Origin of the sequence: Blautia schinkii (genome assembly GCF_013304825.1) — a bacterium.
GTDB classification, from domain to species: domain Bacteria; phylum Bacillota; class Clostridia; order Lachnospirales; family Lachnospiraceae; genus Blautia_A; species Blautia_A schinkii_B.
The window spans coordinates 1-57,671 of the sequence record NZ_JAAWUO010000012.1 but is presented as its reverse complement, the minus strand read 5'-3'; the positions used below and the strand labels follow the sequence as shown (position 1 = coordinate 57,671).

The window sequence follows — 57,671 nt, the reverse complement described above, 5'->3', positions numbered from 1 at the left end:
TACCCCTTCCTTTTAAGCTCCGGTGCAATACAGATCGGTCCCATGGTCATAATCGGAATACTTCTGCCATCATCGGCTGCAATCACAGCCTTCATAAACATGTTCTGTCCAATCAACTGTCCATCTAATGTCATGACAAAATCCAATTCTGGAACAAATGCCGGATCGTTGCGAAGCTGATGGAGTACATAATGCTCCAGACAACCTGGGCGATACACATTCCAGAAACTCTCCCTTACCAGATTTTCTACCTCATGGTATTCATTTTCTCTTTCCAATCGAATGATAATATTTTCCTTCATTTTCTTTTTCTCCATTTCTTTTTAACTCATGGTATTGCAATATAAAAAGCCACAATTCTAAATTCAAATCCTTTAGAATTAGCGGCTCTGCGTCTTTTGCGTCTGGCTCTTCATTTATTGTTTATAATTATGTTTATTTAATTTGGCAATCTGTTTGAATTTCCTTTTCTTAGCAGCAAGATAATCAACTGCATTTTTATTGTATGCATTCTCTGCTTTTAATTTCATATACGCTCTATATCGTTCTTCTGCAATCAATCCGTCCTTCACAGCCTGTCTCACTGCACATCCCGTCTCGTTTTCATGAGAGCAATCGCTGAATCTGCACTTCCTTGTTAGTTCTTCAATGTCCAAAAAAGTATGATCAATTCCATCCTCTGCACTCCACATTCCGAGTTCTCTCATTCCAGGCGTATCTATTACCATTCCTCTCCCCGATATCATAAAAAGCTCTCTATGTGTTGTGGTATGCCTGCCTTTATCATCATTTCGAAGGTCTCCAGTTTCCAGTTGATCTGTTCCCAATCAGGCATATATTTCCCTCCAGCACAGTTATAATCAAACGCCACTGATTATGTCTGTGATCTTAGAAATATGATCTTCCAGATATTCGATCAATTCTTTTTGTTTCTGGATAAATTCCTCCTGGATCTCAATCTGTTTGAGATAACCAGCAAGAAGTTCATCGCGTTTCTTAAGCTCTTCTTTTAAATCAATGTCCATGAAGAAACCTCTCGTGTTTTTTGTTAAAAAGAGTATAACAAAAACGTAGGAAAAAAGCGAATTACCAGAAAACACTCTTTCGTCATTCTGACTGTGGATAAACTATTTGTTTTATGATAAAAAAGTATTAATGTAAATCTTGAGACTAAAAAAAAAGAGGACTTAAAAGCAGAACCCGGTGTATAACTGTTCATAAAAAGAGCAGCAGAAAAAACTATAAACACAGTTTTTCCTGCTGAAAATGATTATCCACAAAATAAAAAAATAAGTTTCGTCATTTTTAACAACGACTTATACATACCCCTGAACAGTAACGGATAAGCAACAGGCATCTCAGCCTGTCATCTTATCCAGCCATTGTTTCCGTCGAACAATCAACCCTCCGATGAACAGTTACAGTATACGGCATCTGGTTTTTTGCGTCAAGCAATAATAAACGACATCAGATAAAAAGGCGTACTCCCTTCAGGAGAATCCGGAAGGATTTCCACCTGAAGATGGTGTTTCTGTCTTTCTCCGTGATGCAGCACCGGTTCCAGGAACTGGCAGTCGCCCCCCATCTAGGATAAATTCCTCTTTCTGATCCGGCCATTTTTAAATTTTTCCTCTATTTATTGCTCTTCGAAATTGCTTTTTAGCTTTCCCTGTTATATGTCACTCAGAAAATATAGGACTCTTATATTTCATCATTCTATATGAAGGAAAAATATCTCCTCGCTTTGTGTAAACATTTATTTAAAAATTCTTCTCTCCATTATCTCCTATAAATATTATGAAAATAATTTAAAAGTTTCTGTTCATCTATTTCTGCAGTTAAACATCCCATTTTTGTTACCGCATACCCGCCGGTAATATTTCCAAACCGTATACAATCATCCAAACTATAACCATAATATAATCCATACATAAATCCAGCTGCAAATGCATCACCTGCACCCGTTGAATCTACATGTTTTACTGGAAGCGGTTCAACAGTATGAATCTCTCCATCCTCTTTATAAAGACATCCTTTATTTCCATTTTTTACAATTGGATATTTTAAATACTGACCCAATTTTTCCAATGCCTTTTCCGGATTTTCTTCGCCTGTTATTTTTATCGCCTCCATGGAATTCGGAATAAAATAATCCACATACGGAAAAACATCATAATACCATTCCAAACTTAACATATCATTCCATGCAGAATCCAACACGATAATACATCCTGCTTCTTTCAAAGATTTACAAAACTCTTTCTGTTCAAGAGAAAGAAAAGCAATTTTACAATCCTTATAAAATTCATAAATTTTTTTACTGTCCACCCTAAACGCTTCTTCTTTAGGTTTATAGGAAACAATACCTCTGTCCTGTTCACAGGAAACAATACAACTGAGAGTAACTGGATCTTCTTCATCCGTTGATAACATGTTAATGTACTCTATTTTTTCCTTTTCCAATTTTTTTACAAGATATTTACTAAGAGAACCATTTCCTATATAAGTTGCAAGTTTCACCGGAACACCCAACCTTGAAAGCTGAATCAGTGTTGCAACTACGCCTCCGCCAAGTTGCTTAAAGCAGCTTGGCGTATAAATCTCTTCTCCAAGCTTTGGAATTCTGTCAGCATTTCCAAAAATGATATCCACATTGGCAATTCCAAATCCACCTACGCTATTCATAATGTCCATCCTCCTGTATACTCCTTATAGACCTCCAGATATTCCCCTAACAGTTTTACTGCCAAAGAATATGAGTTTACCAGTGGATTTATCATCAATGCGTCAATAGCCTTTTCTGTATTCCGTTCCACAATCGCCTCTGCGGCCAGTCTCTCATAACATTTCACAGTACGAATCAGCTGTTTTGCACATTCTGGTAATTCATATAGACCTTTCTTTGGTGTGGCCCCATTCTTTGAAATATTACAGGATACCTCTATTATATCTGAATCTTCTAACCAATCCACAGTTCCATGATTGGGGACGCACAAAATCATCTCTCCTTTTGTACCAGTAATCTTTGCTTTCATAAATGCCAGTGCAACCCCTGCATATCCACCTTCATCTTTTGTATAAAGTTCAAATCGTGGAATGCAAGCCTCATCTCTTGCCACAGAAGTTTCCCCCTGCATATAATTACTTTCTCTCATATAAATATGTTCACTGTAGATTTCTAACATTTTATCAAAATCTCTTGCTGCATCATACTGTCCAAGTTCCTTCAACATATGATCATTGATTTTCTTAATTCTTTCTCCTCGTGTTTCCCCTATTTTCTGAATATTCCGAAGAGCTTTCTCTCTATAATAAAAATAATACAGATATTCATTCAGCATACAACCAATATGTTGTGCAAGCTTTGGCTCAAAATAACGCATATCTGTATGTTCATAAAGCCGTGAATCTTTCAAAATTTCCGAAAGTATTTCCCGTCCATCCTTCTTTACACTGGTAAAATAAGATAAATGGTTCAATCCTATAAGCTGCACCTTTAAATCAGAATATTCCAAGTCATACAAAGCTGCTACCTGTCTTAAAAATCCAGACGGTGCATCACAAATACCATACACAAACGAATATCCCTGATTTCTTAATGCCTGCGTTACAAGACCAGCTGGATTTGTAAAATTAAATACCATAACGTTTGGATTAGAATACTCACCAATCAACCTACAATAATAAGTTAATGTTGGAATAGAACGAAGTGCCATAGCAAAGCCACCAACGCCTGTCGTTTCCTGCCCTATTACCCCATTCTTTAGTGCTACCCGTTCATCAATAATACGGCTTTCTTCTTTTCCCGCACGAATAGTTGTAATAACAAAATCTGCCTCCATTACAGCCTCTTTCTCATTTGTTGTACAGAGATACTGAACATAAGGTGCAATTCTGGAAAATACCTCTCTCACCATAGAGCCAAACACCCGGACTCTTTCTTTATCTATATCCATAAATACAACATCTGTAATGTCAAGGTCTTCCGCATGCTGTGCCAAACATTTTGCCAACATCAAGCTTCGTGAACCACATCCACCAATAACTGTTAATTTCATAACATCATCTCCTTTAATTTCCCATCATAATTTCCAGAATTTTACTATCCATCTCTTTCATGCCATCTTTCCCAATTATGCCAACATATTCAATAGTTTTATCCGCATTTTTTCCAACAATTCCTTCCCCACTTATAAAACGGCATTGATTTTTTGCCATTTCATAGGATAAAAGACCTGTCTCAATTGACATAGCTATTTTTGCAGCACAAGATGGCTTTGCTCCGTCACATAACATTCCTGATATCGTTGCCAATGTATTTGTGATAATGTCTTCAATTACTGATAATGGCTGTTGATCCAAATATGCAATTCCACAAACCGCAGCACATCCCGCATTAACTGCACCACAATATGCCGACAACTTTCCTATACCTCTTTTAATATAAATTGAAAGCAAATTTGCAAATATCAATGCTCTATACAGCATCTCGTTACTTTTATTTTCTTTCTGGGCATAAATAGCTATAGGCACCGCAATAGTAATTCCCTGATTTCCACTGCCGCTGTTAGCAACTACCGGAAGAATACTTCCTCCCATTCTGGCATCACTTCCTGCTGCTGCGTATGCCGCTAATACGGCTGTTTTTTCTTTCTCATGCAATTTCAGGTAATTCTTCCCTACCTTCGCTCCATAATCATTTTTCATTCCTTCTTCTGCTATTCTCCCATTGTGGGTGATCTGCAATTTCATGAGATTCTCCAAATCGCCAATTTCTGTTTCATATGCAAAATTGTAAATATCTTTCAATTTCAGCTTATATTCACTGCCATTAAACTCTCCAACACATTCTCTGTATTGATATTGCCTTGTAATATCTTTCCCATCTTTTTGTACCTTTGTTATATTAAGATGACTTTTCTGAATTTCCACCAGAGAGGTATGCTCTCCTCTAATCAATTCAACTCGTACATATAGGGGCTCTTGTACTCTCGAAAGATGCACATCGTACATATTTTCTTCCGCTACAAGCTTTCGTACCATTTCAACGTCTGCCATAGTCAAAGTATTCAAAACTTCCAACTTTCGTTTCGGATTGCCTCCTACAATTCCGCAAAAAGCAGCTTCCGCTATCCCTTTAAGATTTTGAGTGTTTGGAATAACTACACTTTTCACATTTTTCAAAATATTACCACTCACATAAATCTCCATATGATTCGGAATCGCACCTAAAATCTCCTTCGCACACGCCGCTGCATAAGCAATCGTTCCCGGTTCTGTACATCCAAGGGCTACGATAATTTCATTTTTTAACAACTCTCGACAGATTTTTTCTATTCTCTCTCTACCATCCTTTAAATCTTCAAACGTTTTTTGACAATTTTTGCTGCTACCCCTATACATCCTTTCAGTATTTTTCATTTATCCTCTCAAACCCCTTTTCCGAAAATGCAGATGCCAGAATACAAAAGGCTGCAATTCCATCCAACAATATTGATTCTTCAATCTCAAAACAACTACTATGTAGTGGAAAATGCCGTTTTTCATCCTCTTTCCAACAGCCTAGTCTCAGAAACAGAGATGGACATACTGTTCCATAACATGAAAAATCTTCTCCTAGCATAGATGGTTCTCCTTCTGTTAAAATCTCCACTTCCGGAATCTCCTTTTTCAAAATCTCAGCTGCCCAGCAAGCTGCCGTTTTATTATTGATCGTTGCCGGATATCCTGAATCCATATAATAGGATCCCTCTATTTCCCAGGCATCTGCAATAGATGTGGTCAGTTTTTTCAGACGTCGAATAATCTCTTCCCGCACTTTTGTATCATAAGTTCGAATTGTTCCTTCCAGATATCCTTTTTCTGCAATAATATTATATTTTTCGCCACATCGAATCCGGCAAATGTTTACAACTGCTGTTTCCTGCGCTGATATATCATTTGCTGTAATATTTCCGATTGCATTGATCAACGCCGCCATTGCTGGAATCGGATTCCTACAAATGTGAGGTGTTGCTCCATGTCCACCTTTCCCTATTAGTTCAATAGAAAACGCATCCGGTTGTGCCATTACAGGTCCTGACATGCAGGTAATAGTACCTGCTCTTTGTGGCCATACATGAAAAGCAACTATCAAATCCGGCTTCGGAGTTTTCATTGCTCCATCTACAATCATACGGGCAGCACCACCCTGATGTTCCTCAGACGGCTGGAATAAAAATACTATATTTCCATATAGCTGCTCCCGATTTTCATGTAAAATCCGAATACAGCCAAGCAGCACTGTCATATGCGCATCATGTCCACACGCATGCATAACACCATTTTCTTCCGAGCTCCATGAAAGTCCTGTCTGTTCTTGAATTGGAAGTGCGTCCATATCTGCACGAAAAGCAATCGTATAACCAGGTTTTCCGCTTCGAATTATTGCATATACACCCGTATCAGCACATGTCCTGCATTCCACTCCCCATTGTTTCAATTGACTAAGAATCCATTCCTGTGTCTGATATTCCTGCCCGGACAACTCCGGGTGCTTATGGAGATGGATATAATATCTTTTAATTTCTTCCTCCGCCTCTTTGGCTTTTTGGTAAAAATCAACTTTCACTCTTAATCCCTCCCCCAAAATCTTATTTACATCTTTTTGCAGTCTCTCAAAAGATCTGCAATACTATCAATGGTGATGCTATGTCCTAAATAAATTCCCTCAGCAAACTCTGTTTTTGCATCTCTTCCATATTCCTCTGATAAACTCATTGCATATGGAAGAATATTCTGAGATGTATGTGCCAGGCAAGCATTTTTCTTTATTTCTATTACGTCTGAAATGTCTACGTAGATATCTGGTCTGCGACGATTACTTCTATTATCTGCGCCAAAATAGATCAGCGCATCATAATGCCAGTCAGTATCATCATCTGAATACTTTTTCAATCCAGCCGTAAAACAAGCCGCTCTTGTAATTCTTGATACAGCTGTATGATCCGGATGATAATCATCCTCCAAAAGTGTTAAAACAAATTTTGGAGAACACTTTCGCAAATGTGGAATCAAAGCATCCACTGCTTCCTTACAGAAATAGACGCCTGCATCCGGAAAATTTAGCATTTCAAAATAATCTAGCTTTAAAATTTCTGCGGCTTTTTTTGCCTCTGCTTCTCTTTCCCTCTGCTCCGCATAACCTCCCGCTTCCCCTCTGGTAAAAATTACAAGCCCTGTTTTTAATCCTTCTTTTTTTGCTTTTGCAAACATTCCTGCAGCACAGACTTCCAAATCATCTGGATGTGCACAAACTGCTAAAATATCAACCATAATCCATTCCCCTTACTACTGTTTTACTCCTGTGGTTGCAATTCCTTCTACGAACTGTTTCTGGAAAAAGAAAAATAGTACTATCATCGGAAGAATCGCAATAATGCCTCCCGCCATGACCTGCGGATAATAGGTTGTATGCTCTCCGATAAGCATTGCAAGACCAGCAGATAATGTCATTTTCTCCATAGAATTATTTACAATTAACGGCCACATCAAATCTTTAAATGTAGATATTGCTGTCAAAATTGCTAAAGAAGACAATGCAGGTTTTAATAACGGCAATAAAATCTTATAATAAATCTGAAAAAATCCACATCCATCTAACATAGCTGCTTCATCTAAACTCTTCGGAAGTCCTTTAAAAAATTCACATAACATAAATGTACCAAAAGCACTGAATATTTTAGGAATCCATAATGCTGTTACCGTATCTGCCAAATGTAGCTTTACCATGATCTCATAATTGGGAACTAGGAAAATCTGTCCTGGAACCATCAGTAATGCCAAAAGGACGATAAAAATTACATCCCTTCCCGGAAAATTCAATCTGGCAAACGCATATGCAGCCATAGAACATATCAGTAACTCAATCACAATTGTAAAAATCAAGACCAAAAATGTATTGATGTAAAAACTAAGAAACGGAAACTTGGCTACAATCTCCTGGTAGCTTTCCACTGTAAAAATTTTCGGTAAAATTGTTGGTGGTATCTGAATACTTTCTTCATAGGATTTGAAAGATGTCAAAATCATCCATATAAATGGACATACTGTCACAGCAGCACATAGAACAAGTAACAGATATACCTGCCACTTTCTTTTTTTCATTATATAATCTCCTTTCTACGTCCTGATCCTCATTAATCATCATAAAATACCAATTTCTTCTGACAGATCATCTGAATTGCTGTAATCACTAAAATCAGAAAAAACAGCACCAGACTGATTGCTGCACCATATCCCTTATGAAATTTTACAAAAGATTGTTCAAAAAAATATGTAACCAGCGATCTGGATGCTGCAGTTCCACTGCTTCCCTGTGGAATCATCAGATAAATAAAATCAAAAATCTGGAATACATTAATAACAGTTGTTACACATACAAAAAATATAGATGGCGATAACAGCGGTAATGTAATCTTAAAAAAACGCTGAATCCCATTCGCTCCATCAATTTCAGCAGCCTCCTTGTAACACACCGGAATCCCCTGTAATCCGGCTAACAATACAATTACTTGATATGCAACACTTGCCCAGATAAATACAATAGAAATAGAAAACAACACTATTCTAGGATCAGAAAGCCATGCAATTGGATTCACTCCAAACTTTCCAAGAATTTCATTGAAAATACCAAATTTATAATTCATCAACCATTTCCACAAAAGTCCAATTGCGGCCGGTAAAGTAACTGCCGGAAGAAAGATGCATACTCTGAAAAAACCAATTCCCTTTACCTTAGAATTCAATAATACAGCCAGCAAAATCGCCAGAATCACAACTGCCGGTACACAAATAACTACATATAATATCGTATTAATAAATGCCTGATAAAACGCTTCATCATGAAAAAGCTTTACATAGTTCTCAAGTCCAACAAATTTGGGAATACCAAAGCTTGACTTATTTGTAAAACTATAATAAACATTCTGAAAAAATGCCCAGATAAAAAATACGATGACTCCTGACATCAATGGCGCAATCATTAGATAACCTGTCCTTATTTCCCGATGCCTTAGTGAATCCACTTTATTTTTTTTCATCAAATATTCTCTCCTGTCAATTAAGCATAGATTCGAAATCTGCCTTCGCTATTTTATTCATAATTGAACAGCTTTTTTGCAGCTTATTCGTTGAAAAAAAGGAAGTGTTGCTCATTTCATTATTAGCAACACTTCCAATCCATCTTATGATTCGCTGTCCAAAGCACTCTGTGTTACTTCCTGCATCTGTGAACATCCCTCTTCCGGAGTTAATTCTTTTGCAAATATCTTTGCTGAAATCTCAGTTACAGCAGGAAGCCATTCTGCAACGCTTGTAGATGTCGGAAATGGAAATCCAGTTTCTGCTGCTTCGAAAATTACACTTACATCTATGTGATCTGCTTTATAATACTGCTGGGCACTAATCAGTGCCGGAACATCTACCTTCGCTTCTGCCTGCATTTTATTAGCCTCTTCCCCTGAAAGATATTTTACAAGTTTCCACGACGCATCCTTGTTTTCACTGTTAGCATTGATTGCATAGCCCAATCCGCCAATAACGCTCTGATTTCCTGCTTCTTTTGCGGGCATAGCAATAGTTCCTATCTGATCAGCGAAACTCGCTTCATCAATAACAGATGTTTTCCAGGATCCCATGAAAAGAATGGCTCCCTTCTGAGACAGAAACAAATCTGTTCCCTTTGTATCCGAAAGCACTTCGCTTCCTGGCATCAGACCTTCATCCATAAGTGATACCATATCACTAAACGCTTTCACCGTTCCTTTCTGATCAAAACCTGCTGTTTTCATATCTTCACTGAGCACAAAGCCTCCTGATTGATTGATAAAGTTGAAAAAAGAAGGCTGGGCATCCAGTTCCATTAGTATCGGATATTCATCAGATCCTGCTTCTGTAATTTTAGTCTTTAACTGTTTTGCAATATCTGTCATATCCTCCCATGTCCATCCGGTCTGAGGCTCTTCTACCCCATATTTTTCAAAAATAGCTTTATTGAAAAATACCTGTACCGTGTCCATTCCCTTTGGTATACAGTATTGAACATCCTTATAATTATAAGAGTCTTTCAAAACACTTACGTAATCATCCATATTAATTTCATCTTTTTCAATATATTCATCAAGCGGTTCCAAAACACCAGCCTCTGCATATTTAGGAAGATATGTATTCATCCAAAATACATCTGCCGCACTATTTGATCCCATTGCAGCATCCAACTTTGTCCAATACTGTGACCAAGGAGTTAACTGTAAATCTACATCAATATCAGGATTCTCTGTTTCAAATTTCTCAATAATCTCATCAAATACCGGCTTCTGAACCTCATCCCAAATTGCAAAAGAAATTTTAGTAACATCATCTTTTTTCTCTGCATACACCGGTGAAGTTACTCCTAAGACCATTGAACCAGTCATTACAAGTGTCAGCATTTTACAAATTCTTTTTTTCATGTTTTCCCTCCAAATTTGTACTTTTTTATCATTATTAACTGTTTCTATTCTTTTAATATTTTCTGATTGAGAATGCAGGTTTCTCCTTCTTCCAGTTTGTAGGGTAATGTAATTTCTATGTTTTCTTCCCTTTTCTGGTTCTGAAAAGTATCCAATGTCTGCTCTATCATTTTTTTGATAGGCTGACGGATAGTTGTTAGCTTGGGAGTTACCTGCCTAGATAAACTAATCCCGTCAAATCCCATAACGGAAACATCCTCCGGAACTCTTAACCCTCTCTCAGCCAGAGCACTGATAACCCCCAATGCGGCTTCATCACTGAATGCAAATACTGCTGTAAAAGAAATTCCCTGTTGAAGTGCCTGCGTGGTTATACGATACCCACTATTATATGTCAACTCACCATATTTCACTCGATCTGCATCGAATTCCAATCCATATTCCTCGAAAGCTCTTTTGCATCCTGCAATACGCTGAAATCCGGAGCTGATACTCTTAGGATAATCCGATATAATCAAGATTCTCTCATGCTTAAGTTCAAGAAGATATCTTGCGCCTTCATGTGCTGCTGCCAAATCATTGATATGAATCATTTTGCATCGCTGATCCTCACTGATTGCACCAAACATCACCATTTTAATACTCTTAGCCGCTATATAATTGAGCATATCCTGATTTGTATTTTCCTCCAGATAAATTACGCCCGTGATATCCAGTTCTTTAAAATATTGTTTATAAGACTCATCTTGACCCACAACAGGAATAAATATCATTCTGCAACCATATTTCGGAACCGCATCTAGGAAATTCTTTAGAACCTCACTGAAATATGCCAGCTTAAGATTTGGAATTAAAACAGCAATTACACCGGGATTCTTTTGTTTATATACAGGTTTATATGAAAGTTCTCGAACTGCTTTTTCAATTCTCTTGGAGGTTTCCGTTGTTACAACATTTTTCCCATGAAAATATCTTGAAACCGTAGCTGGTGATACTCCTGCTCTTTTTGCAACATCTCTTATTGTTGCCCCATATCATCACCTCCTTTTTCAACGTATTTCACATTCTTTTTTGCTATTCTCGCATTGTTTGTTGTATCTTTTTACCAATTTTATATTTGAAATTATAAGAATCAATGTATAAAATGTCAACCCTATTTCATTTGTTTCATTTTTATTTCATGTGTTTCACCGAAACATCATTTTTCACCACGTGTTTTCTTTTCTCTCCATTTATTTAGATCCAGAAACTTATAAATAAGATCCTCATGATGTAACACGTTTTATCAAATGTACTTCTTACACAAAGTCAGCACGCCCTGTTTTCCAGAAGAAACGTGAACGTATCATTGCTCATTTTATGATCCACTACACTGCATTGCTTGATCAATACGGTTCCATCTATTCTGTAAATCGCACCTGCATCACTGGCGAGTTTAAAAAGTTTCTTATGAGAAATACTGTAAATAATCTCTGCCTGTTGATAACGTAGATACTGTCGGCGTAATTTTCTAAGCTGCTCTGGTACTTCCTTCATACTTGTGATTGGTTTATAATTTTTATCCATGATATTTTCCTCCAAAATTAGATTCACTGTTTTACAGAAGTTGACTGCCGGGATATATTTTTGAGTACGAAAAAAAGCACCTCTCAGATTAAACTCTAAGAAGTGCTCTTGTTGTCATGCATATCAATCATTGATCCAGTGAATCAATTTTGATTTCATTCTCAAACCTGTGTCTTTCCACCTGAAATTCGTCATGCTTCATAACGATTCATTATTATCCCAAATTTTGTTGTCAAATTGTTGTCAAACGCAGTCTGACATCATGGTTTTAGACATTTAATATTTAATTTTAGTACAGCTTTGCACCTGCCGGAATATGGTTATCAACCATCAGAAGATGAAGTTTTTCTTCTCCCTCTTCCTCATGAATTGCAGATAACAGCATACCACAGGATTCAATTCCCATCATAGCTCTTGGAGGCAGATTTGTGATAGCGATCAGTGTCTTACCAACCAGTTCTTCTGGCTCGTAAAAGCTATGAATACCGCTTAAAATGGTACGATCTGTGCCTGTTCCGTCATCCAGAGTGAACTGTAACAGCTTCTTGGATTTCTTAACAGCTTCACATGCTTTTACCTTTACAGCTCTGAAATCTGATTTGCTGAAAGTATCGAAATCTACGAATTCCTCAAATAACGGCTCCACTTTTACCTTGGAGAAATCAATTACTTCTTCTTTCTCCGGTGCTGCTTCAGAAGTGCTGTTTGCTGGCTTGGAAGCTTTCTTATCAGCGTCCAGTGACTTCATTGTCGGGAACAGCAGTACGTCTCTGATTGCCTGGCTGTCTGTCAGAAGCATAACGAGACGGTCGATTCCGTATCCGATACCACCTGTTGGCGGCATACCGATCTCCAGTGCGTTCAGGAAGTCTTCATCTGTATGGTTTGCCTCCTCATCACCTGCGTCTGCAAGAGCATCCTGTGCTTTGAAACGCTCTCTCTGATCGATCGGGTCGTTGAGCTCGGAATATGCGTTACACATTTCCCATGTATTGATAAAGAGCTCGAAACGCTCTACCTTATTCGGGTCAGAAGGTTTCTTCTTTGTCAGCGGAGAGATCTCGATCGGATGATCCATGATGAATGTTGGCTGGATCAGCTCTTTCTCACAGTATTCCTCAAAGAAGAGGTTAATGATATCACCTTTCTTGTGACGATCCTCATATTCAATATGATGCTCATCAGCAAGTTTCTTAGCTGCCTCATCATCTGCTACTTCGTCAAAATCAATTCCTGTATATTTCTTGATGGCATCGTTCATGGTCAGACGTGCAAACGGCTTTCCAAGGTCAATCTCAATACCGTTGTAGGAGATTTTTGTGGAACCACAGACCTTCTCTGCAAGGTAACGGAACATGGACTCTGTCAGCTCCATCATTCCCTCATAGTCAGTGTATGCCTGATAAAGCTCCATCAGAGTGAACTCCGGATTGTGACGGGTATCAACACCCTCGTTACGGAATACACGACCGATCTCATAGACTCTCTCAAGTCCGCCTACGATCAGTCTCTTAAGATAAAGCTCCAGGGAAATACGAAGCTTAACGTCTTCGTTCAGTGCGTTGTAATGTGTCTCAAATGGTCTTGCAGCTGCACCGCCTGCGTTGGAAACCAGCATTGGTGTCTCCACTTCCATGAAGTCACGTCCTGCAAGGAAATTACGGATTTCCTTAAGGATCTGGGAACGTTTGATGAATACGTTCTTGCTGTCCTGGTTCATGATAAGATCCACATATCTCTGACGATAACGGGTATCTGTATCTGTCAGTCCGTGGAATTTCTCAGGAAGGATCTGTAAGCTCTTGGAAAGAAGAGTCATCTTCTCTGCATGAATGGAAATCTCACCTGTTCTTGTTCTGAAAGCAAATCCCTCCAGACCAAAAATATCACCGATATCAGATTTCTTGAAATCTGCATAGGAATCGGTTCCAATGGCATCTCTTGCCACATAAACCTGAATGTTACCCTGTAAATCCTGGATATTACAGAAAGAAGCTTTTCCCATTACACGCTTGAACATCATACGACCTGCGATCGATACGTGGATCGGGCTTGCGTCCATGATGCTTCTTCTTTCTTCATAATCCTTCTTCTGAGCCTCTTTTGCCTGCTCTTCATCAAGACCTGTTACATCAAGCTCCTTGCGGTCTCTGAGAAGCTCTGCCTCATGTGCTTCATAGAGATTTTTCACCTCAAGGGAATGATGTGTCTGATCAAATTTTGTGATCTGAAACGGGTCCCTGCCATTTGCCTGAAGGTCTGCCAGTTTATCACGACGTACCTTAAGCAGCTGGTTTACATCCTGCTTCTTCTGCTCTGCCACTTGTCGGCCTCCTTAATCTACCAATCGTTTAGCGGATATTTGCAATCCACATTCGCTACTTGCTCATAATTAAATAACTGTTTCACAGTTATATTATACGTTTCTCTGGATCTCAAGAACTTTGTATTTCATAATTCCGGACGGCATCTCAACCTCAACGATATCGTTGGTGTGTGCACCGATCAGTGCCTTGCCTACCGGAGACTCGTTGGAGATCTTGCCCTCAAGGCTGTTAGCCTCTGTAGAACCTACGATCTTCAGCTCCATGTCTTCCTCAAACTCATAATCATGAACCTTAACCTTGCAGCCTACGCTGATTCTGTCAAGATCAACTTCGTCCTCTACTACAACCTCGGCATTCTTAAGGATCTTCTCAATCTCCTCAATACGTGCCTCGATATCTCTCTGCTCATCTTTTGCTGCATCGTACTCAGCGTTCTCAGAAAGGTCTCCCTGCTCTCTGGCCTCTTTAATCTTTCCTGCAACTTCTTTTCTCTTAACAACTTTCAGATCGTGCAGCTCGTCTTCCAGTTTTCTAAGTCCTGCGTATGTGAGTAAGTTCTTCTTTGCTTCTTCCATTTTGCCTTACTTCCTTTCAAAACCGTGCTATTTTTCTGAAAAAATACAGCTTCGGATATTTCTGTTGCTACCATTCCCAAGAGCTCTTTTTTCTAAAAAAGGGCGTAAAAATCTCAGGATATTCACAATTCCTGTATTATACCGAAAAGCCCCAGTATTGTCAAGCATTCCACGTCGAAAAAAGAGCTCTGAAAACGCAGAAAAAACCGCAGGAAATTCCAGATTTCCACACGGTTCTTCCAAGCATTTTTCTTATCGTTCCAAAAGCATATCTGTAAGCTTTTTCAGCTCCTCATAGCTTGCAATATTATTGGATTCTCTCCGAATCCCGGCACTGTGGCGCATACCTGCTGTGTACCAGGCCACATGTTTACGCATCTCCCGGATCCCGATATATTCTCCCTTGATCTCAATCTGGTTTCGCGCATGACGCAAAATCATCTCACAGACTTCCTCCACAGAGGGTTTCGGCAGCTTTTCGCCAGTCCGGAAGTAGTGGTTCAGCTCCCGGAATATCCACGGATTTCCACGGACTGCGCGGCCGATCATCACTGCATCACAGCCAGTCTCTTTAAACATTTCTTCTGCCGCTTCCGGGGACACGATATCTCCGTTCCCGATCACAGGAATCGTCACAGCCTCTTTCACACGACGGATGGCATCCCAGTCAGCCTGCCCGGAATAGTACTGCTGCCTTGTTCTTCCATGAACTGCAATGGCCGCTGCTCCGGCATCTTCCACACGCTTGGCGATCTCTACCACATCAACAGGTGTATTCTCGTCAAAACCGATCCGCACCTTCACAGTCACAGGTTTGGAAACTGCTCCGGAAACACTTCGTACGATCTGTTCAATGAGCCTTGGATTTTTCAGAAGTGCGGAGCCCTCGCCATTGTTTACTACCTTCGGAACCGGGCATCCCATATTGATATCAAGAATGTCAAAAGGACGATCCTCAATGCTTTTTGCCACTTCAGCCATCAGCTCCGGCTCACTGCCAAAAAGCTGCATGGACACCGGATGTTCTCCGGGGTCGATTTCCATCAGTGCTTCTGTATTTTTATTATGATAGGAAATGGCTTTTGCACTGACCATTTCCATGCAGATCAGGCCTGCTCCCTGCTCCTTGCAAAGTTTTCGGAATGCCAGATCTGTCACCCCTGCCATTGGTGCAAGCACAAAAGGATTCTCCATCTCCACATTTCCGATCTTCCACTGCATCTTCATGGATCAGTCCTCAACTGCATCTGCTTTTTTCTTAAGTTCCTCATCCGGGATATCCCCGAGGAAAAATACTTTATAATACATTTCCAGGGATTCCAGAAGATCTTTCTTATTGCGCTGGATCTCTTTGATCTTCAGTGCGCTTCCGATCTCATCAAAACGGCCGTCTGCCTCCAGTGCCTCTGTCTTAAACTGCAGATTTCCGTTCTCATCATATTCCAGTGTCAGGATTCCGCCTACATCCTCTGTAAAAAGCACACACATAATCTGCAGCTCCTGTTTTACTGCGTCCGGAAGGGATGCAAAATCCTGGTTAAAATAGTATTTCTGCTCATAAGAGCTTGCTCCGCAAAGCACAATATTATCCTGATACATAAAATCTCCTCTACACATTAAATACAATTACTGTCCGAAAGCGTTTACTTCTGTCACTCCGAACACAGCTGTCTGCAGTTTCTGATGAAGCTGTAACTGACAGCAATTTCAATATCACTCTGCACAGTCCTGCATCTCTCATCTGCATTATAATCCGGTTTTATACATAGCTGTACAAGCCGCGCACAGAAACTTCTCCGGAATTTACTTCCTCAATGCTTCCATCTGCACGTTCCACAAGAAGCTCGCCACCTGCGTTGATTCCCCGTGCAATTCCCTCATATGGATCATTCTGATTCAGTACACGTACCGGCTGGTTCAGGTTTGCCAGCAGCTTTTCATAATCTGTCTTCATCCCTGACAGATCTTCTGTCTGTACAAATCTCTCGTAATTTTCTTCGAAATGCTTCATCACAAGCCCGACTACTTCAGCCCTGTCAAAAACATGTCCGCTTTCCAGATACAGCGAAGTAGCTTTGTCAGCCATCTCCTCCGGAAAGCTGTCCATATTTACATTGATCCCGACACCAATGACAGCACAGCCGATCTTGTCCTGCTTCATGGTCATCTCTGTTAAGATACCGCAGATCTTTTTGCGGGAAACAACTACGTCATTGGGCCATTTAATTCCCACATCAAGCCCGAGATCTGCCACTGCCTGCGCAACGGAAAGTCCCATAACAAGGGTCAGCATCGGAGCTTTCATCGGGGAAAATTCCGGACAGATGAGAATGCTCATGGTTATTGCACTGTCCGGCGGTGCACTCCAGCGTCTTGTGAAACGTCCGCGTCCTGCCGACTGATATTCAGCTACAAAAAGTTCGCCGTGTTTTGCGCCTTCTTCTTTCCAGACACGTTTTCCCCAGAGATTGGTGGAATCAATTTCTCTTGCAAAATGGACGGTTTTGCCCGCCCATTTTGTATGTGTTGCCTGTGAAATTATTTCTTCATTAAATAAGTCTGACATTATTTCTCCGGCTCTCCCAATGTTGCAACGATCACAGCTTTGATCGTGTGCATACGATTCTCAGCTTCGTCAAATACCTTAGACTGCTGAGACTCGAATACCTCATCTGTAACTTCCATATCTGTGAGGTTGAAACGCTCGCCCATCTCTTTGCCGATCTTTGTCTTAAGGTCATGGAATGCCGGCAGACAGTGAAGGAAGATTGCTTTCTCGCCTGCGTTCTCCATTACATGTCTGGTAACTTTGTACGGTGTCAGGTCATGGATACGCTCTGTCCATACTTCGTCAGGCTCGCCCATGGATACCCATACATCTGTGTAAACAATATCTGCATCTTTTGTTCCGGCCTCAACATCTTCTGTAAGAGTGATAGTAGAACCTGCTTCTTTTGCCCACTGCTGGCACTGAGCTACAAGCTCGTCATTCGGGAAGTATTTTTTGTTGGTACATGCCACGAAATCAAGACCAAGTTTGGAGCATACGATCATCAGGGAATTACCCATGTTGTAGCGGGCATCACCCATGTATACAAGTTTCAGACCTTTCAGTTTGCCGAAATGCTCACGTACTGTCAGCATATCTGCAAGCATCTGTGTCGGATGATACTCATTTGTCAGACCATTCCATACCGGAACACCTGCATGTTTTGCAAGTTCCTCAACGATATCCTGGCCGAATCCGCGGTACTCGATTCCCTCGTACATTCTTCCAAGAACTCTTGCTGTGTCAGCGATGCTCTCTTTTTTTCCGATCTGGGAACCTGTCGGATCAAGGTAAGTGGAACCCATTCCAAGATCATGAGCAGCCACCTCGAAAGAACAGCGTGTTCTCGTACTTGTTTTTTCAAAAATCAGGGCAATGTTCCTGCCTCTGTAATACTCATGAAGCTCTCCGGCCTTTTTCTTGGCTTTAAGATTTTCTGCAAGATCTATCATGTAAAGGATCTCTTCCGGTGTAAAGTCTTTCAGTGTCAGGAAATTTCTCCCTTTAAGATTCATAATATATCCTCCTCACGGCTGCAGATTTATTTCTGCTCTGCCGGTTTATCTGTCATAATTTCCTTCAGGGATGTTGCCAACCCTGCGATGCCCTGTATCTCGGACGGAATGATGATCTTCGTTGCTTTGCCGTCGGCAACTTTTGTAAGTGCCTCCAGGCTTTTCAGTGTAAGAACAGACTCATCTGCACCTGCTTCTTTTATCATGCGGAGTCCCTCTGCAGTTGCCTGCTGTACTTTGAGAACTGCCTGTGCCTGACCTTCTGCTTCTTTTATCATACGCTCTTTCTGTGCTTCAGCATGAAGGATAGCCGCCTGTTTCTCAGCCTCCGCGTCAAGGATCGCAGACTGTTTCTTTCCTTCTGCCACAAGGATAGTAGAACGCTTCTCACCTTCTGCTTTCAAGATAGCCTCTCGTCTCTCACGCTCAGCTTTCATCTGTTTCTCCATGGCATCCTGGATCGCTGCCGGAGGAATGATGTTCTTAAGCTCAACACGGTTGACCTTGATTCCCCATGGATCTGTAGCTTCATCAAGGGAAGCTCTCATTCTGGTATTGATTACCTCACGGGATGTCAGTGTCTCATCCAGCTCCATATCACCGATGATGTTACGAAGTGTGGTAGCGGAAAGATTCTCGATGGCCATGATCGGATTCTCAACGCCATATGCATAAAGCTTCGGATCTGTAATCTGGAAAAATACTACAGTGTCAATCTGCATGGTTACATTATCTTTTGTGATCACCGGCTGCGGTGGGAAATCCACAACCTGCTCTTTCAGGTTCACTCTTCTTGCAACACGCTCAATAAACGGAACCTTGAAATGGATACCTGTTCCCCATGTAGCCTTGTAAGCACCCAGTCTTTCCAGTACCACTGCGTAGGCCTGCGGTACGATACGGATGCAGGATGCCAGTATCCACAGAACAAGAACAATGACTACAAGCAAAACAATAATTCCACCCATAATTTTAGCCCTCCTTGCTAAGTTCTTTTACGATCAGCTTCACGCCGCGGATCTCTTCGATCTCGACAACTGCACCTGCCGGGATCTGAACTGAATCATCAGTCGCACGGGCAGTCCATTCGATATCATTGATCCGTACCTGCCCGGTCTGGGCCAGGTTGTTGATCTGCTGTATGACTACAGCTCTTTTTCCCAGAAGGCTCTCTGCATTGGTCTTCTCCACGCCCTTGTTCATGTAGCGGACCGCCAGAGGTCTGGTAAAGATCAGAAGCACCACGGAAACTCCGAAAAATAAAAGGAGCTGTACAACGATCCCAAGCCCAAGCCACGACGCAACGCACGCAATAAGAGCACCGCCTGCAAACCAGACAGTGGTAAGTCCTACTGTGATCGCCTCAATTACCAGTAAAATTGCCAGTATTCCAAGCCAGACTAAAGGTGTCATAAAACCCCTCCTCTCTTTTTTGAAAAAATTATTCTCTTCTCTGTCTTGCAGCTTCATACATCAGGATTCCTGATGCCATGGCAGCATTCAGGGATTCTACCTTGCCGCACATCGGAATCCGGATGAGACAGTCTGCTGCTTCTGCCGCCTGGTCTGTCAGACCTTTTCCCTCGTTTCCGATAAAAAACGCTGTGCCGCCTTTATAGGATTCCTGATCGTAGGAATTCTCACCTTTCAAATGAGCTGCAAAACTGCGGATTCCATTTTCTTTCAGCTTCTTTTCTAATGATACCACATCTTTCACATATAGAAAAGGCATTCTGTAAATGGATCCCATAGTGGAACGAATCACTTTTGGATTGGTGATATCCACGCATGTTTTTGTGAGAAAAACCCCGCTGACTCCTGCGCCTTCACCGGTTCGAAGAATGGTTCCTGCATTTCCCGGATCCTGCAGATCTTCGAGAACCATCACAAGTGGATTTTCGCCTGCAAGTACATCGTCCTCGCTCCAGGCCGGAAGCTTCAGAACTGTCAGAATTCCCTGTGGTGTCTTGGTGTCACACATCTGACGGAATACTGAATCCTTTACGATCTCGTACGGATATTTCTCCACCTGTGCCATCAGCTCCCCATCCTGGGAAAAGCTCTCTGAGACAAACACCTGTGAAACCCATTCTTCCGGTGCTTCCAGAAACATCTTTCTGCCTTCTGCCACAAAAAGTCCCTGCTCTCTTCTGGCTTTCGCTTTCTGGTTCAGCTGCATGACATTTTTTATTTTTGCATTTGATACGCTGGTTATCATGTTTTTATTTCTCCATTTCTGCTTATCCGTTTTTCCTGCATAAATGCCGATTCCGGGCAAAGCAGATTTTCACATTTCATTTTGCTGCCTGCTTACGAACGCAGTCCCTCAGAGCTTGCGTTCAGATCTTTATTCTTTCCAATGGCGATTACGGAACAATGCTCCGGAAGCGGTTCGGAAGGTTTCAGATCCACAGTAACATTCTCACCCTGCTTGACACCGATGATATTGATATGAAAACACTCCCTGACATTAAGCTCTACGAGGCTTTTTCCGATCCAGGATTCCGGAATGGCAAACTCTGCTATGCTGAATTCCGAGGAAAGTTCAAACACATCCAGATATCCGCCGGACATAAGATTTCTGGCTACACGCAGCCCCATTGACTGTTCCGGATAGATGATCTTATCTGCACCGATTTTGTCAAGAATGCGTCCATGAAGGGAATTCATGCTCTTCGCTACTACAAAAGGAACTCCCAGATCCTTGGCCTGCATGGTCGCGGAAATGCTGGCCTCCAGATTTTCCGCAACTGCAATGATCGCCACATCCACGTTCTGAACACCCAGTGCCTTGAGGATCCCCGGCTCACGTACATCCGCTTTCACCGCGTAGGTTACTTTTTCGGAAATTTCTTCAATATTTTCTTCTTTGTCGTCAATGGCAAGAACGTCACAGTCTGACTCAGCAAGTGTCACTGCAAGAGTCATTCCGAACTGTCCCAGACCTATCACAGCAAATGATTTATTCTTCATTCTTTTCTCCTGTTTAACCGATCATAATATCCTCTTCACCCAGATGAGTGGTACTTCCCGGCATGTTGCGTACTTTTGCCACAACTGCTGTTCCCAGAGTCAGCGGCCCAATACGTCCCAGATACATAGTGAGGATCACGATCCATTTACCTGTCACATTTAACTGCGGTGTCAGTCCTCTGGAAAGTCCTACTGTTGCCACTGCGGAAGTGATTTCATACAAAATATCTGCCAGATCTGCTTCCGGCATTGCTGCTGATAAAAGAACCGACATAGTAAAAAGTATCAGCAAACTGGTTCCGGCAACAACCATTGCTGAACGGAGATAGCTCTCGCGAATCCTCCGACCGTAAACTTCTACATCTTTTTTTCCCTGAAGGTACGCTACAATGGAAAGGATCAGAACCGCGATAGTCGTTGTCTTCACACCACCGGCTGTTCCCATAGGAGAACCACCGGTAAACATCCAAAGCAGAGAGATGATCACTGTCGATGTGGACAGCTGTGACTGATCTATCGTATAAAATCCAGCTGTACGTGTTGTCACTGACTGGAAAAAAGATGCCATGATCTTTGTTCCAAGTGGCTTGTCTGCCAGTGTAAGCGGATTTCCGGATTCAAAGATAAATACAAGCAGTGCGCCTGCAAATACCAGTATCCCAGTCATGGTAAGGACCAGTTTGCTCTGAAGACGCAACACCCGAAAAAATCTCCCCGGGGAAAGTTCTTTCTTTATGATCTTACGAAATTTATCCCAGAGATCCCACCATACAATAAATCCAAGTCCTGAAACAATGATCAGTCCGATCGTCGTAAGATTCACCAGTGGACTGCTCACATAAGCAGCAAGACTTGTTTCCCCGAAAAGGTCGATTCCTGCATTGCAGAATGCAGATATTGCCAGAAACACAGCATGAGTCATACCTTTTTTCCATCCGAATTCCGGCACAAAGCAGATTGCATACAGAACCGCACCGACTCCTTCTGCCAGGAATACACATTTTACTACACTCCGCATGACCGGAACCACGCCGCCCATCTGATCCAGGTTATAGGATTCTTTGATGATCCGACGGTTTTTGAGGGAAATTTTCCTGCGAAAGCTGATAAAGATCATATTTGCAAGAGCGATCAGGCCAATGCCTCCGATCTGTATCAAGCACAGTATGACGATTTTTCCGATGTTACTCCACCGTGTCGCCATAACAACTGTGGAAAGTCCTGTCACACATACACTGGTTGCCGCCGTAAAAACAGCATCCGGGAAGGTAACAGCCTGCCCGGGTGCACTGCAGAACGGCAGCCACAAAATAAGTCCACCTACAAAAATCACCCCCGCAAAGCCGAGGGCAATTATTTGTGACGTATTCAGTTTATGCAATCCGTCTGAAACTTTTTTTAAGTTCATAAATATTATTTTCTGTAATTATGAGAAAGTGAATTGCAGACCTCCCACATGTAGGAGTCTACATTCTTCTGCATTGCAAGAGCCTCATTGATGTCAAAATCAACAAACTCACCATGACGGTATCCAACTACACGGCTGCGTTTTCCGGCAACAAGAAGATCTACTGCAAGAGCACCCATCATAGACGCATATACACGGTCCTTACATGTCGGGTTTCCACCACGCTGCATATGTCCGAGGATAGTAGCACGTGTCTCGATACCTGTTGCAGCCTCGATACGTTTCGCCATGGCTTCGGAATGTCCGATACCCTCAGCATTTACGATAATGTGGTGTTTCTTGCCTTTCTTACGGCTCTCAACGATATTGTCAATAAGCTTCTGCTCGTCATAATCATATTTCTCCGGGATCAAAACGTCCTCAGCACCGTTGGCGATACCGCACCATACAGCAAGGTATCCGGCGTTACGTCCCATAACCTCAATGATACTGCATCTCTCATGGGATGTAGATGTATCACGTACCTTATCAATAGCTTCCATAGCTGTGTTTACAGCTGTATCGAAACCGATCGTATACTCAGTACATGCGATATCAAGGTCAATAGTTCCCGGCAGTCCAATGGTATTGATTCCAAGGTTCGCAAGTTTCTGAGCACCTGCGAAGGAACCGTCTCCACCGATAACAACAAGGCCGTCGATTCCATGTTTTCTGCAGATTTCTGCAGCCTGCTGCTGTCCTTCCTCTGTTCTCATCTCTGCACATCTGGCAGTGTAAAGAATTGTTCCGCCTCGTTCAATCGTATCGGAAACATCTTTTGCTGTCATGTCCCTGATCTCTTCATTTAAGAGACCGCTGTATCCTTTATAGATTCCCTTTACGTTCAGTCCGCTGCTTAATCCTCTTCTGACAACAGCACGGATTGCAGCATTCATTCCAGGTGCGTCACCGCCACTGGTCAAAACGCCGATCGTTTTGATTTTGTTCTCTGCCATATTGTTATCCTCCATCTTATGAAACAACCTATTGTGATACACATATTCGGATATAGTTTATAGCATTTTTATAAGTTTTTCAATACTCTCTCCACAATTTTAACATTGGAACTTCCATATTTTTCACACATTTTATCGAGCCAGGAATCCTCGATATGAACCTGATATGCAGGAGGAAGTTTCTTCATGGCCTTGACATCCTTCAGATAGATGACTACTGTGCTGTTTCCTTTTGATTCCATCAGATCATCCACCAGGTCGGTTTCTGCTTTTGCGTAATCTTCCCTGCTGTCAAACTGGATCCACAATTCACGCGGCATATCATCAAAAGAGCGGACTTTTTCCAGAATAAGCTTGCTGGCTTTGTCGTCCTCGGCAGATACTCTTCCCTGAATAAAAAGCTTCGCCTCTTCATTGATAAACATCTGACATTTTTCGTAGTCACGCGGGAAAACTACGATCTCCACAGTTCCTACCAGATCTTCTAGTGTAAGAAATGCCATTACCTTATTATTCTTTGTATATTTTATCGTTTTATCCGTGATCATTCCGCCGACAATAACCTTCTGGTTATCATAAACCTCCGGAATTCCTGTCTCATCATCCGGCTGGAAATCTGAGGTTTTTGCGGAAATCATTTTTTCCATCATGCTGCGATACTGTTCCAGAGGATGTCCGCTCAGGTAAATCCCAAGAACATCCTTTTCGAAGGCGAGAATCACATCGTTCGTATACTCAGCGATTTGCGGCATACGGATCTCGAATTCTTTCTTATCTTCTTCTGATACAATATCAAAAAGACTCATCTGCCCTGCCATTGAATGTTTCTTATCCTGGTTAATACTGTCGATGATTTGCGGATAAACGAACATCTTCTGCTTCCGGTTTCCTTCCATACAATCCAGTGCTCCAGCCTTGATCAGATTTTCCACAACTCTTTTGTTGATCTGATTAATATTACGCTCCACAAAAGTCTTCAGGGAAGTATATTCTCCATGTTCTTCCCTTTCTCTCACGATTCCTTCAATAACCGGACGGCCAATACTCTTAATGGCAGAAAGTGCATAGCGGATAGCTCCTTTATCAACAGAAAATCCATACATACCACGGTTAATATCCGGTGGCAGGATCTGGATTCCCATCTGGCGGCACACAGAAATATACTCTGCAACCTTGTTCGGCATTTCCACAACGGATGTCATCAGCGCAGCCATGAATTCCACAGGATAATAATATTTCAGATACGCAGTCTGATAAGAAACCACTGCATAAGCTGCAGCATGAGACTTGTTAAACGCATACTTTGCAAAATCCGTCATCTCGTCGTAAATCTTGTTTGCGATTTCCTCTGAAATTCCGTTTGCAATACATCCCGGAACCCCTTCTTCTTCATTACCGTAAACAAAATTCTGACGCTCTTTTGCCATGACAGAAGCTTTTTTCTTGGACATGGCACGGCGCACAAGGTCACTTCGTCCAAGCGTATATCCGGCAAGCTCTCGAACGATCTGCATAACCTGCTCCTGATACACAATACATCCATAAGTCGGCTTCAGGATCGGCTCCATCTGCGGACAATCGTAACGGATGGTATCCGGGCGGTTCTTTCCTCGGATATACTGAGGAATAAAATCCATAGGCCCCGGACGGTACAGCGAAATTCCTGCGATCACATCCTCAAGACTCTGGGGTTTCAGCTCCTTCATGAAGTTTTTCATACCCGCACTCTCAAGCTGGAACACACCGTCAGAACGTCCGGTTCCAAGGGAATCCAGTACTTTTTTGTCGTTATAATCGATCTTCTGCATATCCAGAAGAGTACCCGTGTCTTTTTCCACCATTTTTACTGCATTCTGGATAACTGTCAGTGTCCGGAGACCCAGAAAATCCATTTTCAGAAGACCAAGCTCTTCCAAAGTTGTCATGGTAAACTGAGTGACAATGGAACCGTCCTGTGCCCTGGAAAGCGGCACATATTCAGAAACATCCTTCTGGCTGATCACAACACCCGCCGCATGCATGGAAGTATGCCTTGGAAGACCCTCCAGCCGCTTTGCAAGATCGATCAAACGATGGATATCTTCCTGTTCCTCATAAGCTTTACGAAATTCCGGATTCATCCCCAGCGCCTTATCTATCGTGATATTAAGCTCCTGCGGGATCATCTTTGCAATGGTATCCACCTGTGCATAAGGCATATCCAGAACACGGCCGACATCGCGGATAACACCTCTCGCTGCCAGCGTACCAAAAGTAACGATCTGAACCACGCAGTCATCGCCGTATTTCCGTCTTACATAATCGATAACCTCCTGTCTTCGTTCGAAGCAGAAGTCAACATCAATATCAGGCATGGATACTCGTTCCGGATTCAGAAAACGCTCAAACAGCAGGTCATAACGGATAGGATCCAGCTGAGTAATCCCAAGTGTGTAGGCAACCAGGCTTCCTGCGGCAGAGCCTCGGCCAGGGCCAACCATAATGTCATTATCCCGGGCATATTTAATGAAATCCCACACAATGAGAAAATAATCCACATATCCCATATTTTTAATGGTAGTGAGCTCATAATCCAGACGCTTCTTCAGTTCCTCTGTTACCGGATGGTACCGTTGTTCCAGTCCCTCATGGCAAAGCTTGTTCAGATATTCCCAGGAAGTAAGCCCGTCCGGCACATCATATTTCGGCAGCTTGGTCACACCGAATTCGATCTCCACATGACATCTCTCGGCTATCTTATGGGTATTTTCCAGAGCTTCCAGAGCATATGGAAAAAGTCTTGCCATCTCTTCCGGAGATTTCACGTAATACTGACCGCCCTCATAGCGCATTCTGTTCTCATCTGTAAGTTTCTTCTGTGTCTGCAGGCAAAGAAGCACGTCATGGGGCTCCGCATCCTCAGCCATGGTGTAATGCACATCATTGGTAGCAACCAGATCAATGCCTGTCTCTCTGTGCATGCGGAGAAGCTGCTGGTTTACAGTCTGCTGCTCCGGAATTCCATGATCCTGCAGCTCCAGAAAAAAATTCCCTTTTCCAAAAATATCCTGATAACGCAGGGCTGCGACCTTCGCATCCTCGTACATACCCCGTGCAAGGTAACGGGCTACTTCTCCGGCCAGGCAGGCACTTAATGCAATGATTCCCTCGTGATATTTTTCCAGAAGCTCAAGATCTACACGAGGCTTATAATAAAAACCTTCCACAAATGCCCTGGATACGATCTTCATCAGGTTACTGTAGCCCTGGTTGTTCTCAGCCAGAAGCACAAGATGGTAATAACGGTCATCTCCGCTTCCTACCTCCCTGTCAAAACGTGATCCGGGAGCCACATAAACCTCGCAGCCCAGGATCGGATTGATTCCGGCTTCTCTGGCAGCCCTGTAAAAATCGATCACACCATACATAACGCCGTGGTCTGTGATCGCCGCGCTGTCCATTCCCAGTTCCTTCACCCTGGCCACGTATTCTTTAATTTTGTTGGAGCCATCCAGAAGACTGTATTCTGTATGGACATGCAAATGTGTAAACTCCAAATTTTCTCTCCTTATTGTGAAAAAAAGCTCCGCATCCTACCCGCCCTGCACTTTATCTCGGAACGTGCCGGAGCGTGTCTGATCCGGAGCCGGTCAACACCTTGTTATTTTTTAATATAGATCCTCTTGTCGCGGATCTCTACCTTGCCTTCTTTCATCAGATGGCCAACTGCGCGCTTGAACGCATTCTTGCTCAGGCCAAACTCTCTCTTGATAACTTCCGGTGAAGCATGGTCATCAAAAGGAAGCACGCCTGCAAATTCCTCGATCACACTGAGTACGCTCTCTGCATCCTCGTTGATCTGGATGTAAGCCTTCTGGCGGTCGCTGACATTCATCTTACCATCTTCCTTCACTTCAGTAACACGAAGATCAAGAACTGTTCCCGGTCTGTATTTACCGGTTGCCTCTCTTGCAGGAATCAGTGCGGAATATTTATCATCTATCGCAACAAAAACGCCAAAGTTTCCACTGATTTCATAGACACGGCCCTTCACCATATCTCCAGGTCCATATGGAGTTCTTGTAGAAAGATAATGGTACACTTTCATAGTAGCACAAAGTCTGCTGCTCTTATCAACATAAAGAGCCACCAGACACTCCTCACCCTCGCGAACCCTGTTGGTCTGCTCATGGTACGGAAGAAGAAGATCCTTCTCCAGTCCCCAGTCGAGGAATGCTCCGATTCTTGTGACCTGTTTCACCTTGAGAACAGCTGTCTGTCCAACCTGAAGCATCGGCTCTCTTGTTGTGGCGATCAGTCTGTCCTGGGAATCTTTATAAATAAAAACTTCCAGCTCATCACCCGCCTTGGTTCCCTCCGGCACCTGTTTGGACGGAAGAAGCACTCTCTCATTCTGAGGAGCATTTCTGTCTTCTCCAAGATATATTCCGAAATCTACGGTTTTTACAACCAGCAGTTTCTGTTTTTTTCCTAATTCTATCATTCTCTCTCCTGTTCTTTTTAATTCTATATATGATTATTTGTTACTTGCTGTCTGTCCTGCATTATAACATAAGAGAAATATTATAGAAAGCACAAAAAAGGCAGCTCCGGAAATTTCTTTCCGTTACTGCCTTATATCCGTAAAATTATTATATCTGTTACTCTGTCGGTTTCTCGATCGGCATAGGATTCATCATCTTAATAACAAAAAGCACAACAAGCATCAGCACGATTCCCACCGGAAGTGCGATCCATGCAGTTTTTACAAAACCGGCTACAATATAAGTCACAAAAGATACTGCTGCAGCCACGATCGCATATGGAAGCTGTGTGGAAACATGTGTCACATGATCACACTGCGCTCCGGCGGAAGCCATGATCGTTGTATCGGAAATCGGTGAGCAGTGATCTCCGCAAACTGCACCTGCCATGCAGGCTGACATGGAAATGATCATCATCTCAGGACTGGATTTCTCAAATACTGCAACAACGATCGGGATCAGGATTCCGAATGTTCCCCAGGAAGTACCTGTTGCAAAAGCAAGTCCGCATCCAACCAGGAAGATGATCGCCGGAAGGATAACCTCGATACCACCGGCAACAGAACGCATAGACTCTTCTACGAATACTGCTGCGCCAAGTGAATCTGTCATAGCTTTCAATGTCCATGCAAAAGTCAGGATCATGATAGCCGGTACCATGGCTTTGAAACCATCCGGGATACAGGCCATACAGTCTCTGAAATTGATCACACGGCGAACCATGTAGAAAATGATCGCAAACACAAGTCCAAAAGCACTTCCCATTGCAAGACCTGTGGAAGCATCACTCTGTGAAAATGCAGTGACAAAATCTGTTCCGCTGAAAAATCCTCCTGTATAGATCATGCTGATGACACAGCAGATAACAAGCACAACGATCGGAACCACAAGATCGATCACTTTTCCGCGGGGATTTGGTGCTTCATCATCTGTTGCATTCTCATAAGGTCTTGCAGATGTTGTATAAAGATCTCCGTTCAGAGCGTTGATCTCATGTGTTTTCATAGCACCGAATTCTGTTTTCATCAGTACCATGCCCACCATCATTACAATAGTAAGAATCGCATAAAAGTTATACGGGATCGTTCTTACAAAAATCGCAAGTCCGTCCTGTCCTTCTACGAATCCACTGACTGCTGCAGCCCAGGATGAGATCGGTGCGATAATACATACCGGAGCAGCTGTTGCATCGATCAGGTATGCGAATTTCGCTCTGGATACGTGATGTCTGTCTGTTACAGGACGCATAACGCTTCCTACTGTCAGGCAGTTGAAATAGTCATCAATAAAGATCAGGATACCAAGAATAATCGCTGCCAGCTCGGCACCTACACGTGTATGGATCTTCTGGCTGGCCCATCTTCCGAATGCGGCGGAGCCGCCGGCCTTGTTCATCATACACACCACTGATCCCAGGATTACCAAAAAGATCAGGATACCTACATTGTAGCTGTCAGAAAGAACCTTGATGATTCCTCCCTCAAAAATTTGTGTTACAGTTCCTTCGAATTTAAATCCGGAATAAAGCAATGCTCCTACTACAATTCCCACAAACAGAGAGCTGTATACCTCTTTTGTGATCAGCGCAAGGATGATCGCTACCAGAGGTGGAAGCAGTGCCCAGATCGTTGCATACAGAGCAGGCTGATAAGTCTCCTCCGCATCCGCTGCCAGCACAGTCAGGGGACTTGCCAGCGCGCCCATGAATACCATTGCCATGAGAGACAATGCTGTTCCTGCTTTTTTACTCATTTTTCTCCTCCCTTTTTCGGGGACAAAAAAACGGAGGCTGTCTCTTCTTAGAACACCTCCTGTTAAATAATCCTTATTTAACTTATTAGATAGCGCTCCACACCCGTGACAGTACGCCGCATATTCTGCGTCGTCCCAGCACCCTGACCTCTGGCTGTTCAGAGCACTTCGGCGGATTTTCCTTTCTTCATGGACAGCCTGCCAGGGCTTCATGTCCGTAAGTACTGATAAAATCCGCGCCTCTATCTTCTTATCCGTGGCTGTTCTTTCCGCAAAAAGCAACAGCCGTCTTTTTTCTTTATACTGTAGCAGTTTCCGACATAAATAGCAAGCGTTAATTATTTCTCAAGTTAATTCTCATTTAAAAGCCACTTTACATCCACTCCCAGAACCTTCGCAAACACCCGCAGTTCATAATCTGCCACAAAACGCTCTCCGCTTTCGATCCGGCTGATGCTGTCACGCTCCAGCAAAACTCCCTCTACCTGCATCTTAGCCGCCAGCGCAGACTGGGACATTCTTTTCATATGTCTCACCTGGCGTATTTTTTCGCCGGATACGTTTTTCTTCCCATGATAAGCGTAAATCTTCATACCGATACCTTTTCCAAAATGTGTTAATAACGCGCATTATTCTTGACATTAGCACATATTTCAACATTTTCGGTGTTAAAGGTCAGCAAATACAGTTTTTTCGGCATTTTTCGACAAAATTCGCTAGAATTAGAGACAGACAGTAAAAAATGCCGCTGTTTTATCCGCGGCATTCCTGAAAATTTTATTATTTTGTCGGTCAATCCTCGTTATTGATCTGCCCGTAGTAAGCATTTGCACCATGTTTTCTGTAATAGTGCTTGTCCTGAAGTTCCTGCGGTGCAGGCTTCACATCTGGATTGATCAGCTCACAGCGGGATGCCATCTTGGCAACTTCCTCGAGAACAACAGCATTGTGGACAGCCTCATGAGCATCTTTTCCCCAGGTGAAAGGTCCGTGGTTCTTGCAGAGAACTGCCGGTACTGCCTCGTAATCTCTGTTTTTGAAATAATCTGCAATAAGAACACCTGTATTCTTCTCGTAAGCTTCTTCGATCTCACGCTTGGTCAGATTACGCACACATGGAACTTCACCGTAGATATAATCTGCATGGGTAGTTCCGTAGCACGGAATCGATCTTCCTGCCTGCGCCCAGCTTGTAGCCCATGATGAATGAGTATGCACAATACCGCCGATATTCGGGAATGCACGGTAGAGAACTACGTGAGTTGCTGTATCGGAAGACGGGTTATATTTACCCTCAACCTTATTTCCTTCCAGGTCTACAACAACCATATCATCCGGTGTCAGCTTGTCGTACTCAACACCACTTGGTTTAATAACAAAAAGACCTTTCTCTCTGTCAATACCGCTGACATTTCCCCATGTAAAAGTTACAAGCCCGTATTTCGGCAGATCCATATTCGCTTTGTAAACTTCCTCTTTTAATTTTTCCAGCATAGTAACGTTTCCTCCTTTAAGAAGCCAGAAATTCTAAATCTGCTTCGCAATTTACTTTATCGATCAAATAAAAGTATCCTCAAATAATACGTAACAATAACCATACAGCAACGCATATCTTATTCCGTAAATTCTACAACTGCATATGGTTCGTTATCTTCTGCATTCAGGATAACTGCCACTTTCCCATCTGCTGCATACACTTCCGGCACGATCACATTTCCCAGAACAGCCTGTCTCTTATATTCCACCCGAAGCTGGCTGACTCTGAAAGCTTCCGGCAGATAATCAGCTGCCATACGGATATACTGACAGTTGTTTACATGATGATTGGTATCCAGATGATGCTTCTGCACTGCAAAAGCTTCCTGTTTCTCCCGTTCTTTGGGAAGTGCGATCTTCCTCGGTGCGTAATCCATATCGATTTTATCTCCCAGATCATAGGGCTCTGTATCTGCCGGTGTCAGCTTCTCAGGAACTCCTGTTTCTGTATTGATAAAAGACCAGTAGGAATTCGCCCAGGCCAGCTTCTCACCCCCTGCTGTCTCCAGGATAAAATTACGCATTCCGATAAAGCCACGGAACCCATAGGGAATAGTTATTACTTTTATATTTTCACCAAGCTTCGGATATCTCTTCACTACTACCTGCCACGCAGAAAGCACCCAGGCACGTTTCTGTACCTTTAATACTTCCATCCCAAGCCCTGTCTTTTCAGACTCAAATGTACAGCAGTCCTGAAAATAATCCAGAACACCAGGCAGATCCAGGCAGCCATTTTCTCCGATCTCGCTGAACCTTACACGACTTTCAAAACTGTAACTCATATTGTTTTCTTTCATTCCTCCAGTTGCAATGTCCGTAACATAGAGCGGATATTCGCATTCCGCTTTACTGTATACTTATGAAAACAGATAATCATTTTACAATTACCCGTTTTTATTGTACCACTTGACATGGGGAAACGCACTTGTTTTTTCTGCCCGAAGGGCTTTTTTGTATCATGAAACATTGCAAATTAATTTCCCATAGCACAAAAAAGCACCTCTCAATCGAGGTGCTTAAGAAGCAGGGCTACAAGGATTCGAACCTTGAACTGACGGAGTCAGAGTCCGTTGCCTTACCGTTTGGCGATAGCCCTATGTGTTTGTTTTTCGCTTGCCTTATCGCTTGCGACGAATGATATTATATAACAGGTTTTTTAAAATTGCAACCCCTTTTTTCAATTTTTTTTATTTTTTCTCAAAAAAACTTTTCCAAAGTGCCGGAAAGCCTTATTTTATGCAGCTTTCCGGAATTTAAAATACCCCCTCTGACTTAAAAAAAATTTTACAATCCACTCCTTTGTGTTATAATAAGCCTTATAAATAATAAAGAACGGAAACTACCGTGTATTCCCCTCCGGTCACAATATCCGGAGGCATCCAAAGGAGAATAATATGCGAGCAAATAACCTTACCCTGCTCACGGACCTCTATGAGCTTACCATGATGCAGGGATATTTCAAAAACCCGACCAACCAGACCGTAATCTTCGATATGTTTTACCGCAATAATCCAAACGGCGGCGGTTTCGCCATCTGTGCCGGACTGGAACAGATGATCGAATATATCGAAAACCTTCGTTTTACAGAAGAAGACATTACCTATCTGCGAAGCCTTGGGATTTTTGAAGAAGATTTTCTTGAGTATTTAAGCAGCTTCAAGTTTACCGGTGATATCTACGCGATCCCGGAAGGAACCGTGATCTTTCCGAGAGAGCCTATGGTCAAGGTTATCGCGCCGATCATGGAGGCCCAGCTTGTTGAGACTGCTATCTTAAACATCATGAACCACCAGAGCCTGATCGCTACCAAAGCCGCACGTGTATGCCACGCAGCCAAGGGTGAGCCGATCATGGAATTCGGTCTTCGTCGTGCACAGGGTCCTGATGCCGGTATCTTTGGTGCCAGAGCCGCAATAATCGGCGGATGTGCCGGTACTTCCAATGTACTGACAGGCCAGATGTTTAATGTTCCGGTACTTGGAACACATGCTCATTCCTGGATCATGAGCTTCCCGGATGAGTACACAGCATTCAAGACATATGCGAAACTTTATCCGAATTCCTGCACACTTCTGGTAGACACCTACGATGTACTGAAATCCGGTGTTCCAAATGCGATCCGCGTATTCGAGGAGATGCGTGAGGAAGGCATCCAGCTGAAGAATTACGGAATCCGCATCGACAGCGGAGACCTGGCATACCTTTCCAAGAAAGCTTATAAGATGCTTGCAGCTGCAGGTTTTGATGATGCTACCATTTCCGCATCCAGCGATCTTGACGAGTATCTGATCGAGAGCCTGAAAGCTCAGGATGCCAAGATCAATTCCTGGGGTGTTGGAACGAAACTGATCACAGCAGACGACAATCCTGCTTTCGGCGGCGTATACAAGCTTGCCGCAGTAAAGGACGCTAACAGCGATACCTTCGTACCGAAGATCAAACTTTCCGAGAACACAGAGAAAGTTACCAACCCCGGCAACAAAACTGTATACCGTATCTACAGCAAGAAAACCGGCAAGATCAAAGCTGACCTGATCTGCCTTGCAGATGAAGAATTTGATCCTGAAGAGACCATGGTCATCTTCGACCCGGTTGACACCTGGAAGAAAACTAAAGTTCTCGGCGGAACCTACGAACTCCGCGAGCTTCTTGTTCCGGTTATCAAAGGTGGAAAGAGCGTTTACACATCTCCATCTGTCATGGAACTCCGTGACTACTGCAAGAAAGAGCAGAATACTCTTTGGGATGAATCCAGACGTTTTGTAAATCCGCAGAAAGTATATGTAGATCTTTCCCAGTCACTTTACGACATGAAAAAAGCTCTTCTGGAAGAAATGAGTGAGAAAGCTCTCTAAGATAAAATAATCATAAACCCCCTTTTCTTATCATAAGCTTATGGATAAGGAAAGGGGGTTTTTTATGCACAGAGATTTTTATACCCGGCTGATCAGCAGGGAACATCCGCTGCCGGAAGCTTTTGTGCCGGAGCATCTTATTGATATCGGGCTGCCTTTTGAGGCTGCACCGGGAGATCCGAAACGTCTTCTGGAATACCAGGCTGCAAAGGCGGCTTCCCAGCTCTTCCATGCCTGCCATAAGTCCGGCCTGAATCTGTGGGCAGTCTCCGGCTACCGCTCTTTTCAAAGACAAAAGGAGCTTTTTACAGGGAGCAGATTTGTAGCTGTTCCAGGTGCAAGCGAGCACCAGAGCGGACTGGCCCTTGATGTTTCCTGTCCGTCCCTCCATATGGAACTGTGCGAAAAATTCGCTTCCACCGGAGAAGGGCGATGGCTGAAACGTAATGCTTCTCTCTATGGCTTTATTCTCCGGTATCCTGAAAATAAAGAAGAGATCACCGGCATGCCTTACGAACCCTGGCACATTCGCTATGTGACAAAACCGCTGGCGTCCTGGCTGACGATCACTAACCTGACTCTGGAAGAATATCATAACTTTCCCCAGAGGTGTACTCCGCCGCCATAAGAATTTCACTGCTCCATCTGTCTTCCCAGGAAACTCGCAGCTGTCTTTACCAGCGCACGTTCTTTTTCGCCCAGTACATTCTTATCAGATTTTCCAAGAAGTATCACAGATCCTATGGCATCACTTGCACATAAGATCGGCTGGATCATTTTTCCGGTAAAGCTGTCCTTGTGCCCGAGAGTTACCGACACATCTTCACGGCTGCTTCCATTAATAAGACGTGTCTCCCTCCCGGAGATCACCTCGTCCAGCTCCATGCTGATTTCTTTTCCATCAAGCTCCCTGCTTCCGCTTCCTGCCGCTGCCACCACTACATCCCTGTCTGTAATACAGGCTGTCAGCCCGGTTGTCTGCACCAGTGCCTCCGCATATTCTTCTGCAAAATTATTCAGCTCACCAATAGGTGAATATTTTTTCAGAATGATCTGCCCCTCCCTGTCTGTAAAGATCTCCAGAGGTGTTCCTTCTTTGATCTTAAGTGTCTTTCGTATCTCCTTCGGGATCACCACCCGGCCCAGGTCGTCGATCCGACGAACAATTCCTGTTGCTTTCATCTTGTCTTTTTCCTCCTGCATTTTTCTTATCTGATCGCTGCTGTACAGTAATTTTATATTTGCCGCAGCCGTTTGTTTATCTGTATGGTTATTATGTGAAAAAATGGGAGAAATATGTATTGTCAAACAGATAAAAAAAGCCGGGAAGTATCACACTTCCCGACTTCTGTTCTTAATAATTTTTATTGCTTCGGAATTGATCTCTCCCGGCACTGCTGCCGGCCTTGCCAGATAATAGCCCTGAAGCAGATCCACTCCAAGCTCCAGAACCTTCTCAAGCTCTGCCGGAGTTTCAATGCCTTCTGCTACGATATACATTCCTCGCTGATGCGCATAATTTACAATATTTACTACGATCTGCTGTTTATCCGGATCTGTATCAATATCGCGGATGATTGCCATATCCACCTTAATATACTGCGGTGAAATAGTAAGCAGACTCTTCTCACTGTTGTAGCCACTTCCATAATCATCCAATGCAATCGCACCAAGGAAGCCCGGCATATTTCCTTTCTTATTCAAGGATTCCTGCTCTGTGATCTCCAGAACCAGCTGTGGCTGAAGATCGCCATATTTCCGGTTAAATTCCCTGCATTCATCATTGCTCATGCACTCACTGGCAATAGAGTTGATAAACAGAAGTTCATCGCCTCTTACATCACCATTCTCTCTCAGCTGAACATAACCTTCTGCTGCCCGGAAAAACGTAATTCGCTCAAGCTCATGGAGACATTTCTCTTCTCTGGCAAGTTTTACTACATCTTCCGGTGATTTCAGTGCTGGCAGATCAATATGCATCAGTGCTTCCAGTGCATAGACCTTTCCGGTAACTGCAGATACAATTGGCTGATAGTAATACCGAAGTTCCTCTCTTCGGATCAGCTGCCGGAACTGTTTCCTCTGCTGTTCCTCACTGGCATTCCTGTTATAAACATCCGGATCAAACTCCTGAATATTGCCTTTCGCAGAGCGCTTAACCTGATACATTGCAAAATCTGCATATTTCTTCATCAGTTTCAGATCTTTTGTGTTCTCCGGATACCAGCAAATGCCGCCTGAAATGCTTAACTTAAGTTTTCTTCCGCTTGGAAGCATTATACATTTTCTGTCAATAGCAGCTTTTACTTCAGCGATCACCTTGCGGATCTCATCCTGACTGTCGTAACCATAGAAAAGAAGATTGAACTCATCGCCGGAGATTCTGGAACAAATAGTTCCCTGTGGTGTATAATCTGCAAAGCCTTTTCCAGCCTCGTAAATGTATCTGTCACCAAAATCATGTCCGAAATTATCATTCGTATATTTCAGATTATCCATATCAATCATCACAAACGCCGCATGTTTCAGCTTCTCCGGATGCTCGCGGAACAACTTCTCACTTTCTCTCTGGAAAGCACGTCTGTTGTAAAGTCCGGTCAGCGTATCATAATCTCTCTCATATTCAATGCTCATACGCTCTCTGGTAACTTTCGTCACATCTTCCACAAGACCGATACACCGGTTCATTTCTTTGTTGATCTCCATTCGGACATAACGGACGTCTCCGTCATCATACTTCACACAATATACTTTTGCGTTATCGCTGCCCGTTATATAAGAACATTCACTTTCAAAATTTTTCACGATCTTCACAAAGCTGTCCGCATCAAGAATTTCGTCTGGATCACGTTCCATTCCAAGCATGGAAAAGAAATTATCTGTCACATAAACGCTCTTGGTATCGGTACGGACCTCAAATCCACCAAGCTCCACACTGGCCATTTCCATAATGCGCAGAAATTTCGTAGATACTGTTACCATATCCTTGTTCAGCTGCATGATCGCACCTGCAAACTGATCCAGCTCCCGGATTCCCGTATTGGAAAACTTCAGCGATGTACTGTTATTTTTTTGTGCTTCCTCAACTTCCGAAGAGAGTTTCCGCACAGGCCGTGCCAGACGGAGACTGACGATCAGGCTGCTGAGAACACCCACCACTACAGTCATTAAAACGGTAAATATCAGCATCCGAAGCACATGTCTTGAGAAAGAGAACAGCTGATTATTTTCCACAACCCCCAGCAGAACCCACTGCTCATCTGAAAAAGGAGCGTTCCGATTGTACAGCTGGATCGGTTTCATGGATATATAATATCTTTTTCCCGTCAGATCCAGCTGATACTCTCCGTAGCTGTTTTTGTGCAATGTCAGTTCACTGTTTCTCAATACTTCTTCATCGGAGAGATTTTTTCCATTGATTCCTCCGATTCCTGAGATAACGATTCCGTCATCTTTTAATGATGACTTCGTATACGCCAGAATATAAGTGCCTTCTCCTTCATTCTGCAGTTCCTCATAAGGTATCTGTGTATTCAGATATTCCGAGAGAAGCTCAACTCCTAGAACGCCATAAACAGTTCCATCCGAAAGGATCAGTGGAACAGAGTAAGCGATCGCTGGACGGTTATCTCCATCCAGTGTATATTCTTCTGTTGACCAGTGTCCATAATCTGATGCCTCAAGCTGACCATGGTCTTTATATGCAGCCTGAAAAACAGGATACATGATCCTTTTCGTACTTTCATCCGAAAGAGCCAACTTCGATTTCCAACCCTTATCCGTGGAAATTCCCATCGTCTTAACCAGCTCAACCGGCGATCTCTCCATCAGAAGATCTGTATTCTTCCGCGCTGGCAGGGAATCCGGATCCAGATCTCTTATATACAAAGCAGGAATCACATCTTTCTGGCCTTTTTCGTCCAGATCCTCTGTGTTAAAGGCTACAAAAATTCCTGTAACTGCTCTCCGCCTCATAGTACTGATCATTGAATCATTAATACACTTCATCAACGGCAGATAATCTTCTTTATTTGTTCCGATATTCTGAATATCTATCTCACCGGAATCAATCAGCTCCTCCGTCACTTCATTGATCCGTTCTGAAAGATTTGAAAGATTCTGATCTGAAGACAGAATGCTCTCCAGATAACTGCTTCTGTTATCCACCTGTTTTTTCAGAATATCAACTGCATTCTGATCCAGCTGACTGCTCACATGACTGATGCCTAAAGCAGCCACCAGAAGCAGTATCTCGATTCCCAGAACCATCAACATAGCTGTCAGGATCGTACGAAAAATGGATTTCTCCTTTTTTTTCATGATCAGCAGTTCCTCCTTCCTGAGACTTCAGTCTGCGTTAGCCTTCATACGCCTGAAGCTCTGAAAGGACATTCTGATACCAGTTTTCAAAATAATCATCCGACAGAAACTCAGCTTCTGCCTCCTGTGCACTCTGTCCTTCTGCCAGACGTTCTTCTACCGTTGCGCGATCCTGCTGTGCAACATCTTCGAACGCTTCCTGAAGGACAGTTCTTGCATCATTTCCATTCTCGAATGCATGCATATAATACAGGTTGTTATTATTGATCTCATCTACAGATTTCGTAAGGATCTCTTCCATAGAGCTGCTGATATCAGACTCAACAGATTTGATCTTATCAATACTGTTGGCTTCATTTGTTACCGGAAGATAGCCGGAACCAACGGAAAAATCAATATTGTTCTCCGGTTTCGTGAACCACTTCAAAAATTCCACGCTGGCTTTAATCTCTTCATCAGAGCCCTTGGTCACAACCATTCCGGCGCCCTGCTGTACAGCGTAATCATCGCCGTCCTTAAATTTAGGACTTGGAAGTACTTTCAGTGAAATATCATAAGTATCTCCACTGTCATTTGTTACTTCCGTCGGGAAGAATGTGGCACTGGATGTTGAACCAACATAGCCAAGTACATTTCCGGTTTTTACATCATCACTGCGGAAACGTCCTGATGCGGAAAAATATCCCTTGATATATGGAACATAATAATTATCCCACAAAGTACGGATTACATCCTTGTCAAAATTCAGAGTCATTTTTTCATCTTTGACTTCAAAAATATCACAGCCAAGTTCCTGGGCTCCTACCAGAATGTAATTGGCCATTGCATCACGGCCAAACAATGCCTTTCCGTCGTTTGGCTGATCCGGAGTCTGTTCATCTGTCCATTTGTAATATTTCTCTGCAGTTTCAACAAGTCCTTCTATTGACTTCAGATCATCATATTCCGCACCTGTATCCGCTGCAAATTTCTGCCAGTCTGTATCATTGAGAAAAAGCAGCTCTGTTGATTTCGCAACCGGAAATATCTTAATACTTCCATCATCTGAGAAGTCTCCTTCTTTCAGATATCCCTCTACATATTGTTCTTTTTCCTTATCTGTAAGATAATCAGAAATATCTACCAGCATGTCCTTCTGATCCATGGTATATGCTGTATCAGCATATGCAGAAAAAATATTCGGAACTTCGGAAGCTCCAACCTCTCCGTCTGCTGCTGCCAGAACATTTTTTTCCAGGTCTTCTACCGTTCCAAGGCTCTTGCTATCTACCGTAATTCCCTGTTTCTTGCCAACTGTTTCATTAAATTTCTCTGTCAGATTGTTAAATGCATCAAGCTGATCTCCATTATAATATGTCCATACGGTAATTGTAACAGGGTCTGACTTCTTTCCGGTGCATCCGCTCAACATGGATGCTGCCAAAATAGTTCCTAACAAACAAAGCACTACTCTTTTGTGTGCCATAAACTACTCCCTTCCAGTTTGCATGTTTCCAGTTAATATTTGTAACCGGTAACTGTTTTCATACAAAATACTGCTTTTATCTTATCACATGACAGTTATATTATCAAAGAAAACCTGCATTCCGTCAGGAGTTTTGCAATTTTCTGCCTGATTATCACTGCTCTTTTCCTTCGGCTGCTGTATTCGCATATGCCTGCTGCAAAAACACCTCCTGGGAATTCAGCGGCGCATTGTCTGACTCTTCAATTTTATAATTACCTTTACTGTTCATTTTCCGTGCCTTTCGGTTGTCGCTGAGCATGGTTACAAACATTTCCTGGATCTGCATACGGATATCCGGATCCTCTATCGGTGCTGCTACTTCCACACGGCGAAGGGTATTTCTTGTCATAAAATCAGCAGATGCAATATATATCTTCGCTCTTTCCTGCGTTCCGAAAATATAAATACGGGAGTGCTCCAGGAAACGTCCCACAATGCTGATGATATGAATGTTCTGAGAAATGGAAATGGTTGTCTTTTTCCCTACAATAGATGGTGAGATCACCGGTGCTACTTCTGCCTCAAAATAGCGTTCCAGATAATTCCTGTCTTCTTTTTCGATCTTATGGAAATTAAGCATCTGAACGCCATATTCTTTCAGGCTGTCCATGATCTCCTCATAGATCACATCTCTTTTTCGATTTAATTTTCTGGTTCTTGAGAGGACCGCTTCCAACTGTTCCTTTGGTGTCATATTTGTTTTATTTTCACGAATATCCTTGGAAAGAAACATCTGATCTACCAGTGAACCTACTCTTACCATATAAAACTCATCCAGATTACTCTGATAAATAGATGCAAAGGTCAGCCGTTCGCACAATGGATTATCCTGAATAAGTATACTGACTGAATGTTTACTTCAAGGCAAACTTATGTTAATTCCACATAAAATTTTACGAAAAAGGGGTTGCATTTTCGAACAAGAGTGGTATAGTATTCGTATACTTGATATGTAGTTTTGAATACTATATGTTGTTCTATCGATTTCTACATTATTTTTCTGTATCCAGGAGGTGTTATATCATGAAATTTAAATTAAAAGACCCGGGAAGCGCGATTACACACGGAATCGCCATGCTTCTTGCAGCTGCCGGAGCCACTCCGCTGATCGTGAAAGCTGCCAGAAGCGCTGATATGCTTCATGTTTTTGCAGTGAGTGTTTTCATCCTGACCATGATCCTTCTTTATCTGGCCAGCACTCTTTATCATTCCGTAGACTCCACCGCTAAAGTAAACCGCCGTCTGAAAAAAATGGATCACATGATGATCTTCGTCATGATTGCAGGTAGCTATACTCCGGTATGCCTTATCGTCCTTCACGGCCGTACCGGTTATATCCTCTGTGCACTTGTATGGACTGTTGCCATCATCGGAATGATCCTTAAGGGCTGTTGGATCAACTGCCCGAAATGGCTCTCTTCTGTGATCTACATCGGAATGGGCTGGCTCTGTGTTCTGGCCTTCGTCCCGATCTTCCACAGCCTGCCCCGCGCAGGGTTCGGCTGGCTCCTGGCCGGCGGCATCATCTATACCATCGGAGGTGTCATCTACGCACTGAAGCTGCCGATCTTCAATGCCAGACATAAAAATTTTGGATCTCATGAAGTATTTCATATTTTCGTAATGCTGGGAAGTATGTGCCATTTCGTTGTAATGTATTTCTTTGTTGCCGGAATGGGGATTCATTGATCAGAAATGTAAAGATGCGATCTCTTCCAGAGGAAGCTTAGACATTTATATTCGCTGTATGGCAGGAATTTAAATGGTTAAGCGCTCTGGAAGAGATTTTTTTGATGTGATTGTTTTTCGATGTATTTTTTAGCTATATGATTGGTTTTATACAATGATGTGATTATTGAGTATTTTCGTTTTTTCGCAAAGTGTCTATCTGAGACTGGCTTAAACCGGTCACTTCTTTAATTTGTTCATCTGTAAGAAGTCTCGTTTTAATCAAATTAACCGCTGTTTGCTCAATTCCCTGGGTCAGTCCATTGGCATAGCCTTCCTCAACGCCCTCTTCTCTCGTCTGTCTCATATGCCTCTCTTCATCATATTCGTATATACTCACTTTTTTCGCCTCCGCACGATTCTCTCTCAGAAAATCTGCCAGTATCCCCTCACTTATACACTCCGTGATCGCCCGCTCCACAGCTTCATCCAGTGGCATCCTCGCAGCATATTCACGTACCCGGGAAGTGTATTCTGCGTAGTCGTGAAGCGTTCTGCAGGTTTCCATCAGTTTCCGGTTATGGCCTTTATTGATATTCAACATAACAGCTTTCAATTGTAAAGCTTCAGCAGTTCATTCCTGTCGCTGAACAGAATAGAAATGAAATGCTTTTTTTACCTTAGCACAATATGGGCAAATATGCACTCAAAACATTTCGACAAATTCTGCAAAAACCCTTCAACCACAAAACATCAAAAAAAGATATCCTTATCTTTCAATTACGCTGCATAATGCTCCACACCTTTGAAGTCACTTGAAGTATCGAAATGCTTATCGACATTCAGAATTTCATCAACTCCAGCTTCTTCTCCCTGGTCAGCTGCTTGATCCGGTACTCCCTGCTCATAGCCTCTTCCTTTGTGGCAAAGCCTTCGTAGTACACCAGTTTCACCGGTCTCTTGGCCCGGGTATATTTGGCACCTGTCTTGCCTTCATTGTGCGCTTTCATCCGCCTGGCAAGGCAGTTTGTCCAGCCGGTGTAGAGCGTGCCGTCTGCACACTGCACGATGTATGTGTAGTTCATAGCAGTCTCCTCTTTTGTGAAAATATTCTATGTAAAGACAGCCGCCAGCATTTCTTCAGCAGCCATCCTTCTATACTCAAGCAGCCGGCACAATTCTTGTATTTCACTTATAACAAAGATAAAGCAGGCTGGGATTCCGGCTGCGGATTTTCCCACCTGCTTTATTATACGTTCATTTTTTATTTCTGTGAATATGAATTGTGAAACAAAAGAACCTACTCCATCACATAATTCTTCAACGCATAAATCCTTCCATCAACTTCCGCAGCTTCCACCTTCACAGTCTGCTCATCCGTCTCCGGATAATATCTGGTGGAAAAAACAATTTCTCCACCATTCACATAGATCTCCACTGCAGTGGTATCTGCAAGGATTCTGAGAGCTTCAACCTTACCAGATGGAATATGCGCCTTACGCACTTTTCGCCCTGCGCCAGCTTTTTCGGAGAAAGCTAATGAAATATTTCCGTCCTGATAATCCAGGAAAAGGTTTTCCCCAAGGCTTATCTTGCCCTGCTCACCTTTGACCTTAATATCCAGATCAAATGGTCCATTAACCGGAAGCTCCACATCAGAACCTCTGACAGAAATCCCATCCATTCTAAGTCCGTTCAGTTCTTCCACCGGATACTGATAAAGCATTGCATTCTTATAAGTAACTTCCCGCGGAACAGTAAGACAATGCTGCCAGCCTTCTGTCTCAGCAGTTGGATTCACATACTCTTCATCAGCATCCGGCATTCCCATCCAGCCGATGATGATCCTTCTGCCTTTTCCATCCTGGAATGTCTGTGGTGCATAGAAATCAAAGCCGTAATCCCATTCCCGGAAATCTTTTTCCTCCGGCTTACCATCCTTCAGGATAAAATATCCGGACTGGTAAATATTCTGGAAACGGTACTCCTCTCTTGTCAGTCCCTGAGGAGAAACTGAAAGCACCTCCTGGTCACCCAGTGCAAAGAAATCCGGGCACTCCCACATGTATCCGAATGTATTCTCTGTAGTAAGGTCACGATCAAATGTCCAGTTCTTCAGATCCTCAGATTTATAAAAAAGAACTGCACCTTTGTCGCCTTTCTGGCGGCCTCCCAGAATCATATGGTACTCTTCTCCGTCCTTCCACACCTTCGGGTCGCGGATATGGCAGGTGTAATTCTCCGGATAATCCGTCCAGGAAATGGCCTCTTCTTTTGTTCCAAAACGGATGCCGTCCTCACTCTCCACGTGGAGAGTGCTGGAACAACGTCCGTTGTTAATGTAATCATAATCTCCATCCATCTTCACATTCCCTGTATAAAAAAGATGAAGTTTATCCTCCTCTGCAAGTGCAGAGCCTGAGTAAACACCATGACAGTCATAAACACTGTCAGGCAGAAGCGGAACACCCTCATATCTCCAATTGATCATATCCTCACTGGAATAATGTCCCCAGAATTTCAGACCGCCGTTGGCTTCAAAAGGAGAATACTGAAAAAACACGTGATATCTTCCCTTATACCAGCATAATCCATTTGGATCGTTCAGCCATCCGGTCGGCGGCATCAGATGATGTGTCAGGCGGCTCTTCTGCATCGCCATTCCTACTGCTGCCGTTTCCTCGATTTTTCTTACTTCCTCCGCAAGCACTTTTGTCAGAGAACTCATTATTTTACCTCCAGTACCTCAGAACCGTTGTTTACTGTTCCTTCTGTAAGCATTTTTACTTCTTCGTAATCATCTGTATTTGTTACGATCAGCGGTGTGGTCACATCGTAACCAGCCTTTCTGATCTCCTCCATGTCAAAAGTGATCAGTGTCTGGCCTTTTTTGACCTGGTCTCCATCTTTTACATGTGCTGTGTAAAATTTACCGCCAAGCTCAACTGTATCAACCCCGATGTGGATCAGCAGTTCCAGACCGCTGTCTGTTGCAAGGCCGATCGCATGTTTTGTGTCAAAAATTGTAGAAACTGTTGCGTCGCAAGGTGCTTTTACCTCACCTTTGGACGGAATCACTGCCATGCCCTTTCCAAGGACTTCTGATGCAAAGGTCGCATCTTTTACTTCTGAAAGCGGGATCGCAGTTCCCTCAAGCGGGCTGTAGAGAGTCTGCACACCGCTCTCAACTGTTTTTTTCTCCGCAGATTTCATCTCAGCATTCTCTGCCGGAGCACCTGCCTTTTTCTCTGTTTCAATATTTTTCCCAGCTGTTTCCTGTACCTCGTCTTTATATCCGAACATCCATGTGAGTACAAAAGCCACACCAAATGCGATGACAAACATGAGTATATAAGAAACCGGATTATTCAGGCACAGCAGGATTCCGAAGATACCGGTAACGCCTGTTCCTGTAGCACCAAGACTGGTGATGGAAGCAAAAAGTGCTCCGCATGCACCACCCAGGCAGCCCATGATAAACGGCTTTCCAAAGCGAAGGTTTACACCGAAGATCGCCGGCTCTGTGATTCCCATACATGCGCTTAATGCAGACGGAACAGCCATAGATTTGACCTTCTGGTTCTTTGATTTCAGGCCTACGGCAAGAGCCGCACCACCCTGTGCAATATTGGCTGCAGATGCAAGCGGCAGCCAGTAGGTAACGCCGAATTTAGCGAGCTGTCCAAGGTCAATGATGGTGTACATATGATGAACACCTGCAACAACTGTCGGTGCATAAAAAGCACCCATGATAAAGCTTCCGATTCCGAATGGCAGAGCGATCAGCCACTGGATTCCATCCAGAAGTCCGTTCTCAACTGTTACGAAAATCGGTCCGATAATGGAAAGTGTAAGATAGCCGGTTACAAAAACGCTGACAAGCGGTGTTACAAAAAGATCGAACATTGCAGGTACGACTTTATGAAGTCTCTTCTCAATCTGTGCCAGTACCCAGACTGCAATGATAACCGGGATTACATGTCCCTGATATCCAACCATGTCAATGGAGTAAAGTCCGAACCATACTTTCTGTGTGGCCTGTACGCCTTCCGTGGCAACTGTCCAGGCGTTCTGCAGATTCGGATGGATCATGATCATACCGATAACCGCACCAAGGTAAGGGTTGGCGCCGAATACTTTTGCACCACTGTAAGCGATGAGGATCGGCAGGAATGTGTATGCTGTATTACTGAAAAGCTGTGCAAATACATAAATGGAACCGTTGGTATTAATGTTCAGGAAGCCGTTGTTTACCATGAAGTTCAAAGCTTCCATGATTCCCATCAGGAATCCGCTGGCTACGATAGCCGGGATGATCGGGACAAAAATATCTCCAAGAGTCTTAATGAGTCTCTGTACTGGATTGGCCTTGGATGCTGCCACCTGCTTCAGCTCTTCCTTGCTGCTCTCGGAAACCCCGGCGATCTGGATAAACTCATCATAAACCTTGTTTACAACTCCTGTTCCAAGAATGATCTGCATCTGTCCCTGTGCGAAGAATACACCTTTTACTCCGTCGATATTCTCCACGTATTCCTTGTCTGCCTTGTCATTATCTGCAATGACCAGACGAAGTCTTGTTGCACAGTGGGCTGCAGAAATGATGTTTTCTTTCTTTCCTATATGATCGTAGATTTCCTGTGCGGTCTTTCTGTAATCCATGTCCATCCTCCTTTTCCGTCGCTGTCTGATTTTTAATCAGCAGACTCTTTTTACTTTTCCTTTTTTGTGGATCAGATGATGCATATCGTTATAACTCAGATATGATCGTTATCTCTATCTTTTTTGTGATCCATTATTTATGTTTTTATGAGATTGATTCCATATGTTTTTAACTATTAAAAATATTGTTTTTGTCATATTTTTTTATCATTTATCAATATTCTGTTTAGTTTCTCACATATATTTCATTTTCTTCATTGCGTTTTAATGTGGAATCGTTCTCATATCTTGATTGTATTATAACCACAACGATCTCATTTGTAAATCCGAAACATCTCACAAATTTTCATACTGAAAATTGTACATATTCCATAAGAACCGATATCAGAGCCATAATCCCCGTCCCCAATGGCACAAAAAAGAAGCAGATCCCTTTCCAAAAAGAACCTGCTTCTGCCTGACTTAACTATTCTGTTATCTGTGAGATTCCCGTTCCACAAGTTCACATCCCATCTTGATCTCCTTGCTGATCCCGGTATCATTCTCAATAAGGTCGGCCAGCATAGCTGCTGCCTCCATCCCACTTGTTTTGTAATAAAAATGCATGGTAGTAAGTTTCGGCTCCACGATCTTGCCCGGAACTCCGTCACCGATTCCCGCAATCTGCACATCCTCGGGAATGCGAAGTCCTATCTCCTTAAGGTAAGTCATGGCTCCCACTGCCATGGTATCTGTAGCGCACACAAGAGAATCAATGGACGGATCCTCCTCAAAAAGCTCCCTGGCCATCTCATATCCTGAATCCATGGTAAAACTTCCCACTTTCATCCTCTCAGGCACAATCTCGAGCTTTTTCTTACGAAGGGCATCTTCGAATCCTTTTCTTCTCTGTGCACCTACAGCCACATCTTTATCTGTAACTCCAATATAGGCAAACTTGCTGCCTTTCTCCGCAAGCTTCTCCGTCACCTGAAAAGCAGCTTTGTAATCATCCTGATAAATGCAAGGATATCCGTCCAGATGCTGTCCCAGAAGTACAATAGGAACCTTATAATCCTTAAGCATCTGCTTATGCTTCCTTGTAAACATGGTGGCAATAAAAACAACTCCGTCCACCTGACGCTCTTTAAAAAGCGAAAGATATTTCAGTTCCTCTTCCACATTATTATTGGTATTGGCAAGAATCAGCTGGTATCCTCTCCGTGTAAGAATATCACTGATTCCTTCAACTTCACGGCTTATGGTATCGGAATTGATCTTTGGAAGGATGACACCGATCAGACTCGTTTTTTTCGTACGAAGTGTCTGTGCCTGGGAGGACGGCTGATAACCAGTCTCCTCGATCACTCTCCGGATGACTGCTTTCTTTTCACTGCTTACATACCCATTATTCAGATATCTGGATACAGTCGCTCTGGAAACGCCTGCAAGTCTGGCTATTTCATTAATATTCATATATATGTACCTCTTCCTCTGTCCTTTATGTCTGTCATATGCTATCGTTATGTGCAGATATTTATATTTATGATTATACACGTTTTCATCCCGGTAAAAAAGATTCTTCGTGAAATTTTATGTGGGTATAGTACAATTATGCGGGATGGATTCCATATCCCGCATAATTTTCATATAAAAATTTTACTCCAGATACTCAAACGGATCCACCGGATTTCCATCCTTCTTCACTGCAAAATAAAGGTTCGGGCCTTCCACGGAATAATATTTTGTCGGCTCGCTGACATTTCCGATCACTTCACCTTCTTTTACTGTATCACCTTCTGCAACAGTAAGATCTTTAAGCTGTCCATACACAGCCTGATACCCGTTTCCAAGTTCCATCGTCACAGTCGTTCCGGTGCAGGCATCCTGCTCAACAGAAAGCACCTGTCCGTCTGCAGCCGCATAAACCGGTGCGTCCTCCACAGCCTGAACTGCGATCGCCGAACTTACCCTGTACTGGTCGAGAGTTGGATAATAAACTGTTTCGTTCATATTATAATCGATCAGAACCGTTCCGCGGACCGGCCACTCCATAAGAGAATTCTCGGTAAAATTCAGATTCTGTGCAGCAATTCCCGCTGCAGAAGTCTCAGTACTGTCTGTTCCGGTGTTTCCGGTTGAATTATTACCTGCTGATGCAATTTCCGCAGAATCTGCTCCAGTACCATCTGCTAATTTACCTGCAGCTTTACTTACAGCAGAACCATTCACACCGGCAACCGCAGCACTATTACTTTCATTTGCATTTGCAGCTGCCGCACCAGTTCCTGCAGCACTGCTACCTCCGTCAGCCACATCTCCTGTTCCACTGCTGCCAGCCATGCCGTCCGCATCAACCGCAGCATTCTTCACCGAATCCCCATCCGCAATTCCCGAACCATCTGCCTCCTCCGTGCTTCCACTTCCGGAAACTTCCGCATCTCCCTCATCGGAGATTTCTTCCTCCAGTCCTGTCTCCTTCATCTGCACAGAATCATCTTTTGACTCCGTAAGGGGCTTGGTTCCCAGCTGATACACTGTGATCCCAAGAGCTGCCACTGCTGCCAGAACTCCGCCGTTGATAATTCCTCTCACAACTTTACTTTTCATCATATTCTTTCCACCTCTGTCTAATATGTTCATTTCCGATAACTGTTCACCAGTACATCGTTTCTGTATCTATAGGGTGTCCAGAATATGACTCTCTATTCACTTTTTACAAATTTTCCAGTTTCATGGCCGGAAAATATTTTTTCAGGATCTCCTCCGCGCTGCTCCCGCCTTTCGCCATCTCATTTCCACCAAATTGCGAAAAACCTGCTCCATGACCACTGCCCCGCACCCGCAGAACGTACACATCACCATTTTTCTGCAAACTGAAATTCGCAGACTTCAATCCCATACCCACAGCAAAACTCTCTCCCTCCAGGAGATTTTTTCCGCTGGAAAGCTCTGTCACATAGCCCGCACTGTCCCGTTCCCGGATCTTCACCTCCCCGGCCTGACTCACGGGAATTTCAACCACCTCCATATAATCCGGCGATTTTTTGTCCTTACTGCTGTCCACAGATTTCAGATATGTATATGCCTCATCCCGAAAAGCCTCTTTTCCGCTGCGTGTTTTTCCCCCGCTGACCTTATGCCACGGGAGCAACTTCAGCTCCCCCTGATACGTCAACACCTGACCACTCGTTTCTTCTGCTGCCTGCTGATAGACTTTGTCTTTTTTGGAAAAAATATTTCTAATATAATCTCTGCCGTCAGTTTTCTCCTGCAATATCTGCGGAAGTATTTTCCCTTCCCCGAGTATTCTCCGGATATTCGACCTTGCGATCACGGTCTGCGCTTTTATGGTTTCTTTTTTCATATCCGATCCGATCTGGGAAGACACAATAATCGGAAGAAACATCTCCACTTCCGGCCTGCGCTCCGCCATGACCATATCAGCCCCATTAAACACCGCCCCCATAAAATACGGCAGGACGATCACCAGAAACACCACAAAATACCGGAAGTACACATATTTTTTCATAAAAACACCATAATCGGTCTTTTTCCTAATATATGTTCTTTTGCAAAAAATTATTATTTGCGCTATACTGGTGTAACTATAGTTCAAGTATTCACAGACATTCTGTGATATTGCTCTGTAACAACCTGAACATCTGCACTTACGAAAATCACGGAGGTTTACCAAATTTAATGCTTGCTATTTTTCTCGCACCGCTTTACATTCTCATTAATATTTATATTGTCCGCTGGATGATCCTGTGGATGGGAGCCTGTACGCATCTGTTTCAGACACCGCTGTTTCGGGTGTGCTTTGCGGGTGTTTATATTTTTCTGGCATCCTCACTGCTCACCAGCTTTCTGATCCGGAAGCCGCCGGCATTTCACCGTTTTCTGAAAAATACGGCAAATTATTTTCAGGGCACTTTTCTTTATATTCTGATCGTCATTGTCACAACAGATCTGGCAAGACTGATCCTGAAACATACGCTGCATCCGGACTGGCTTTACACCCGGAAAACTTTCGTGCTCACCGGGGCAATTTGCACACTTCTTATTATCGGCATCAGTGTTTATGGAATTTTAAATCAGTGGAATCTTAAGACAAAAACTTATGATGTGAAAGTAGATAAGCAGGTGGAAGGAACTGATTCCCTCAAGATCGTCCTGCTTGCAGATATTCATTTTGGCTACAGCATCGGAGAAAAAAATGCTGAACTTCTTGTCAATGCAATTAATTCCCAAAAGCCGGATCTGGTGTGCATTGCCGGAGATATTTTTGACAATGAATATGAAGGGCTGAAAAACCCGGAAAAAACTGCCTCCACCCTTCGTTCTATCCGGTCCAGATACGGCGTTTATGCCTGCTGGGGCAACCATGACCTCAATGAACCGATCCTTGCGGGATTCACTTTCCGCTCTGCAAATAAGGACTACGATGATCCCAGAATGACACAGTTCCTGAAAGATGCCAACATCCGGCTTCTCAATGATGAAACTGTTCTTATTGATGACCGGTTTTATCTTACAGGACGGAAGGACCCTTCCCGCTGCCGCAAAATGGACGACACGCGTAAGAGTCCTTCCCAGCTTACCAAATCACTGGATCTGAGACGCCCTGTTATTTTTATGGATCACCAGCCCGGGGAGCTGGATGAGGTAGCTTCTTCAGGTGCAGACCTTGATCTCTGCGGTCATACCCACGACGGCCAGCTGTTCCCACTGAACATCATTACCGGCCTCGTCTGGGAAAATTCCTGCGGCTACCTGAAAAAGGGAAACATGCACAACATCGTCACCTCAGGTGCCGGCATATGGGGTCCGAATATGCGAACTGCAACAAACAGCGAGATCTGCGCCATCACTGTGCATTTTTCCCCGCAGTTTGCATCTTGACAGCCCTCTACTCAAATACTTCCAACACACATTTCCATCTCTCGGATTATTGCCCACATCAACCTTATCCGTTACAGTTTTTCGTCCCCTGCGGGCATATCCCCATCTATTTCTGCACACTTCCGTTCCTGATGCAGTCACACCATTATGTCCTGTGCCTGCATCTGCCGCATTTCGCACACTTCCATAACCTGTCCCACATCTCCAATCTGCCCAGGCAGCTGCATACCATGCCTGTCCTCTTCCGATCATTTTTCTTCCGGCAGTTTGCACGCGGGAGATTTTTTCCATAAGAATTCCGAAGAACACTGCTGCTACCTGAAAGATCCGCAGCATTTCCATACGATCACGCTGTTCACTGCAATCATGAAATTCATGAAATTTTCCACATCCCATAAAAAATACCGCCTTTCTGCCAAAGACTAAAACTTCAGGTTTCCGATTACTGTTCGCTCTTCCCACCGCAGCCATCTGCAATGGACAAAGCCGGGAATGCGCATTTCCCACAGCTATACAGCTACCAAAAGTCTATGTCAGCCTTTCGCAGAAATAGAACCGAAAAATTTCTCTAACCTGTTCATGCCTCTTCAATCTTTTTATTCCAGGAAAAAACAGCTGGTGTATGTAATCGTTCCAGGTCCGTAATAATATTCTATCCCACTGTCCTGACAGACCTGAGTCACCAGCATTCCGTATGCCTCCATTGAAGAAAAACGTTTCTCCGGAAAACGGCACGGTGCGTCTGGATAGCTGCATTTGGCGCATCTGGTACAGCATCCGGCTCCAAGAGAAAGAAGCTTTGGAAATTCTTTTTTCAGTCTGTCGTGCATCTCCACAAAATGTTCTTTATGAAGTGCCTCTGTTTCCATCATGCCTTCTCCGTCAAATTCATCTTCCAGCTCACCTTTTGTCTGGACGATGATGCCTCTTGTATAACCTGAGATATCTTCTCCGCACTCTTCCAAAGTTCCGCATGCAGGTGGACAGCTCCAGTTTCGTCCATACATGTGGCATTTATCTGTGCTGCACATCTGGCGCACCTCCGGAAGCAGTTTGATCTTCCCGGGATCCATTTCCTCTATTTTAAAAAAGCCGATCTCTTTTCCCAGCTGCTGTAATTCTTTTAAGTCCATATCGTTCCCTCCACATAAATTCTACACTTAATAACCTATGCCAAAATCTGTTTCCAACTGAGTAAAACAGACTTTCTTATTCTTCCGGAAATTCCAACTGATCTACAAATTCATCCTGGAATTCAGGCAGTGCTGCCAGCTCCAGAAATTCTGTATGGCGGGCAAGACGCTCCGCGCGTTCAAGTTCTTCATTATTTAAGAGAGCCAGCTTTGCACCTTCTCCTGCTGCATTTCCAACCGGAATGATCCTGTCTTTCAGGATTCCCGGAAGCATGCCGATCCTGCATGCCCCTGCAGGATCCATATAGTTGCCAAAAGCTCCTGCAATATAAACCTGCTCGATCTGCTCCAAAGTAATTCCCATCTGTTCTGCCAGAAGGGCGATTCCCGCAGCAATAGCCCCCTTAGCCAGCTGTACTTCACGTATATCTTTCTGACTTAAATATACAGGTTTTCCATTACCTGATTCAGACGGACCTGCCAGAAGATATGCTGTTTTCGTATTGTCATCGATCTGAACAACTCTCGGTCCTTCCATCAGTCTTCCTGTCTCATCGATCACTCCTGCTTCCAGAAGTCCTGCAATAATATCGATCAGTCCGGAGCCGCAGATTCCCGTTGGCTTGCCGTCTCCAATTACCTTGCATACGAGTCTTCCTTCTTCAAGATGTGCATGCTCAATGGCACCTTCCGCGCCTCGCATACCACAGGCTATCTTTGCGCCCTCAAAAGCCGGACCTGCCGCAGTAGAGCACGCAATGCGGCGTTTTGAATTTCCAAGAACGATCTCGCCATTTGTTCCAATATCGATCATCAGAGTCATCTTTTTCTCTTCTTCAAGATTTACAGCCAGAAGGCAGGCAACAGTATCAGCTCCTACGAATCCTGCAATGACAGGCAGCGCGATCAGCTGTCCGCCCGGATGGATTCCCAGACGGAATTTTTCTGCCGGGAATGTAAGGCCATGACTGATCGCCGGATTATATGGTGCATGAACAAGAGAATCCGGAACGATTCCCAGGAAAAGGTGATGCATACAGGTATTTCCCACAACACTGACCTGATAGATATCCTCCGGCTCTTTTCCCGCTTCTTTACAAAGTGTACGGATCAGTTTTTTCAAAAGCACTCTGATACACGCAGAAAGTTCCTCTGCACCATGCTCCAGAGAATAATTGGCACGCATGATAACATCCGCACCATATTCTGTCTGTACATTCAAAGCACTTGCTGTTGCCAGCTGTTCTCCTGTTCTTCCATCCAGAAGATACCCGGCTACGGTTGTTGTTCCAATATCAAACGCAGCCATCAGTACCGGTTTATCGTCCTGTTCTTTCAGCTCCAGAATTTCATCACCGCTTACGATTGCTCTGGCTGTTCCTCCTTTTTCCTTCATAAGATGGCTGATTACAGGAAGTATTTCCAGCTTCGGCCGGAACACCCGGTCTGCCTTGCTGCCTTTTTCCCGGAGTTTCTTATTTACAGCTTCACAAAGTCTTTTCCAGTCTGAGCTGTTTTCCCCAACTTTACATGACTGTATCTCAATGTCCAGGATCTCCAGCTCCGGCTGAAAAGCTACTGCTCTCTCTGTTCCTTTTACAAGAATCCTGTGTTCCGATGCCTGCTCAATTGTTTCTACCTCAAGATCTGCCGTAATCTTTATCTGGCAGGCTTTTTCCACAGAGCCGTTGATCTTTACGGTACATTTTCCACATTTTCCGGCACCCCCGCATGGTGCATCCGGGGATAACCCTGCTATCCTCTCAGCTTCCAGTACAGTTGTACCTTCCTGCACCGAAACTTCTTTTTTTTCTTTTGTAAAAAACACCTTATATGTATTCAAATCCGCCACCCCTGTACTTTATATTTCTGCCCATATTTTCAGACAGGTATTCTACTGTCTTAGTTTTCTTTACTGCTCTAATTTTCTTACTATTACCAGTTTAACCATTTGTCTTCAGTAAGTAAAGCCTTAACTTATACATCCGTCTTCCAATATATATCTACAACCTTTTCCCATAAAAACACGTCGCAAGATATTACTGATAAGCCCTGCGAGTTACTGTTCACTCCGTTCTCAGTAACACGCTTCGCGATGCACAGAATTTATGCTAATTGCATAAATTCGCGCAGTATGTCTCGGGTTTTCTGTGACCTTCGCTCACAAAAAACACCTCGCGGAACATTGCCAGTGAACAGTAACCCCTGCGAACATATCTTAATTATAAAAAATCCGCAGAAACTATCTTTATTTTCATAGTCTCTGCGGATCATTTTTATGACCGTTACTATTATTTCATCTACATTTACATTATGCTACAAGCTGTTTTGCAACCTGAGCTGCTGTTGCTGCGTCTGCTGTGTAAGCATCTGCGCCAATCTCATCTGCGAATTCCTGAGTGATAGGAGCTCCGCCAACCATGATCTTGATATCTTTACGGAAGTCTTCTTTATTAAGAGCTTCAACTGTATCTTTCATAGCCGGCATGGTTGTTGTCAAAAGTGCAGATACACCTACAACTTTAACATCCGGATTCTCACGTACTGCTTCAACGAATTTCTCGATCGGAACATCTACACCAAGGTCAATTACTTCGAATCCGGCACTCTCGATCATCATAGCTACCAGGTTTTTACCGATATCATGAAGATCGCCTGCTACTGTTCCAATGATCATTTTTCCAGCTACGCCTGCGCTTCCGCCTGCAAGGTGCGGTTTCAGAACATCTACACCTTTCTTCATAGCTCTTGCTGCTACCAGCATCTCAGGAACGAATATCTCATTATTTTTAAATCTTTCACCTACAACACCCATAGCCTTGATCATGTTATCAAGAACATCTGGTGCTGCATTCCCCTCATCAAGTGCTTCCTGAACTGCTGCGCCGATCAGTTTAGCTTTTCCTCTTACTACCAGATCAAAAACTTCATCCATTTTACTCATAATACTTTACCTCCTGAAATTGATTTTGCACTCATTAAATTTTTTCTTAGGGACTGCTATCTTTTTTCGTACATTGGTGCTTCCCATATATGTTATCTAAGATTATTCTGTCAGGCTCCGCAACCCGGCAGATTTCTTAAATACATTCATTATTTCTTTACCGGACCGATCAGACCTTCTCTGTATGCTCCGATGTATTCCATACAGTAGTCATCTTCTCCAAGAAGAGCTTCTGTTGCATAAATAAGACCAAGCATGTCTCTGTTTGTCGGGTCAAGGATTCCACTGTCCAGACCGGCATTCATAGCCAGTACCATGAATCCAAGATTGATCAGCTTACGAACCGGCAGGTTGAAAGAAATATTGCTGATCGCTGCTGTAATATGAATGGACGGATACTGCTCACGAACAGAAGTGATAACTTCAATATTTGTCTCAATTCCATTCTCTGATGTACAAAGCATCTCTACCAGCGGATCAATATGGATCCTGGATGGGGAGATTCCATATTCCTTAGCTTTCTCCATTATCTTATCGAATACGCGAAGTCTGTCTGCTGCATTCTTCGGGATTCCGGTATCGTCACTGAGAAGAGCAATAACTTCCCATTTCTTATTCTCTTCCCGTGCCATAACAGGAAAAATCTTATCAATCTTGTCACCTTCACCGGATACAGAATTGAAAAGTCCCGGTCTCTTACAGAATTTATACGCCTGTACAAGTACATCCGCACTCGGGCTGTCCACAGAAATCGGAAGATCTGTTACTTCCTGAATACAGTCGATCATCCATTTCAGTGTTTCAACTTCCTCTTCTTCCGGAACAGATGCGCAACAATCGATAAATGTTGCTCCGGCCTCTGCCTGTTTTCTTGCACGGTCTTTGATAAATTCCGCATCTCTTTTTGCAATGGCCTCTGCCACAGAAGGAATGGAACCATTGATCTTTTCGCCAATAATAATCATTTGCTACACCTCCTGAAGTATTCTTTCCCACAAAACGTACAACTATGACTCCCCCGAAACACGCTGCCTTTTTCTTAACTGACTCTATTGTAGCAGATACTTTTTTAAATCTGTATACTCTATAGCGTGGAGTTTTAACGGGTGTTTTCATACAATGTGTAGGATGGTATTCCACGTGACTTTCCGGACATGAAAAAAGCACTGTCAGTTTGACAGTGCTCTTAAAATTAGTGAGGCATCGGGGATTCGAACCCCGGACAACTTGATTAAAAGTCAAGTGCTCTACCGACTGAGCTAATACCCCATATTAAATTAATTGATGCTCAGGCTTTTTCTAACCAGCTGTTCGTATACTTTACATTAAAACATGCCCAGAGCCGGAATCGAACCAGCGACACGAGGATTTTCAGTCCTCTGCTCTACCAACTGAGCTATCTGGGCATAAGTAGCGGGGACAGGATTTGAACCTATGACCTTCGGGTTATGAGCCCGACGAGCTTCCAGACTGCTCCACCCCGCGTTATTAAATGTTAAAAGCCGATGATCGGACTCGAACCGATAACCTGCTGATTACAAATCAGCTGCTCTGCCAATTGAGCCACATCGGCATTTAAGTGGATGGAGAAGGATTCGAACCTTCGAAGGCGGTGCCAACAGATTTACAGTCTGCCCCCTTTGGCCACTCGGGAATCCATCCATAATCTATGGGACCTATAGGGCTCGAACCTATGACCCTCTGCTTGTAAGGCAGATGCTCTCCCAGCTGAGCTAAGATCCCATATTCAATTCATTACAGCTAAGCTGTAACGACCCAGAAGAGACTCGAACTCTCGACCTCCGCCGTGACAGGGCGGCGCTCTAACCAACTGAGCCACTGGGCCATTTTAAGGTTTGTACCTTAAAAACTACATACATGCTTGTTGATCGTTAATCAAACTCTTTGAATCAATTCTTAACCTGCGTTTCTTGGTCAAGCCCTCACCCGATTAGTAACAGTCAGCTCCATGTGTTACCACACTTC

51 protein-coding genes, 8 tRNA genes and 1 riboswitch (1 of these 60 running past the window's edge) are annotated in these 57,671 nt (G+C 43.3%); of the genes, 4 read left to right on the top strand and 55 right to left on the bottom strand.

The genetic code is table 11. The annotated features are described in order from the left end of the window. The 32 genes from HFM85_RS10405 to HFM85_RS10250 form a co-directional block, all read right to left on the bottom strand. Positions 1–302, bottom strand: partial view of a GNAT family N-acetyltransferase gene (locus HFM85_RS10405; RefSeq protein ID WP_173738096.1) — the 5' end (the start) only. Its footprint begins 325 nt before the window's first position; the window shows 302 of its 627 coding nt (coding positions 1–302); its start codon is at positions 300–302; its stop codon lies off the left edge, out of view. 114 nt (positions 303–416) lie between these two features. Continuing rightward, the gene (gene rsgA / locus HFM85_RS10400) at positions 417–827 is read right to left on the bottom strand and encodes a GTPase RsgA (RefSeq protein ID WP_173738097.1); all 411 of its coding nucleotides are present in this window, start codon (positions 825–827) and stop codon (positions 417–419) included. A 33-nt stretch (positions 828–860) separates the two neighbouring features. Then, positions 861–1,025, bottom strand: a complete 165-nt coding sequence (locus HFM85_RS10395; protein WP_173738098.1) for a hypothetical protein — start codon at positions 1,023–1,025, stop codon at positions 861–863. 754 nt (positions 1,026–1,779) lie between these two features. Continuing rightward, positions 1,780–2,685: a carbohydrate kinase family protein gene (locus tag HFM85_RS10390; RefSeq protein WP_173738099.1), complete on the bottom strand. Its 906-nt coding sequence runs from the start codon at positions 2,683–2,685 to the stop codon at positions 1,780–1,782. Further along, positions 2,682–4,058 carry a family 4 glycosyl hydrolase gene (locus HFM85_RS10385; protein WP_173738100.1) on the bottom strand — a complete coding sequence of 459 codons (1,377 nt, stop codon included), beginning with the start codon at positions 4,056–4,058 and terminating at the stop codon, positions 2,682–2,684. Before HFM85_RS10385 ends, HFM85_RS10390 begins: the two co-directional genes overlap by 4 nt. Positions 4,059–4,071: 13 nt before the next feature. Beyond that, positions 4,072–5,421 carry an L-cysteine desulfidase family protein gene (locus HFM85_RS10380; protein WP_173738101.1) on the bottom strand — a complete coding sequence of 450 codons (1,350 nt, stop codon included), beginning with the start codon at positions 5,419–5,421 and terminating at the stop codon, positions 4,072–4,074. Beyond that, on the bottom strand, positions 5,408–6,610 hold the full coding sequence (locus HFM85_RS10375) for a M20 metallopeptidase family protein (protein ID WP_173738102.1): 1,203 nt from the start codon (positions 6,608–6,610) through the stop codon (positions 5,408–5,410). Before HFM85_RS10375 ends, HFM85_RS10380 begins: the two co-directional genes overlap by 14 nt. A 26-nt stretch (positions 6,611–6,636) precedes the next feature. Then, positions 6,637–7,314, bottom strand: coding sequence for a PIG-L family deacetylase (locus HFM85_RS10370; protein ID WP_138276798.1), 678 nt, complete (start codon positions 7,312–7,314; stop codon positions 6,637–6,639). A 15-nt stretch (positions 7,315–7,329) separates the two neighbouring features. Next, positions 7,330–8,145: a carbohydrate ABC transporter permease gene (locus tag HFM85_RS10365; protein WP_173738103.1), complete on the bottom strand. Its 816-nt coding sequence runs from the start codon at positions 8,143–8,145 to the stop codon at positions 7,330–7,332. Positions 8,146–8,177: 32 nt separating this feature from the next. Then, entirely contained in the window at positions 8,178–9,080 is a 903-nt protein-coding gene (locus HFM85_RS10360; RefSeq protein WP_138276800.1) for a carbohydrate ABC transporter permease, read from the bottom strand. A 144-nt stretch (positions 9,081–9,224) separates the two neighbouring features. After that, positions 9,225–10,490, bottom strand: coding sequence for an ABC transporter substrate-binding protein (locus HFM85_RS10355; protein ID WP_144092911.1), 1,266 nt, complete (start codon positions 10,488–10,490; stop codon positions 9,225–9,227). A gap of 44 nt (positions 10,491–10,534) precedes the next feature. Next, entirely contained in the window at positions 10,535–11,512 is a 978-nt protein-coding gene (locus HFM85_RS10350; RefSeq protein ID WP_173738136.1) for a LacI family DNA-binding transcriptional regulator, read from the bottom strand. Between the two features lie 286 nt (positions 11,513–11,798). Next, positions 11,799–12,056 carry a DUF6462 family protein gene (locus HFM85_RS10345; protein ID WP_243121599.1) on the bottom strand — a complete coding sequence of 86 codons (258 nt, stop codon included), beginning with the start codon at positions 12,054–12,056 and terminating at the stop codon, positions 11,799–11,801. A gap of 289 nt (positions 12,057–12,345) precedes the next feature. Continuing rightward, the gene (gene lysS / locus HFM85_RS10340; RefSeq protein WP_243873865.1) at positions 12,346–14,118 is read right to left on the bottom strand and encodes a lysine--tRNA ligase; all 1,773 of its coding nucleotides are present in this window, start codon (positions 14,116–14,118) and stop codon (positions 12,346–12,348) included. A gap of 354 nt (positions 14,119–14,472) precedes the next feature. After that, a complete protein-coding gene (gene greA / locus HFM85_RS10335) occupies positions 14,473–14,958 on the bottom strand; it encodes a transcription elongation factor GreA (protein ID WP_015526720.1) in 486 nt (161 codons plus the stop codon). A 252-nt stretch (positions 14,959–15,210) separates the two neighbouring features. Further along, positions 15,211–16,179, bottom strand: coding sequence for a tRNA dihydrouridine synthase DusB (dusB, locus tag HFM85_RS10330; protein WP_334297457.1), 969 nt, complete (start codon positions 16,177–16,179; stop codon positions 15,211–15,213). Positions 16,180–16,188: 9 nt separating this feature from the next. Further along, positions 16,189–16,557 (bottom strand): DUF6145 family protein, encoded by a 369-nt coding sequence (locus HFM85_RS10325; protein WP_119239784.1) that lies wholly within the window; start codon positions 16,555–16,557, stop codon positions 16,189–16,191. A 160-nt stretch (positions 16,558–16,717) separates the two neighbouring features. Continuing rightward, on the bottom strand, positions 16,718–17,524 hold the full coding sequence (locus HFM85_RS10320; protein ID WP_173738106.1) for a biotin--[acetyl-CoA-carboxylase] ligase: 807 nt from the start codon (positions 17,522–17,524) through the stop codon (positions 16,718–16,720). Next, positions 17,524–18,522 carry an ornithine carbamoyltransferase gene (gene argF / locus HFM85_RS10315; protein WP_173738107.1) on the bottom strand — a complete coding sequence of 333 codons (999 nt, stop codon included), beginning with the start codon at positions 18,520–18,522 and terminating at the stop codon, positions 17,524–17,526. The genes HFM85_RS10320 and argF overlap by 1 nt, the downstream gene beginning before the upstream one ends. A gap of 26 nt (positions 18,523–18,548) precedes the next feature. Beyond that, complete coding sequence (locus HFM85_RS10310; RefSeq protein WP_173738108.1) at positions 18,549–19,490, bottom strand: SPFH domain-containing protein; 942 nt, start codon at positions 19,488–19,490, stop codon at positions 18,549–18,551. Positions 19,491–19,494: 4 nt separating this feature from the next. Beyond that, positions 19,495–19,935 carry an NfeD family protein gene (locus HFM85_RS10305; protein ID WP_173738109.1) on the bottom strand — a complete coding sequence of 147 codons (441 nt, stop codon included), beginning with the start codon at positions 19,933–19,935 and terminating at the stop codon, positions 19,495–19,497. 28 nt (positions 19,936–19,963) lie between these two features. Continuing rightward, positions 19,964–20,740, bottom strand: coding sequence for a TrmH family RNA methyltransferase (locus tag HFM85_RS10300; protein ID WP_173738110.1), 777 nt, complete (start codon positions 20,738–20,740; stop codon positions 19,964–19,966). A gap of 92 nt (positions 20,741–20,832) precedes the next feature. Next, positions 20,833–21,495 carry a potassium channel family protein gene (locus tag HFM85_RS10295; protein ID WP_173738111.1) on the bottom strand — a complete coding sequence of 221 codons (663 nt, stop codon included), beginning with the start codon at positions 21,493–21,495 and terminating at the stop codon, positions 20,833–20,835. Between the two features lie 13 nt (positions 21,496–21,508). Then, positions 21,509–22,903 (bottom strand): TrkH family potassium uptake protein, encoded by a 1,395-nt coding sequence (locus tag HFM85_RS10290; RefSeq protein ID WP_243251527.1) that lies wholly within the window; start codon positions 22,901–22,903, stop codon positions 21,509–21,511. A gap of 5 nt (positions 22,904–22,908) precedes the next feature. Then, the gene (gene pfkA, locus HFM85_RS10285; protein ID WP_173738112.1) at positions 22,909–23,898 is read right to left on the bottom strand and encodes a 6-phosphofructokinase; all 990 of its coding nucleotides are present in this window, start codon (positions 23,896–23,898) and stop codon (positions 22,909–22,911) included. Between the two features lie 68 nt (positions 23,899–23,966). Then, positions 23,967–27,434: a DNA polymerase III subunit alpha gene (locus HFM85_RS10280; RefSeq protein ID WP_173738113.1), complete on the bottom strand. Its 3,468-nt coding sequence runs from the start codon at positions 27,432–27,434 to the stop codon at positions 23,967–23,969. A gap of 104 nt (positions 27,435–27,538) precedes the next feature. Further along, positions 27,539–28,381 (bottom strand): CvfB family protein, encoded by an 843-nt coding sequence (locus tag HFM85_RS10275; RefSeq protein WP_173738114.1) that lies wholly within the window; start codon positions 28,379–28,381, stop codon positions 27,539–27,541. Between the two features lie 157 nt (positions 28,382–28,538). After that, a complete protein-coding gene (locus tag HFM85_RS10270) occupies positions 28,539–30,125 on the bottom strand; it encodes a Na+/H+ antiporter NhaC family protein (protein WP_408609590.1) in 1,587 nt (528 codons plus the stop codon). A 130-nt stretch (positions 30,126–30,255) separates the two neighbouring features. Beyond that, a riboswitch (Lysine riboswitch) is annotated at positions 30,256–30,426 on the bottom strand. A 97-nt stretch (positions 30,427–30,523) separates the two neighbouring features. Then, entirely contained in the window at positions 30,524–30,766 is a 243-nt protein-coding gene (locus tag HFM85_RS10265; protein WP_173738116.1) for a helix-turn-helix domain-containing protein, read from the bottom strand. A gap of 199 nt (positions 30,767–30,965) precedes the next feature. Next, the gene (gene araD, locus HFM85_RS10260; protein WP_274602644.1) at positions 30,966–31,667 is read right to left on the bottom strand and encodes an L-ribulose-5-phosphate 4-epimerase; all 702 of its coding nucleotides are present in this window, start codon (positions 31,665–31,667) and stop codon (positions 30,966–30,968) included. A gap of 119 nt (positions 31,668–31,786) precedes the next feature. Then, positions 31,787–32,494: an acyl-[acyl-carrier-protein] thioesterase gene (locus HFM85_RS10255; RefSeq protein WP_173738139.1), complete on the bottom strand. Its 708-nt coding sequence runs from the start codon at positions 32,492–32,494 to the stop codon at positions 31,787–31,789. A 242-nt stretch (positions 32,495–32,736) separates the two neighbouring features. Next, positions 32,737–32,808, bottom strand: a tRNA-Gln gene (locus HFM85_RS10250). A gap of 298 nt (positions 32,809–33,106) precedes the next feature. Here HFM85_RS10250 and HFM85_RS10245 point away from each other — a divergent pair. Continuing rightward, entirely contained in the window at positions 33,107–34,567 is a 1,461-nt protein-coding gene (locus HFM85_RS10245; RefSeq protein WP_173738117.1) for a nicotinate phosphoribosyltransferase, read from the top strand. Positions 34,568–34,631: 64 nt separating this feature from the next. Further along, positions 34,632–35,195, top strand: a complete 564-nt coding sequence (locus HFM85_RS10240) for a M15 family metallopeptidase (protein WP_173738118.1) — start codon at positions 34,632–34,634, stop codon at positions 35,193–35,195. Positions 35,196–35,200: 5 nt separating this feature from the next. On the opposite strand, the gene HFM85_RS10235 is transcribed toward HFM85_RS10240, so the two are convergent. From HFM85_RS10235 to HFM85_RS10220, 4 genes are all read right to left on the bottom strand, one after another. Beyond that, a complete protein-coding gene (locus tag HFM85_RS10235) occupies positions 35,201–35,749 on the bottom strand; it encodes a stage V sporulation T C-terminal domain-containing protein (RefSeq protein WP_173738119.1) in 549 nt (182 codons plus the stop codon). Positions 35,750–35,899: 150 nt separating this feature from the next. Then, a complete protein-coding gene (locus tag HFM85_RS10230; protein ID WP_243873863.1) occupies positions 35,900–38,887 on the bottom strand; it encodes an EAL domain-containing protein in 2,988 nt (995 codons plus the stop codon). Positions 38,888–38,924: 37 nt separating this feature from the next. Beyond that, positions 38,925–40,352, bottom strand: coding sequence for an extracellular solute-binding protein (locus HFM85_RS10225; RefSeq protein WP_173738120.1), 1,428 nt, complete (start codon positions 40,350–40,352; stop codon positions 38,925–38,927). A gap of 154 nt (positions 40,353–40,506) precedes the next feature. After that, the gene (locus tag HFM85_RS10220) at positions 40,507–41,214 is read right to left on the bottom strand and encodes a phospholipase D-like domain-containing protein (protein ID WP_179976597.1); all 708 of its coding nucleotides are present in this window, start codon (positions 41,212–41,214) and stop codon (positions 40,507–40,509) included. Between the two features lie 203 nt (positions 41,215–41,417). On the opposite strand from HFM85_RS10220, the gene trhA reads away from it, so the two are divergent. Beyond that, on the top strand, positions 41,418–42,083 hold the full coding sequence (gene trhA, locus HFM85_RS10215; RefSeq protein ID WP_173738121.1) for a PAQR family membrane homeostasis protein TrhA: 666 nt from the start codon (positions 41,418–41,420) through the stop codon (positions 42,081–42,083). Between the two features lie 163 nt (positions 42,084–42,246). On the opposite strand, the gene HFM85_RS10210 is transcribed toward trhA, so the two are convergent. The 7 genes from HFM85_RS10210 to HFM85_RS10180 all read right to left on the bottom strand — a co-directional run bounded on the left by HFM85_RS10210 (position 42,247) and on the right by HFM85_RS10180 (position 50,235). Next, positions 42,247–42,666, bottom strand: a complete 420-nt coding sequence (locus tag HFM85_RS10210) for an RpnC/YadD family protein (RefSeq protein WP_173738122.1) — start codon at positions 42,664–42,666, stop codon at positions 42,247–42,249. A gap of 238 nt (positions 42,667–42,904) precedes the next feature. Further along, on the bottom strand, positions 42,905–43,147 hold the full coding sequence (locus HFM85_RS10205; RefSeq protein WP_173738123.1) for a GIY-YIG nuclease family protein: 243 nt from the start codon (positions 43,145–43,147) through the stop codon (positions 42,905–42,907). A gap of 215 nt (positions 43,148–43,362) precedes the next feature. After that, the gene (locus tag HFM85_RS10200) at positions 43,363–44,790 is read right to left on the bottom strand and encodes a glycoside hydrolase family 32 protein (protein WP_173738124.1); all 1,428 of its coding nucleotides are present in this window, start codon (positions 44,788–44,790) and stop codon (positions 43,363–43,365) included. Continuing rightward, entirely contained in the window at positions 44,790–46,724 is a 1,935-nt protein-coding gene (locus HFM85_RS10195; RefSeq protein WP_173738125.1) for a PTS beta-glucoside transporter subunit IIBCA, read from the bottom strand. Before HFM85_RS10195 ends, HFM85_RS10200 begins: the two co-directional genes overlap by 1 nt. Before the next feature lie 474 nt (positions 46,725–47,198). Beyond that, positions 47,199–48,179: a LacI family DNA-binding transcriptional regulator gene (locus HFM85_RS10190; protein WP_173738126.1), complete on the bottom strand. Its 981-nt coding sequence runs from the start codon at positions 48,177–48,179 to the stop codon at positions 47,199–47,201. A 183-nt stretch (positions 48,180–48,362) separates the two neighbouring features. Beyond that, on the bottom strand, positions 48,363–49,316 hold the full coding sequence (locus tag HFM85_RS10185; protein WP_243873862.1) for a M23 family metallopeptidase: 954 nt from the start codon (positions 49,314–49,316) through the stop codon (positions 48,363–48,365). Between the two features lie 103 nt (positions 49,317–49,419). After that, positions 49,420–50,235, bottom strand: a complete 816-nt coding sequence (locus HFM85_RS10180; protein ID WP_173738128.1) for a SpoIID/LytB domain-containing protein — start codon at positions 50,233–50,235, stop codon at positions 49,420–49,422. Between the two features lie 170 nt (positions 50,236–50,405). Between HFM85_RS10180 and HFM85_RS10175 the strand changes: the two genes are divergently transcribed. After that, positions 50,406–51,608: a metallophosphoesterase gene (locus HFM85_RS10175; RefSeq protein WP_173738129.1), complete on the top strand. Its 1,203-nt coding sequence runs from the start codon at positions 50,406–50,408 to the stop codon at positions 51,606–51,608. Here HFM85_RS10175 and HFM85_RS10170 read toward each other — a convergent pair. The 12 genes from HFM85_RS10170 to HFM85_RS10115 form a co-directional block, all read right to left on the bottom strand. Continuing rightward, positions 51,513–52,004 (bottom strand): hypothetical protein, encoded by a 492-nt coding sequence (locus tag HFM85_RS10170; protein ID WP_173738130.1) that lies wholly within the window; start codon positions 52,002–52,004, stop codon positions 51,513–51,515. The two genes, HFM85_RS10175 and HFM85_RS10170, sit on opposite strands and share 96 nt — an antisense overlap. Before the next feature lie 200 nt (positions 52,005–52,204). Beyond that, the gene (locus HFM85_RS10165) at positions 52,205–52,741 is read right to left on the bottom strand and encodes a DUF2284 domain-containing protein (protein WP_173738131.1); all 537 of its coding nucleotides are present in this window, start codon (positions 52,739–52,741) and stop codon (positions 52,205–52,207) included. 76 nt (positions 52,742–52,817) lie between these two features. Beyond that, a complete protein-coding gene (locus HFM85_RS10160; RefSeq protein WP_173738132.1) occupies positions 52,818–54,584 on the bottom strand; it encodes an ASKHA domain-containing protein in 1,767 nt (588 codons plus the stop codon). Positions 54,585–55,052: 468 nt separating this feature from the next. After that, positions 55,053–55,685, bottom strand: a complete 633-nt coding sequence (locus HFM85_RS10155) for a corrinoid protein (protein ID WP_119240974.1) — start codon at positions 55,683–55,685, stop codon at positions 55,053–55,055. A 149-nt stretch (positions 55,686–55,834) separates the two neighbouring features. Continuing rightward, positions 55,835–56,650, bottom strand: a complete 816-nt coding sequence (locus HFM85_RS10150; protein ID WP_173738133.1) for a methyltetrahydrofolate cobalamin methyltransferase — start codon at positions 56,648–56,650, stop codon at positions 55,835–55,837. A gap of 231 nt (positions 56,651–56,881) precedes the next feature. Then, positions 56,882–56,954, bottom strand: a tRNA-Lys gene (locus HFM85_RS10145). 64 nt (positions 56,955–57,018) lie between these two features. Continuing rightward, positions 57,019–57,091, bottom strand: a tRNA-Phe gene (locus tag HFM85_RS10140). Between the two features lie 5 nt (positions 57,092–57,096). Next, positions 57,097–57,170, bottom strand: a tRNA-Met gene (locus HFM85_RS10135). Between the two features lie 15 nt (positions 57,171–57,185). Next, positions 57,186–57,258, bottom strand: a tRNA-Thr gene (locus HFM85_RS10130). A gap of 7 nt (positions 57,259–57,265) precedes the next feature. Next, positions 57,266–57,347: transfer RNA gene (locus tag HFM85_RS10125), tRNA-Tyr, on the bottom strand. Between the two features lie 8 nt (positions 57,348–57,355). After that, positions 57,356–57,428, bottom strand: a tRNA-Val gene (locus HFM85_RS10120). A gap of 29 nt (positions 57,429–57,457) precedes the next feature. Continuing rightward, positions 57,458–57,531, bottom strand: a tRNA-Asp gene (locus HFM85_RS10115). Positions 57,532–57,671: the final 140 nt, after the last annotated feature.

Coding starts and splice junctions, on each gene's coding strand:
- HFM85_RS10310 (WP_173738108.1), bottom strand. CDS start 19,490: ATGGGTGGAATTATTGTTTTGCTTGTAGTCATTGTTCTTGTTCTGTGG.
- HFM85_RS10380 (WP_173738101.1), bottom strand. CDS start 5,421: ATGAAAAATACTGAAAGGATGTATAGGGGTAGCAGCAAAAATTGTCAA.
- HFM85_RS10245 (WP_173738117.1), top strand. CDS start 33,107: ATGCGAGCAAATAACCTTACCCTGCTCACGGACCTCTATGAGCTTACC.
- HFM85_RS10180 (WP_173738128.1), bottom strand. CDS start 50,235: ATGAAAAAATATGTGTACTTCCGGTATTTTGTGGTGTTTCTGGTGATC.
- HFM85_RS10345 (WP_243121599.1), bottom strand. CDS start 12,056: ATGGATAAAAATTATAAACCAATCACAAGTATGAAGGAAGTACCAGAG.
- HFM85_RS10240 (WP_173738118.1), top strand. CDS start 34,632: ATGCACAGAGATTTTTATACCCGGCTGATCAGCAGGGAACATCCGCTG.
- HFM85_RS10175 (WP_173738129.1), top strand. CDS start 50,406: ATGCTTGCTATTTTTCTCGCACCGCTTTACATTCTCATTAATATTTAT.
- HFM85_RS10290 (WP_243251527.1), bottom strand. CDS start 22,903: ATGAACTTAAAAAAAGTTTCAGACGGATTGCATAAACTGAATACGTCA.
- araD (WP_274602644.1), bottom strand. CDS start 31,667: ATGCTGGAAAAATTAAAAGAGGAAGTTTACAAAGCGAATATGGATCTG.
- HFM85_RS10395 (WP_173738098.1), bottom strand. CDS start 1,025: ATGGACATTGATTTAAAAGAAGAGCTTAAGAAACGCGATGAACTTCTT.
- trhA (WP_173738121.1), top strand. CDS start 41,418: ATGAAATTTAAATTAAAAGACCCGGGAAGCGCGATTACACACGGAATC.
- HFM85_RS10385 (WP_173738100.1), bottom strand. CDS start 4,058: ATGAAATTAACAGTTATTGGTGGATGTGGTTCACGAAGCTTGATGTTG.
- HFM85_RS10210 (WP_173738122.1), bottom strand. CDS start 42,666: ATGTTGAATATCAATAAAGGCCATAACCGGAAACTGATGGAAACCTGC.
- HFM85_RS10185 (WP_243873862.1), bottom strand. CDS start 49,316: ATGATGAAAAGTAAAGTTGTGAGAGGAATTATCAACGGCGGAGTTCTG.
- greA (WP_015526720.1), bottom strand. CDS start 14,958: ATGGAAGAAGCAAAGAAGAACTTACTCACATACGCAGGACTTAGAAAA.
- HFM85_RS10200 (WP_173738124.1), bottom strand. CDS start 44,790: ATGAGTTCTCTGACAAAAGTGCTTGCGGAGGAAGTAAGAAAAATCGAG.
- HFM85_RS10150 (WP_173738133.1), bottom strand. CDS start 56,650: ATGATTATTATTGGCGAAAAGATCAATGGTTCCATTCCTTCTGTGGCA.
- dusB (WP_334297457.1), bottom strand. CDS start 16,179: ATGCAGTGGAAGATCGGAAATGTGGAGATGGAGAATCCTTTTGTGCTT.
- argF (WP_173738107.1), bottom strand. CDS start 18,522: ATGAATCTTAAAGGGAGAAATTTCCTGACACTGAAAGACTTTACACCG.
- lysS (WP_243873865.1), bottom strand. CDS start 14,118: ATGGACGCAAGCCCGATCCACGTATCGATCGCAGGTCGTATGATGTTC.
- HFM85_RS10270 (WP_408609590.1), bottom strand. CDS start 30,125: ATGGGCGCGCTGGCAAGTCCCCTGACTGTGCTGGCAGCGGATGCGGAG.
- HFM85_RS10325 (WP_119239784.1), bottom strand. CDS start 16,557: ATGTATCAGGATAATATTGTGCTTTGCGGAGCAAGCTCTTATGAGCAG.
- HFM85_RS10235 (WP_173738119.1), bottom strand. CDS start 35,749: ATGAAAGCAACAGGAATTGTTCGTCGGATCGACGACCTGGGCCGGGTG.
- HFM85_RS10300 (WP_173738110.1), bottom strand. CDS start 20,740: ATGATAACCAGCGTATCAAATGCAAAAATAAAAAATGTCATGCAGCTG.
- HFM85_RS10390 (WP_173738099.1), bottom strand. CDS start 2,685: ATGAATAGCGTAGGTGGATTTGGAATTGCCAATGTGGATATCATTTTT.
- HFM85_RS10205 (WP_173738123.1), bottom strand. CDS start 43,147: ATGAACTACACATACATCGTGCAGTGTGCAGACGGCACGCTCTACACC.
- HFM85_RS10265 (WP_173738116.1), bottom strand. CDS start 30,766: ATGAAGATTTACGCTTATCATGGGAAGAAAAACGTATCCGGCGAAAAA.
- HFM85_RS10275 (WP_173738114.1), bottom strand. CDS start 28,381: ATGATAGAATTAGGAAAAAAACAGAAACTGCTGGTTGTAAAAACCGTA.
- HFM85_RS10225 (WP_173738120.1), bottom strand. CDS start 40,352: ATGGCACACAAAAGAGTAGTGCTTTGTTTGTTAGGAACTATTTTGGCA.
- HFM85_RS10360 (WP_138276800.1), bottom strand. CDS start 9,080: ATGAAAAAAAATAAAGTGGATTCACTAAGGCATCGGGAAATAAGGACA.
- HFM85_RS10320 (WP_173738106.1), bottom strand. CDS start 17,524: ATGTCAGACTTATTTAATGAAGAAATAATTTCACAGGCAACACATACA.
- HFM85_RS10295 (WP_173738111.1), bottom strand. CDS start 21,495: ATGAAGAATAAATCATTTGCTGTGATAGGTCTGGGACAGTTCGGAATG.
- HFM85_RS10355 (WP_144092911.1), bottom strand. CDS start 10,490: ATGAAAAAAAGAATTTGTAAAATGCTGACACTTGTAATGACTGGTTCA.
- HFM85_RS10170 (WP_173738130.1), bottom strand. CDS start 52,004: ATGGGATGTGGAAAATTTCATGAATTTCATGATTGCAGTGAACAGCGT.
- HFM85_RS10165 (WP_173738131.1), bottom strand. CDS start 52,741: ATGGACTTAAAAGAATTACAGCAGCTGGGAAAAGAGATCGGCTTTTTT.
- HFM85_RS10370 (WP_138276798.1), bottom strand. CDS start 7,314: ATGGTTGATATTTTAGCAGTTTGTGCACATCCAGATGATTTGGAAGTC.
- HFM85_RS10195 (WP_173738125.1), bottom strand. CDS start 46,724: ATGGATTACAGAAAGACCGCACAGGAAATCTACGATCATATAGGAAAG.
- HFM85_RS10255 (WP_173738139.1), bottom strand. CDS start 32,494: ATGAGTTACAGTTTTGAAAGTCGTGTAAGGTTCAGCGAGATCGGAGAA.
- pfkA (WP_173738112.1), bottom strand. CDS start 23,898: ATGGCAGAGAACAAAATCAAAACGATCGGCGTTTTGACCAGTGGCGGT.
- HFM85_RS10230 (WP_243873863.1), bottom strand. CDS start 38,887: ATGAAAAAAAAGGAGAAATCCATTTTTCGTACGATCCTGACAGCTATG.
- HFM85_RS10155 (WP_119240974.1), bottom strand. CDS start 55,685: ATGAGTAAAATGGATGAAGTTTTTGATCTGGTAGTAAGAGGAAAAGCT.
- HFM85_RS10190 (WP_173738126.1), bottom strand. CDS start 48,179: ATGAATATTAATGAAATAGCCAGACTTGCAGGCGTTTCCAGAGCGACT.
- HFM85_RS10305 (WP_173738109.1), bottom strand. CDS start 19,935: ATGACACCTTTAGTCTGGCTTGGAATACTGGCAATTTTACTGGTAATT.
- HFM85_RS10365 (WP_173738103.1), bottom strand. CDS start 8,145: ATGAAAAAAAGAAAGTGGCAGGTATATCTGTTACTTGTTCTATGTGCT.